The following is a 57,671-nucleotide window of genomic DNA, read 5'->3' on the forward strand; positions in this document are numbered from 1 at the left end:
GCCACCTCGGCCGCAGCGCTGCGGCCCGTGTCAGGGAGGCACAACCCAAAATGAACGCAACGATGCGTAGAGTCGTGATCGGCGCCACCGCGGTTTCGCTGGCGCTCTCCGTGGCCGCCTGTGGCAAGGCCGGCGACGACAACGACTCGGACAGCGGCAGCGGCTCGGACAGCAAGTCCATCGGCCTGCTCCTGCCCGACTCGGTCACCGCGCGGTACGAGAAGTTCGACAAGCCTTACTTCGAGGCCAAGGTCAAGGAACTCTGCGACGACTGCGACGTCCAGTACGCGAACGCCGCGGCCGACCCGAACAAGCAGGCTCAGCAGATGAGCACCATGGTGACCAAGGGCGTCAAGGTCATCGTCGTCTCCGCCCAGGACTCCGCCGCCATCAAGTCCTCCATCCAGTCCGCGGTGGACAAGGGCGTCAAGGTCGTCGCCTACGACCGTCTCGCCCAGGGCCCGGTCTCGGCCTACGTCTCCTTCGACAACGTCAAGGTCGGCGAGCTGCAGGGCCAGGCCCTCCTCGACGCCCTCGGCGACAAGGCGACCGCCAAGTCCAAGGTCGTCATGATCAACGGTGACGACGCCGACCCGAACGCCGGTCAGTTCAAGGAGGGCGCGCACAAGGCCCTCGACGGCAAGGTCGACATCGCCTACGAGCAGTCCGGCCTGTGGAAGGACACCGTCGCCGCCGAGAAGATGTCTGCGGCGATCACCCAGCTGGGCGCCAAGAACATCGCCGGCGTCTACGCGGCCAACGACGGCATGGCCGGTGGCATCGCCAACACCCTCAAGGGTGCGAAGATCAGTGGCATCCCCCTGACGGGTCAGGACGCCGAGCTCGCGGCCATCCAGCGGATCGTCGCCGGCACGCAGTCCTCCACGGTCTACAAGGCCTACAAGCCGGAGGCCGACACGGCCGCCGAGCTCGCGGTCAACCTGCTGGAGGGCAAGGACATCAAGTCCCTGGCCGACACCGAGGTGACCAGCGGCTCCGGCGACAAGGTCCAGGCGAAGCTGCTGACCCCGGTCTCCGTGACCAAGGACAACATCAACGACACGGTGGTGAAGGACGGCCTCTACACGGTCGCCGACATCTGCACCGCCGAGTACGCCAAGGCCTGCAAGGAGGCCGGCCTCGAGTAGTCGCTCGGGCCCATGGCCGCGCGGGGTCGTCCCGGTGACGACCCCCGCGGTCCCGTAGAACCTGTCCGACGCCCGCCCCGACTTCAGACCCCGCTTCCGGGGCGGGCGTCGGACGGAACCGCTGCCGACAGAGCAGCGGCCACAAGCATGTCCACCTTGTAAGCCTTGTGCGAAGGCCCCTCGTCGATGGGGCCCGGCACATCCTCCGCGCCCGGTTCCTGGCGCGGCATCCCCGCCGGTCAGGCGGCGAAGGAGATGGTTCACGTGTCCGCTACGCCCGTGCTGGCGTTGCGCGGAGTCTCCAAGCGATTCGGTGCGGTGCAGGCACTCACCGACGTCGAGCTGGAGGTCCACGCCGGTGAAGTGGTCGCCCTGGTGGGCGACAACGGCGCCGGAAAGTCCACCCTGGTCAAGACCATCGCGGGTGTCCACCCCATCGATGAGGGCGTCATCGAGTGGCAGGGCGCCCCGGTCAGGATCAACAAGCCGCACGACGCCCAGGGTCTCGGTGTCGCGACGGTCTACCAGGACCTCGCGCTCTGCGACAACCTCGACGTCGTCGGCAACCTCTACCTCGGTCGCGAGCTGCTGCACCGGGGCGTCATCGACGAGGTGACGATGGAGAAGAACTCCCGGGAGCTGCTGTCCACGCTCTCCATCCGGATCCCGAGCGTGCGGATCCCGATCGCGAGCCTCTCCGGCGGTCAGCGCCAGGTCGTCGCCATCGCCCGCGCCCTCATCGGTGACCCCAAGCTCGTCATCCTGGACGAGCCCACCGCCGCCCTCGGCGTCGAGCAGACCGCGCAGGTGCTCGACCTGGTCGAACGGCTGCGCGAGCGCAACCTGGCCGTCATCCTCATCAGCCACAACATGGCCGATGTGAAGGCGGTCGCGGACACCGTCGCGGTCCTGCGTCTGGGCAGGAACAACGGCTCCTTCTCCGTGAAGGACACCAGTCACGAAGAGATCATCGCCGCGATCACGGGTGCCACGGACAACGCCGTGACCCGTCGCGCGGGGCGGCGCACCACGGAGGCGGCAAAGTGAGCGACACGTCCAAGACCGTGAAGAGCGATTCCGCGACCGCCGACGAGGGCCAGACCACGGTCGCCCCCGCCGACGACCCCACGGCGGCGCCGGTCACCGTCGTCGACCCGCGTCTGCTGGTCCGCGAAGAGGGCCTCAAGGGCTATGTCACCGAGTTCAAGCGCAAGGTGAAGGGCGGCGAGCTGGGCTCGCTGCCGGTGGTCATCGGCCTGATCGTCATCTGGACGATCTTCCAGCTCCAGAACGATCGTTTCCTCAGCGCCGACAACCTCTCGAACATCAGCTACTTCCTCTCGGCCACCGGCATGCTCGCCATCGGCCTGGTCTTCGTGCTGCTGCTCGGCGAGATCGACCTGTCCGTGGGTTCGGTCAGCGGCCTGGCCTCCACCGTCTTCGCCGTGTTCGCGGTGAACAACGGTATGAATTCCTGGTTGTCGCTGGTCCTCGCGATCCTCACCGGTATCGCCATCGGCGCGCTGCACGGCTGGTTCTTCGCCAAGATCGGCGTACCCGCGTTCGTCGTCACCCTGGCCGGCTTCCTCGGCTGGAACGGCCTGATGCTGTGGCTGCTCGGTGAGAGCGGCACGATCAACATTCCCTCCGACGAGGGCCCGGTCCGCCTGCTCGGCCAGAGCTCCTTCTTCATGGACCAGGCCATCATCGGCGCGTACATCCTGGCCGGCCTCGCCGTGGTGCTCTCCCTCGTGGGCAACCTCAACGAGCAGCGCCGTCGCCGGGCTGCGGGTGTGCCGTTCCGTCCGACCAGCGAGATCCTGTTGCGCGTCGGCGTGCTCGCCCTCGCGTCCTTCACCGCCGCCGCCGTGCTCAACAACGCGTCCGGTGTCTCGAACGCGCTGGTGATCTTCCTGGCGGCGCTGGTGATCGTGGACTTCGTCCTGCGTCGTACGACCTACGGCCGTCAGGTCTTCGCGGTCGGCGGTGGCATCGAGGCGGCCCGCCGGGCCGGCATCAACGTGCCGATGATCCGGATCACCGTGTTCGCCCTCTCCGGCGGCTTCGCGGCGATCGGTGGCATGTTCTTCGTCGGTCAGACCGCGAGCGCGACACTGTCCGCCGGTGGCGGCAACGTCCTGATGCTCGCCATCGCCGCCGCCGTCATCGGTGGCACCAGCCTCTTCGGCGGGCGGGGGTCGGTGTGGTCCGCGCTGCTGGGCATGCTCGTCATCCAGTCGATCCAGACGGGCCTCAACCTGCTGAACATGAACACCTCGATCCAGTACATGATCACGGGTGCGGTGCTGCTGGGTGCGGTCGTCATTGACTCCGTCAGCCGTAGGAGCCAGAAGGCGGCGGGTCGCGCCTGACCGCCGTCGGTGCGCTCATGTGCCCGGTGCCTTCAAGGCGCCGGGCACTTCCGCTTGTTGTCGGACGTTTCGTACGGGTACGTCTGCGCAGGATGGTTTACGGCCGTTCGTGTGACACGGGACCCGACCGCCCGGCCGTCGGCCCGGTGCGCGGAAGATTAGACTTCGACGAGCCCGGTAACGCTCGAACAGCACTATCGCAAGGAGGCACGGGTGCCGCTGCTGACCCGCATCAGGGGACCGCGCGATCTGGACCGGCTCAGCCTGGAGGAGTTGGACCAGCTGGCGGAGGAGATCCGGACCTTCCTCGTCGAGGCGGTGTCGAAGACCGGCGGTCACCTCGGCCCCAACCTCGGCGTGGTCGAGCTCACCATCGCCCTGCACCGGGTCTTCGACTCGCCCAAGGACAAGGTGCTGTGGGACACGGGCCACCAGTCCTACGTCCACAAGCTGCTGACCGGCCGCCAGGACTTCTCCAAGCTGAAGATGAAGGGCGGCCTGTCCGGCTACCCCTCGCAGGCCGAGTCCGAGCACGACGTCATCGAGAACAGCCACGCCTCCACGGTGCTGGGCTGGGCCGACGGCCTCGCGAAGGCCAACCAGGTGCTCGAACGCGACGACCACGTGGTCGCGGTCATCGGTGACGGCGCGCTGACCGGCGGTATGGCCTGGGAGGCGCTCAACAACATCGCCGACGCCAAGGATCGCCCCCTGGTCATCGTCGTCAACGACAACGAGCGCTCGTACGCGCCGACCATCGGCGGCCTCGCCAACCACCTGGCCACGCTGCGGACGACGGACGGCTACGAGCGTTTCCTCGCCCGCGGCAAGGACCTGCTGGAGCGCACCCCGGTCGTCGGCCGGCCGCTCTACGAGACGCTGCACGGCGCCAAGAAGGGCCTGAAGGACTTCATCGCCCCCCAGGGCATGTTCGAGGACCTCGGCCTGAAGTACGTCGGTCCGATCGACGGGCACGACATCGAGGCCCTGGAGTCCGCGCTCTCCCGTGCCAAGCGCTTCGGCGGGCCGGTCATCGTGCACTGCCTCACCGAGAAGGGCCGCGGCTACCAGCCCGCCCTCCAGGACGAGGCCGACCGCTTCCACGCCGTCGGCAAGATCCACCCGGACACCGGTCTGCCCATCACCTCCTCCGGCGCCGACTGGACCTCGGTGTTCGGCGAGGAGATGGTGAAGCTCGGCAAGGAGCGCGAGGACATCGTCGCCATCACGGCGGCCATGCTCCAGCCGGTCGGACTCGACAAGTTCGCCAAGGCCTTCCCCGAGCGGGTGTACGACGTCGGCATCGCCGAGCAGCACGGCGCCGTCTCGGCGGCGGGCCTCGCCACCGGCGGTCTGCACCCCGTCTTCGCGGTGTACGCCACCTTCCTCAACCGCGCCTTCGACCAGGTCCTGATGGACGTCGCCCTCCACAAGTGCGGTGTGACGTTCGTCCTGGACCGGGCGGGTGTCACCGGCACCGACGGCGCCTCCCACAACGGCATGTGGGACATGTCGATCCTCCAGGTCGTCCCGGGGCTCAGGCTGGCCGCGCCGCGCGACGCCGACCAGGTCCGCGCCCAGCTGCGCGAGGCCGTCGAGGTCACCGACGCGCCGACCGTGGTGCGCTTCTCCAAGGGCGCCGTCGGTCCCGCCGTACCCGCGCTGCGCCGGGTCGGCGGCATGGACGTGCTGCGCGAGCCCGGCACCGACACCCCGGACGTGCTCCTCGTCTCCGTCGGCGCCCTCGCGCCGATGTGCCTGGAGATCGCCGACCTGCTCGACAAGCAGGGCATCACCACGACGGTCGTCGACCCCCGCTGGGTCAAGCCCGTCGACGAGCACATGGCGCCGCTCGCCGACAAGCACCGTGTGGTCGTCACCGTAGAGGACAACTCCCGCGTCGGTGGCGTCGGCTCGGCCGTCGCCCAGGCACTGCGCGACGCCGGCGTGGACATCCCGCTGCGCGACTTCGGCATCCCGCCGCGCTTCCTCGACCACGCCTCCCGCGCCGAGATCCTGGCTGAGATCGGGCTCACCGCGCCCGACATCGCCCGCCAGGTCACCGGGCTGGTCTCCAAGCTCGACGGCCGCCTCGACGGCGCGCCCGCCGAGGCGGAACCGGCGCGCGACTGACCCACCCGTGCGGCCCGAATGAGCCGGTTTCGCCATCCTTTACGGTGGTGAGACCGGCCCATTCGCGTGAAACCGCTCGCGCCGGGGCATACGCTCCCCCAGCTCTCGGCTTCGCTCGACCCGGGGGACCCCCATCGCCCCCTCTCGATCATGTCGAGGACGACAAGCGTGGGAGGTACGCCCGTGAGCAGCACACTCTTCCGGACGAAGAAGGTGGAGCAGTCCATCCTCGATACCGAGGAGCCAGAGCACGCGCTCAAGAAATCCTTGTCCGCGCTGGATCTGACCGTCTTCGGCGTCGGTGTCATCATCGGCACCGGCATCTTCGTCCTCACCGGCACGGTGGCCAAGAACAACGCCGGTCCCGCCGTCGCCCTCGCCTTCGTCGTGGCCGGCGTCGTCTGCGCGCTTGCCGCCCTGTGCTACGCGGAGTTCGCCTCCACGGTCCCGGTCGCCGGATCCGCGTACACCTTCTCGTACGCCTCCCTCGGGGAACTGCCCGCCTGGATCATCGGCTGGGACCTGGTCCTGGAGTTCGCGCTGGGGACGGCGGTGGTGGCCGTCGGCTGGTCCGGCTACATCCACTCGCTGATGGACAACGCCGGCTGGGACCTGCCGACCGCGCTCGGCACGAGGGACGGGGCCGACGGCTTCGGCTTCGACATCCTCGCCGCCGCGCTCGTCCTGATCCTCACCGCCATCCTCGTGGCCGGCACCAAGCTCTCCGCGCGGGTCACCTCGGTCGTCGTCGCCATCAAGGTGACCGTCGTCCTCACCGTGATCATCGCGGGCGCCTTCTTCGTCACCGCCGACAACTACGACCCGTTCATCCCCAAGGCGCAGGAGGTGCCGGCGGGCGACAGTCTCCAGTCCCCGCTGATCCAGCTGATGTTCGGCTGGGCGCCCGCCAACTTCGGGGTGATGGGCATCTTCACGGCCGCCTCCGTCGTCTTCTTCGCGTTCATCGGCTTCGACGTCGTCGCCACGGCCGCCGAGGAGACGAGGCACCCGCAGCGCGACATGCCCCGGGGCATCCTCGGCTCCCTGCTGATCTGCACCACGCTGTACGTGGCGGTCTCGATCGTCGTCACCGGCATGCAGCACTACACCGACCTGTCCGTGACCGCGCCGCTCGCCGACGCGTTCAAGGCCACCGGGCATCCGTGGTTCGCCGGCTTCATCAGCTTCGGCGCCGCCGTCGGTCTGACGACCGTGTGCATGATCCTGCTGCTCGGTCAGACCCGGGTGTTCTTCGCGATGAGCCGCGACGGACTGCTGCCGCGCTTCTTCTCCCACGTCCACCCCCGGTTCAAGACCCCCCACCGGCCGACCATCCTGCTCGGTGTGGTCATCGCGATCGTCGCGGGCTTCACCCCGCTGAGCGAGCTGGCCGAGCTGGTGAACATCGGCACGCTGTTCGCCTTCGTGGTCGTCGCGATCGGTGTCGTCATCCTCCGCCGGACCCGACCCGACCTGCACCGCGCGTTCCGCACGCCCTGGGTGCCGGTCGTCCCGATCCTCTCGGTGTGCGCCTCGCTGTGGCTGATGCTCAACCTGCCCGCCGAGACCTGGCTCCGGTTCGCGGCCTGGATGGCCCTCGGCATCGTCGTCTACTTCGTCTACGGCCGCTCGCACAGCCGGCTCGCACGTCCCGAGAAGACGCCCGCGGGCGGGGTCGAGGGGCCGCCGGGAGGCGGCACCCCGTAGCCGACGCGCGGGCCCTTGTCCCGCTCTCCGGCCCCGTACGTCCGGCTTCCGGCGGGAGGCACGAGGCCGGAGGCGTGCCGTGATGCCGGAGCCGGCCAGGCCGTCGCCGTGGGCGATCTGGATCGCGGCGAACGCGGCGGCGTCCAGGGCGGTGGCGACGGCGCCCACATGGCCGAACCCGCCGAACTCGCCCGCCAGGCCTAGCTGATGGAGTCGTACGGCGCCCACTGCGTCTACGCGGGGCCCCAACACGCTCCTCCTGCCCGGCATCGGCACCCTGCACGACCTGCGGCAGGAAGGGCGGGCGGCTGCGTGGCAGTTGGTTCGCGGTCATCGGGAGACCACCTCCGGGCGGTTCCTCGACCGACGGACCGACGGACGGCTGGTCAGGCGTCCCCGCGCACTGTCCGCGGTCCGGCCACCTCGGCGCCCAACTCTCCCACCCTGCACCGCAGTTCACGGTCGGCGGTGACCACGAGGCAGGGGCGGTCGCGCGCCTCCTCGGCGACGAGTTCCACGATGCGGTCGTCACCGCTGCCGGGCGCCGCCTCGACCCGTACACCGGGCACCGGCTCCACACCCCGGGCGGCGCCCTCGACGACCATCACGAGCTCGACGGGCCCCTCCCGGCCGGGAACTCCGTCCCGGGCCAGACGGTCGCGCAGCCGCTCCGCCGCGCCGCGCCGGTCGCGCCACCAGCCGTCGGGGACGGAGCCGACGACATTGGCGGCGTCGACGATCACGAGCAGAGGCGCGTCCATGAGGGACAGGGTCGCATGCCGGGCGGCCGGGCCGGGTCGGCGAAACGTTGATCCTATGATGGGGTCCGCTCGGTCTTCCGCCTGTCGTGCGAGAAGGCGGCCGGGGAGCCGCGCCGAGCGTCATCGGAAGGGGCGGGTCACGTCATGCGGACCGGATCCGGGCGCGGTGCTGCCCAGGGGGCGGCGGCCGACAACTCGGCGCACGGCGCGAGCGCGCGGCACCGGGCCGAGACCACGCTCGCCGGTTCCTGGCTGGTCCTCGGCAAGGACGGCAGGCTCACCGCGTACGCCCGCGCCCGCACGGGGCTGTTGCGCTGGACGCAGACCCGGCCCGGCGGTGCCGAGTGGACCGGGCCGGACCTCTTCCCCGTGTCGGGGCTGACCGACCTCCACGTCGTGCAGGGCAAGGACACCTATGTGCACTTCCTCGGCCGCCGTGAGGTGCCCAAGACCGAGGGGCCGCCCGCCGTGGACGTCGTGCACGCCATCCAGTACCAGACCGGACGGCCCGTCACCGAGTGGCGTTCGCTGGGCAATCCGCACAAGGACGCGGCGAAGGCGGCGCGCTTCGGCAGGCCCACCGGCGCGGTGAGCGCTGGCGGCAACGTCCATGTCTTCGCCCGCAACGCGGGCGGCGGCGTCATGCTGCGCCGGGAGCTGGCGGGCGGCAAGTGGAGCGCCTGGACCGACCTCAAGGGCCGCGTGGTGCGGGAGCCTGTGGCCGTGGTCGCGTACGCGTCCGGGCACGTCGAGGCGCTGGCCGGCGGCCAGGACCTGGTCATGCGCTGGACGCAGGAGAAGCCGGACGGGAACTTCGGCCAGGCGCCCACCGTGCCGCTGTCCGTGGCCCCCGGCAGCGCGGTGGGGCTGGAGACCGGGCCCGACCGGGCGACGTACTACTGGACCGACCCGGAGACCGGAGGCGTCGTCGCGCATCGGCCGGGCGGCCCGGTGATCCCGCTCGACGGGGCCCCGGCCGAGGGACCGGTCGCCGTGCTGCGGGTGCCGCTCGACGGGTACGACTGCACGGTCCTGGCCCGTCGCGACGGCGAGGGGCGGGTCCTGCTGGCGGCCTGCGGCACGGAGAACGAGGAGGCCGGGGTCTGCTGGGCGCCGACCCGCGAACGGTGCGTGGGGACGCCGGCGTTGGCCCGGGACGCCCACGGGCGGGTGGTGCTCGGGGTGATCGACCCGGGGGGCGCGTTGCGCATAGCCCGGCAGAACGACGAGACGGGCCTGGCGTTGGCGCCGTCGGTCGCGGTCTGACGGGGCGTCCGCGCCCGCGTATGCGCCCACGCGTGTCAGCTCACGCCGTATGCGCCCATGCGTCTGCCGGGGGCGCTGGTTGGCGGGTGCGGGTTCGTGGAGGGTTGCTCGCGCAGTTCCCCGCGCCCCTTGCGGGGCCGGTACGGGAAGAGGGCCCCCGCCCGCAGGCGGAGGCCCTCAGCCGTGTCGATGGGTCACGCGGGGACCGAAGCCACCCCGGGCTCGAGGAACTTCTTGCCGTTGACCCGCTCGCTGACGCCCTCGCGGTCCAGGTACGGCGTGATGCCGCCCAGGTGGAAGGGCCAGCCGGCGCCGGTGATCAGGCAGAGGTCGATGTCCTGCGCCTCGGCGACGACACCCTCGTCGAGCATGAGCCCGATCTCCTGGGCGACGGCGTCGAGCACACGGGCCCGCACCTGCTCCTCGGACAGGACGGAGTCGCCCTGCTTGAGGAGGGCCGCGACCTCGGGGTCCAGCTCCGGCTTGCCGGAGTCGTAGACGTAGAAGCCGCGCTTGCCGGCCTTGACCACGGCCGCCAGGTTCGGGGAGACCGTGAAGCGGTCGGGGAAGGCCCGGTTGAGGGTCTCCGAGACGTGCAGGCCAATGGCCGGGCCGACCAGCTCCAGCAGGACCAGCGGCGACATCGGCAGGCCCAGCGGCTCGACCGCCTTCTCGGCGACCTCGACCGGCGTGCCCTCGTCGATGACGTTCTGGATCTCGCCCATGAAGCGGGTGAGGATGCGGTTCACGACGAACGCCGGGGCGTCCTTCACCAGGACCGCGGTCTTCTTCAGCTTCTTGGCGACGGCGAACGCCGTGGCCAGGGAGGCGTCGTCGGTCTGCTCGCCGCGGACGATCTCCAGGAGCGGGAGGATCGCGACCGGGTTGAAGAAGTGGAAGCCGACGACCCGCTCGGGGTTCTTCAGCTTCGACGCCATCTCGGTCACCGACAGCGAGGAGGTGTTGGTGGCGAGGATCGCGTGCGCCGGGGCGACCGCCTCGACCTCCGCGAACACCTGCTGCTTGACACCGATCTCCTCGAACACGGCCTCGATGATGAAGTCCGCGTCCGCGAAGCCCTCGGCCTTGTCCAGGACACCGGTGACCAGGGCCTTGAGGCGGTTGGCCTTGTCCTGGTTGACCCGGCCCTTGAGCAGCAGCTTGTCGATCTCGGCGTGGACGTAGCCCACACCCTTGTCGACGCGCTCCTGGTCGATGTCGGTCAGCACGACCGGCACCTCCAGGCGGCGCAGGAAGAGCAGCGCGAGCTGGGAGGCCATCAGACCGGCGCCGACGACACCGACCTTGGTGACCGGGCGGGCCAGGTTCTTGTCCGGGGCACCGGCGGGACGCTTGCCGCGCTTCTGCACCAGGTTGAAGGCGTAGATGCCGGCGCGCAGCTCGCCACCCATGATCAGGTCGGCGAGGGCGACGTCCTCGGCGTCGTAGCCCTGCTGGAGGTCGCCGTTCTTCGCGGCGGCGATGATGTCCAGCGCGCGGTACGCGGCCGGGGCCGCCCCGTGCACCTTCGAGTCCGCGATGAACCGGCCCCGGGCGACGGCCTGGTCCCAGGCCTCGCCGCGGTCGATCACCGGGCGGTCGACGACGATCTCGCCCTTGAGGACGGACGCCGTCCAGATCAGCGACTGCTCCAGGAAGTCCGCGCCCTCGAAGATCGCGTCCGCGATGCCGAGGTCGTAGACCTGCTCGCCCTTGAGCTGCTTGTTCTGGTTGAGGCTGTTCTCGATGATCACCGAGACGGCCTTGTCGGCACCGATCAGGTTCGGCAGGATCGTGCAGCCGCCCCAGCCCGGGACCAGGCCCAGGAACACCTCGGGCAGCGAGAACGCCGGGAGGGCCGCGGAGACGGTCCGGTAGGAGCAGTGCAGACCGACCTCGACGCCACCGCCCATCGCGGCACCGTTGTAGTACGCGAAGGTCGGCACGGCGAGCGCGGAGAGGCGCTTGAAGACCTCGTGGCCGCCCTTGCCGATGGCGAGCGCGTGCTCGTGCTCCTTGAGCAGTTCGACGCCCTTGAGGTCGGCGCCGACGGCGAAGATGAACGGCTTGCCGGTGACACCGACACCGACGATCTCGCCGGCCGCGGCCTCCTTCTCGACCTGGTCGATGGCGGTGTTCAGGTTCGCCAGCGACGCCGGGCCGAAGGTGGTCGGCTTGGTGTGGTCGAAGCCGTTGTCCAGCGTGATGAGCGCGAAGCGCCCGGCGCCGAACGGCAGGTCGAGGTGGCGTACGTGCGCGGACGTCACGACCTCGTCGGGGAACAGCTCGGCCGCGCCCTTGAGAAGCTCAGCGGTGGTGCTCACTTGTCGCCTCCGGCGTCCTTGTGGTGCGGGTTCTCCCAGATGACGGTGGCGCCCATGCCGAAGCCGACGCACATGGTGGTGAGGCCGTAGCGGACCTCCGGCTGCTCCTCGAACTGGCGGGCGAGCTGCGTCATCAGACGCACACCCGAGGAGGCCAGCGGGTGACCGAAGGCGATGGCGCCGCCGTACTGGTTGACGCGCGCGTCGTCGTCGGCGATGCCGTAGTGCTCCAGGAAGGCCAGCACCTGGACGGCGAAGGCCTCGTTGATCTCGAACAGACCGATGTCGGAGATCGACAGGCCCGCCTGGGCGAGCGCCTTCTCGGTGGCCGGGATCGGGCCGTAGCCCATGACCTCCGGCTCCACACCCGCGAAGGAGTAGGAGACCAGGCGCATCTTCACCGGGAGGTTGTTCTCGCGGGCGAAGTCCTCGGACGCGATGAGCGAGGCGGTGGCGCCGTCGTTCAGACCGGCCGCGTTACCGGCGGTGACCCGGCCGTGGACCCGGAACGGGGTCTTGAGGCCGGTCAGGTTCTCGATGGTCGTGCCGGGCCGCATCGGCTCGTCGGCGGTGACCAGGCCCCAGCCCGTCTCACCGGCCTCCGCGTTGGTGCGGCGCACCGAGATCGGCACCAGGTCGGCCTGGATCTTGCCGTTGGCGTACGCCTTGGCGGCCTTCTCCTGCGAGCGCACGGCGTACTCGTCGGCGCGCTGCTTGGTGATCGTCGGGTACCGGTCGTGCAGGTTCTCGGCGGTCATGCCCATGAACAGGGCGGACTCGTCGACCAGCTTCTCGCTGACGAACCGCGGGTTCGGGTCGACGCCCTCACCCATCGGGTGGCGGCCCATGTGCTCGACACCACCGGCGATGGCGACCTCGTAGGCGCCGAAGGCGACGGAACCGGCGACCGAGGTGACGGCGGTCAGGGCGCCGGCGCACATGCGGTCGATGGAGTATCCGGGCACCGACTGCGGCAGACCGGCGAGGATGCCCGCCGTACGGCCGATGGTGAGGCCCTGGTCACCGATCTGCGTGGTCGCGGCGATGGCGACCTCGTCGATCTTCGCGGGCTCCAGACCGGGGTTGCGGCGCAGCAGCTCCCGGATCGCCTTCACGACGAGGTCGTCGGCGCGGGTCTCGTGGTAGATGCCCTTCGGGCCCGCCTTGCCGAACGGGGTGCGGACGCCGTCGACGAAGACGACTTCCTTGACGGTACGAGGCACGATGGCTCTCCTCCAGAGGTGCGGGACGGCACTGCTGCGACGCGCAACCGCTGAGCGCGCGCTCAGGCCCATGCTACTTGCGAGTAACAGTGCTGCCCACCCCTGGGGGAGGGAGCGGCGAAGGTCACATCGGTTCCCCATGTTACCGCCGGTTACGCTCGCCCACCTCAGGGGCGCGGGGCTGTGTCACCATGCGGCTCCGCCGCGTGGGCGTGACCGGCCCAAACGAACCCGCGGTCCCGTACGGCGCTCAGGGGGCAGTCGCAGTGGACCCTCTCGGAACCAGCACAGGCGTAGCCACCGGATGCGAATCCCCACCCCCACCGATCACCTCGAACAACGTCCGCGCCACCTCCGCCCCGAACCCATGCACGTCATGACTCATCGCGGACAGCGTCGGCCGCGTCAGCCGGCACAACTGCGAGTCGTCCCACGCCAGCAACGACACATCCTCCGGCACTCGCACCCCCATCTCCGCCGCCACCGACAAGCCCGCCACCGCCATGATGTCGTTGTCGTAGACGATCGCCGTGGACGATCACCCCCACCCCGGTCAGCAGCGACCGCGTCGCCCGCGCCCCCGCCTCTCCGGAGAAGTCGGTCGCCACCTGCCGTGCGCCGGCCAGCCGCAACTCCCGGGCCGCCTGGTCGAACGCCGCCGTACGAATGGCCGTGTGCCCCAGCGCGGCCGCGCCTCCCACCCGCGCGATCCGCCGGTGCCCCAGCGCCGCCAGATACCGCACCGCCTCCGTCACGGCGGTCGCGTCGTCCGTCCACACCGACGTGAGCCCGCCGGTCAGCGAGGGATGCCCGACGGCCACCGCCGGCACCCCCAGCCGCTCCACCGCGGCCACTCTGGGGTCGTCCGCGCGGAAGTCGACCAGGATCGACCCGCTGACCTGCCGCCCCCGCCACCACGCGTCCTGGAGCCCCACCTCCTCCTCCAGGTTCCGCACCAGCCGCAGCAGCAGCGAGCAGGACCGCTCGGTCAGCACGCTCTCCACACCGGAGACGAACTCCATGTAGAACGGTTCGAGCCCGAGTTGCCTGGCGGGCCGGCAGATCGCCAGCCCCACCACGTCGACCCGCTGACTCGACAGCGACCGCGCCGCCAGGTTGGGTGCCCAGCCGAGCTCCCGCGCCGCCGCGAAGATCCGGTCCCGTGTGGCGTCGGACAGCCCCGGCTTCCGGTTGAACGCGAGCGACACCGCCCCCTTGGACACCCCGGCGAGTGCCGCGACGTCCTTGATGGTCACGCGCGGGGTCGGCGCCGGCGGCGGACCGGGCGACGGTGACGGTGGCGGAGTCGGCGAGGTGCTCATCGGGCGGGCTCCACGCAGTACAGGGCCCGCCGCACGTCCTCCGCGTCCGGCACGGCCTCCAGCCCGTGCACCCCGATGGTCACCCGCTCACCCGGCAGCAGGGTGACCAGTCCGGTGTCCGCCCGCGCCGCTGGCCCCAGCCGGTCCGCCTGCAGCAGCAGGTCCCGCACCAGCGTCCGCGCCGTCACGGTCACCGAACCCGGCCCGACCTCGACCTCGAACTCCGGCCTCGCATAGGGCACTTCACGATCCGGCACCGGGAAGTGCACCGCCCGCAGCGACTTCTCCCCGTCACGCCCGTCGGCCACCAGGAACTCCTTCGCCCCCACGGGCTCCACCTCGCGCGGCACCCGCACCTCGGCCACCGTACGCGCGGCGGCGGACACCTCCACCACCGCCTCGGCGAGGACGTTCCCCTCCACGGTGATCCGCCGCAACCGCAGACCGCCCGGGGCCCAGGACTCGCCCGACTGGTTCACCACGGCCAACACCAGTCCCGTGCCACGCACTTGAAGCGTCAGCAGCCGGTCCGCGTACAGCCGGCGCAGCTCGTGGTACAGCGGTTTCTCCCGCCCGTCCCCGTCGACCGCCGCCCACGAGGTCACCGGCCAGCAGTCATTGAGCTGCCACACGACCGTGCCCGCGCACACCGGCCAGTGGGACCGCCAGTGCTCGATCCCGGCCGCGATCGCCCGCGCCTGGTTGACCTGCGTCAGATAGTGCCAGCGGTCGAAGTCCCCGTCCGGCACGACGAAATGACGCGCGAGCCCCCGCTGAAGCTTCCCGTTCCCGTCCTCGGCCTTCTGGTGGTGCAGCATGCCGGGGGAATCGGGCGCGAGTTCCTCACCCGGCAGCGCCCGCCGCAAGGTCGCGTACGCGGGCGGCGCCTGCCACCCGAACTCGGCGACGAACCGCGGCACATCGGACCGGTACTCCGCGTAGTCCTCCCGGTTCCACACCTCCCAGGAGTGGTGCGTGCCGTGCGCCGGGTCGTTCGGATGCCGGTCCCAGGACCCCGACCAGGGGCTGCCCGCCGTGTACGGCCGGGTCGGGTCCAGCTCCGCGACCACCCGCGGCAGCAGCCCCAGGTAGTACCCCTCGCCCCACGACTCCCCGGCGAGTCGCTCCTCCCAGCCCCAGTCCCGGAACCCCCACAGGTTCTCGTTGTTGCCGTTCCAGAGCACCAGTGAGGGGTGCGGCATCAGCCGTACGACGTTCTCCCGCGCCTCGGCCTCCACCTCGCCCCGCAGCGGCTGCTCCTCCGGGTACGCCGCGCACGCGAACGGGAAGTCCTGCCAGACCAGCAGCCCCAGCTCGTCGCAGAGGTCGTAGAAGTCCTCGCTCTCGTAGATCCCGCCGCCCCAGATCCGTACGAGATCGACACCGGCTCCGGTCGCCTGCCCCAGCCGCTCCCGGTATCGCTCGCGCGTGACGCGGGAGGGAAAGACGTCGTCCGGGATCCAGTTCACCCCGCGCGCGAACAGCCGCTCGCCGTTGACGACGAGCGTGAAGGCGGTCCCGTGCTCATCGGCGGCCCGGTCCAGTTCCACGGTCCGGAACCCAACCCGCCGCCGCCAGACATCGAGCGCGTCACCTGCGCCGTAGAGGGTCAACTCGACCTCGTACAAGGGCTGTTCACCGTAGCCGCGGGGCCACCACAGCTCCACGCCCGGTACCTCCAGCCGTACGGTGCCGCTCGTCCCCTCGACCTCCGCGACCGCGGCGACACCCCCCACCCGGGCCTCCAGCCGCAGCCCCGCCTCGACGGCCGCCCGCTCCACGTCGACGAGCAGCTCCACCCGGCCCGTCGTCCCCTCGACGGTCACCAGCGGCCGCACCCGGGCGATCCGGGCGGTGGACCACCGCTCCAGCCGAACGGGCCGCCAGATCCCCGCGGTCACCAGGGCCGGCCCCCAGTCCCAGCCGAAGGAGCAGGCCATCTTCCTGATGAACTGGAACGGCTGCGGATAGGCGTTCGGCCGGTCGCCGAGCCGTTCGCGCACCGCCTCGGCCTCGGCGTACGCGGAGGCGAAGCGCACCGAGAGCAGACCGCTCATACCGGTGACGTCGAAGCGGTACGAGCGATGCATGTTCCGTACCGAGCCGAGGAGCCGTCCGTCGAGCCGGATCTCGGCGGCGGTGTCGAGCCCGTCGAAGACCAGATCGGTCTGGTCGTGCCCGCCGGCCGCGCCGCCCCCGGGCAGCTCGACCTCGTACGTCCACTCGCGGCGCCCCACCCACGCCACCGCGTCCTCGTTCCGGCCGAGGAAGGGATCCGGGATCAGGCCCGCGGCCAGCAGATCCGTGTGCACGCACCCGGGCACCGCGGCGGGCAGCGGTCCCTGGTCGTGCCGGAGGATCCAGCCCTCGGCGAGCGGTGTGGCGTCCAGCATGCGCACTCCCTAAACCGGTCCAGTCAGTGAGCCGACACAGTCGCGAAATCTTTCGGCATCCTTGGCGAAATAGGGACTTTACCGGTTCAGTGACGGGCTGCCAGAGTGCCGAACCAGCCATCCCACCCGTGCTCGTCCGTCCCGAACGGAGCTGGTGCACATGAACCACCGGAAGACGCTCACCGGAACACTGCTGGCGGCCGCGCTCCTCGCGTCGGGCTGCACCGGCGGCGGAGGAAGCGCGAAGGGCGCCGACGCCGAGGCGGCCGACGACCCGGCACAGGTGTCCGGATCCATCACGGTCCTCACCCACCGGACGGACCTCGTGCAGGACGGCACGATGAAGAAGTACGCCGAGGACTTCAACAAGACCTATCCGAAGGTGAGGGTCACGTTCGACGGGATCACCGACTACGAGGCCGAAGTCAAGATCCGGATGAACACCGACAACTACGGCGACGTCCTCATGATCCCGTCCGTGATCCAGAAGAACGACTACCCGAAGTTCTTCGCCTCGCTCGGCACCCAGAAGGAACTGAGCGAGAAGTACCGCTTCACCGGCTTCACCGCGGTCGACGGCAAGGTCTACGGACAGAGCCCGATGGGCGCGACCCCCGGCTTCCTCTACAACAAGCGGATCTGGACCGAGGCCGGAGTCACCGAATGGCCCACCACCCCGACGGAGTTCCTCACCGCCCTGAAGGCCATCAAGGCCAAGACCGACGCCGTCCCGTACTACACCAACTTCGCCGCCCAGTGGCCGCTGACCCAGTGGACGTACGTCAACGGCTCGGTCAGCTGCGACACCGAGGCCACCACCCGCCTCGCCGAGGGCAACCCCTGGGGCGAGGACGGCGAACTACGCGTGGCCGACCGGCTCTTGTACGACATCGTCGACCAGGGCCTGATCGAGAAGGACCCGGCGACCACCAACTGGGAGAACTCCAAACCCCAGTTGGCCAAGGGCGAGATCGCCACGGCCTGGCTCGGCAGCTGGGCGGTCATCCAGTTCCGGCAGGCGGCCGAGAAGGCAGGGGCCGACCCCGACGACATCGGCTTCATGCCCTTCCCCGCCCGGGTCGACGGCAAGGCCTGCGCGACCGCCAACCCCGACTACAACCAGGCCGTCAGCGTCCACTCCGAGCACAAGGAGGCCGCCCGCGCCTGGGTCGACTGGTTCACCGAGAAGTCGGGCTACGCGGCGGACAACCTCTCCATCTCCACACTGAAGGACGCCCCGCTGCCCGAGGTGCTCAAGCCCTACGAGGAGCAGGGCGTCGAACTGATCGAACTGGACGACACCGCGGGCGGCAAGGTCAAGGCCATCGACAGCGCCTCCGAGGTCGGCATCAACGGCCCCGCCTACCGCCAGGAACTGGTCGACATCGCCCGCGGCGCCAAGGACGGCGACATCGACGACTTCCTCGACGACCTCGGCAAGCGCTGGACCGAGGCAGCGAAGACCGTGGGGTCCTGATGCCCCAGGCGCGTACGACACACCCCTCGCACGCGACGGAGAAGGCGGCGCGGCCCCAGGCGGCCGCGCCCCACGCCCCGGCGCGCCCCTCGCGGGGCGCGCCTGCGTCGCGGGCTCACCCCCTGGCTCTTCCTGGCCGTCCCGCTGGCCCTGCTGATCACCTTCACCTACGCGCCGGTCGCCAACATGCTGGCGTACAGCTTCACCGACTGGGACGGCGTCAGCCCCGAGTTGCACTACACCGGCACCGACAACTACGTCGAGATCTTCACCCGTCCCGAGCTGTTCCGGGTCTTCTTCGTCAGCGGCTACTACCTGGCCGCGTCGGCCCTGCAGATCGTGCTCGCCCTCTACTTCGCGACGATCCTCAGCTTCGACGTCCGCTTCCGGAACCTCTTCAAGGGCGTCCTGTTCTTCCCGTACCTGATCAACGGCGTCGCGATCGGCTTCGTCTTCCTCTACTTCTTCCAGGACGGCGGCACCCTCGACTCGGTCCTCGCCCTCTTCGGCCACGAGCCGGACCGCGCCTGGCTCGGCACGGAGACCTCCGCGAACGTCTCCCTCGCCGGCGTCTCGGTGTGGCGCTACCTGGGCCTGAACTTCGTGCTCTTCCTCGGCGCGATCCAGTCGATCCCGGGGGAGCTCTACGAGGCGGCCGAACTCGACGGCGCGAGCCGCTGGCACCGGTTCCGGTACATCATCGCGCCCGGCATCCGACCGGTCCTGAGCCTGAGCGTGATCCTGTCGATCTCCGGCTCGCTCTCGGTCTTCGAGATCCCGTACATCATGACGGGCGGCGCCACCGGCACCGAGACCTTCGTGATCCAGACCGTCAAGCTCGCCTTCCAGTTCAACAAGACGGGCCTCGCGTCCGCCGCCGCGGTCGTCCTGCTGCTGATCATCCTGGCGGTGACGTGGCTGCAACGCCGACTGGTCCCCGACGACAGGGTGGACCTCGTATGACGACGCCGACACCCGTGCTGCGCAGGCGAGTCGCCCGCTCGCTCACCTATCTGTCCCTGGTCGGCGCGTCGGTCGTGGTCCTGCTGCCGCTGCTGGTGGTCCTGCTGACCTCGCTGAAGACGGACCGGGAGATGGCGGCCGGCGGCGGCGCCCTCACCTTGCCGGACAACTTCCTGAACCTGGAGAACTACGTCACGGCCTTCCGTGACGGCGAGATGCTCGCCGCCTTCGGCAACACGGCCTTCATCCTCTTCTTCGCCATCACCGGAACGGTCCTCATCGGCTCGATGGCGGCCTACGCGATCGACCGCTTCACGTTCCGCTTCCGGAAACTGGTCGTCGCGCTCTTCCTGGTCGCCACCCTCGTCCCCGGTGTCACCACCCAGGTCGCCACCTTCCAGATCGTCGACAGCTTCGGCATGTTCGACACCCTCTGGGCGCCGATCGCCCTCTACATGGGCACCGACATCGTCTCGATCTACATCTTCCTGCAGTTCGTGCGGTCGATCCCGGTCTCCCTCGACGAGGCCGCCCGCCTGGACGGCGCCAACGCCTTCACGATCTACCGCAAGATCATCCTGCCCCTGCTCAAACCGGCGATCGCCACGGTCGTCATCGTCAAGGGGATCACGGTCTACAACGACTTCTACATCCCGTTCCTCTACCTGCCGTCCGACGACCGAGGCGTCATCTCCACGTCCCTGTTCCGCTTCAAGGGCCCCTTCGGAGCCCACTGGGAAACGATCTCGGCAGGAGCGGTCCTGGTGATCCTGCCGACCCTGATCGCCTTCCTGCTGCTCCAGAGATTCATCTACAACGGCTTCATGAGGGGAGCGACGAAGTAAGGGTGTCGGACAGCCACCGGAACCCCTGAGGGGCGCGGGGCTGTTCCGACATGCGGCTCCGCCGCGTGGGCGCGACCAGCCACGAATGACCCGCACCCGCCGAACAGCGGAACCTCTACGGCGACTGGGCGCCCTTGGTCTTCGCCACCGCCGCCATCGCCCCCACCAACACCGGCGTCACCAACTCCACCTGCCAGGCCCGAGCCCCGTATCCCGCCAGCGCCGCGGAGATCGACTCGGCGTCAGCCGTGGCCGGCGGCTCCCAGCACAACCGCCGCACCGTGTCCGGAGTGATCAGATTCTCCTGCGGCATGGTGAGCTGCTCCGCCAGCGCGGACACCCCGGCCCGCGCCGCGGACAGTCGCGCCGCCGCCGCGGGGTCCTTGTCGGCCCACGCCTTCGGCGGCGGCGGCCCCGTCACCGGCTGCCCGTGCGCCGGCAGCGCGGAGTCCGGCAGGGCCCTGGCCCGGTCCACCGCGGCCTGCCACTGCTCCAGCTGCCGCCGTCCCATCCGGTGTCCGAACCCGGTCAGCGCGGCCAGCGCGTGCGCGTTGACCGGCAGGGCCAGCGCCGCCTCCACGATCGCCGCGTCGCTCAGCACCTTCCCCGGCGACACGTCGCGCCGCCGGGCGATGCGGTCCCGCGCCTCCCACATCTCCCGGACGACCGCCATCTGCCGGCGCCGCCGCACCTTGTGCATGCCGGAGGTCCGCCGCCAGGGGTCCTTGCGGGGTTCGGCGGGCGGCGCGGAGGCGATCGCGTCGAACTCCTGCCGCGCCCACTCCAGCTTCCCCTGCCGGTCCAGCTCCTTCTCCAGGGAGTCCCGCAGGTCCACCAGGAGTTCCACGTCGAGCGCGGCATAGCGCAGCCACGGCTCGGGCAGCGGGCGGGTGGACCAGTCGACCGCGGAGTGGCCCTTCTCCAGGACGTAGCCGAGGACGCCCTCGACCATCGCGCCGAGACCGACCCGGGGGAAGCCCGCGAGCCGCCCGGCAAGCTCGGTGTCGAAGATCCGCGTCGGCACCATGTCTATCTCGCGCAGACAGGGCAGGTCCTGGGTGGCCGCGTGCAGCACCCACTCCACGCCGGAGAGCGCCTCGCCGAGGCCGGAGAGGTCGGGGCAGGCGACGGGGTCGATGAGCGCGGTGCCCGCGCCCTCGCGGCGCAGCTGCACCAGATAGGCCCGCTGACCGTAGCGGTAACCGGACGCGCGTTCGGCGTCCACGGCGACGGGGCCGGAGCCGGCGGCGAAGGCGGCGATCACCGCGGCGAGCGAGGACTCGTCGGCGATCACGGCCGGAATGCCCTCCCTCGGCTCCAGCAAAGGGATCGGCGCCCCCGCTTCAGAGGATCCGCCGTCGTCCGGAGGGGCGCCTCCGGTGGTTCGCAGGGTCCTGTCTGCTGCGGTCTCTTGGGCGTCGGTCACCTGTCAAGGGTATCCGTGTATGGACATGGCCCGCCGACGGAACGTTCCGCCGACGGGCCTTGTGGGGTCGTAAACCAGTCACGTGTCACACGTGTCAGTGAATGTTCCCGGCGAACCGGGAGGGACCGGATGTACGGGGGAAATACCGTCCTCTCGCCGCTGCGGAGGTCCCGGTGTCAGTGGATGATCCCGGTGCGCAGGGCCACCGCCACCATTCCGGCACGGTCGCCGGTGCCGAGCTTGCGCGCGATTCGGGCCAAGTGGCTCTTGACCGTGAGCGCGGACAGGCCCATGGAGACGCCGATCGCCTTGTTCGACTGGCCCTCCGCGACCAGGCGCAGCACCTCGACCTCGCGTCCCGACAGTTCCCGGTAGCCGCCCGGGTGGCTCGGGGCGCCCGGGGGCGGCGGTGCATACGGGCGGCGGAGCCGACGGGGGCGGCACCGGGGCGGGTGGGCAGTCCGATGTTGGTGCGGGTGCCGGTGACGACGTATCCCTTGACGCCGCCGGCGAGGGCGTTGCGGACGGCGCCGATGTCGTCGGCGGCGGAGAGGGCGAGGCCGTTGGGCCACCCCGCCGCGCGGGTCTCGGAGAGGAGGGTGAGGCCGGAACCGTCCGGCAGGTGAACGTCTGCGACGCAGATGTCACGCGGGTTGCCGACGCGGGGACGGGCCTCGGCGATGGACGAGGCCTCGATCACGTCGCGGACCCCGAGGGCCCACAAGTGCCTGGTGACGGTGGACCGGACCCGGGGGTCCGCCACCACCACCATGGCGGTCGGCTTGTTCGGACGGTAGGCGACCAGGCTTGCGGGCTGCTCGAGGAGAACGGACACCAGGCCTCCTGGGATGCGGGACGGGGGCCGGCTCGCTGGGCTCGTGGGGTCGAAGCCGGGACGAACCGTGCTTTCAAGGTCACAGAGGTCTTCGGCACCAAACCTCTGCTCCTTTAGAGAATGATCACGATTTGGTGAGTAACAATACGTTCAATTCGGACAAATCTTCGATCATTCGAAGACCGAACGGTGTCGCTTCATGTCGATACAAGGCCGAAAGTGGCCGTATCGACAAAGTGATGGTTCTGATCGGCGTGGTGGCTCGCACGCGAAAGGACCGTGCTCCGGCGGAGCACGGTCCTTCGAGGCGGAAAGGGTTCAGCGGGACTGCGGGCCCCGCCGTTGCGGCAGCGACACCACCGCCGCGTCCCCGGGGTCGACCGCCGGAGGCAGGCCCGCGATCTGGGCGAGCAGGTCGCACCAGGAGGCGAGGTGCGCGGCGGTGTCGGGCACCCCGCCCAGGACCTCGCGCGGGGTCCACGACGCCCGGATCTCGATCTGCGACGCGGCCGGCCGCGTCGCCAGCCCGCCGAAGTAGTGCGAGCTCGCCCGCGTCACCGTCCCGCTCGGCTCCCCGTACGACAGCCCCCGGGACTGCAGGGCGCCGGTCAGCCACGACCAGCACACCTCCGGCAGCAGCGGATCGGCGGCCATCTCGGGCTCCAACTCCGCCCGGACCAGGGTCACCAGGCGGAACGTGCCCTGCCAGGCGTCGTGGCCCGCCGGGTCGTGCAGCAGCACCAGCCGGCCGTCGGCCAGGTCCTCGTCGCCCTCGACGACCGCGGCCTCCAGGGCGTACGCGTACGGCGCGAGCCGCTGGGGCGGCTTGGTCGACTCGATCTCGATCTCCGGCCGCAGCCGTGGGGCCTGCAGCGCTTCGACGGCGGAGCGGAACGGCAGCGGTGCCGTCTCCCTCGCATCGCGCTCCCCCTCCTTCGCGTCGTCCATCCCGCCAGCGCCGTCCGACAGTCGTCCCTGAGCCGCAGCCATGCCGGAACATTAAGGGGAACGGGGCCCGGGCGCAGGGCAAGACACCCGTGCGCTGGGTCACGGTCGCATCGCGCTGAGCGAACGCGGGCCGCGCCGACCCGTCGTCCACGGGGCGGGCCGTCGCTGTCAAGCGGGCGTGCGAGACTTTGCCTCGTGAGTGCCAACGCCAGCCCCTCGGGCCACCAGCCGACCGCCACGTACAACTCAGCCTTTCTGAAGGCGTGCAGGCGCGAGCCCGTGCCGCACACACCGGTGTGGTTCATGCGGCAGGCCGGGCGCTCGCTCCCCGAGTACCTGAAGGTGCGCCAGGGCATCGGGATGCTGGAGTCGTGCATGCGGCCCGAGCTGGTCACGGAGATCACCCTCCAGCCGGTCCGTCGGCACCGCGTGGACGCGGCGATCTACTTCAGCGACATCGTCGTCCCGCTCAAGGCCATCGGCATCGACCTCGACATCAAGCCCGGCGTCGGACCGGTCGTCGAGAAGCCGATCCGCAGCCGCGCCGACCTCGCCCAGCTGCGCGACCTGACCCCCGAGGACGTCTCCTACGTCACCGAGGCCATCGGGCTGCTCACCGCCGAACTCGGGGAGACCCCCCTCATCGGTTTCGCGGGGGCCCCGTTCACCCTCGCCAGCTACCTCGTCGAGGGCGGCCCGTCCCGCACGTACGAGAACGCCAAGGCGATGATGTACGGCGACCCCGAGCTCTGGGCCGACCTGCTGGACCGTCTCGCCGAGATCACGTCCGCGTTCCTCAAGGTGCAGATCGAGGCGGGCGCCTCCGCCGTCCAGCTCTTCGACTCCTGGGCCGGAGCGCTGGCCCCGGCGGACTACCGCCGCTCGGTGCTGCCCGCCTCCGCGAAGGTCTTCCGGGCCGTCGAGTCCTACGGCGTCCCCCGCATCCACTTCGGCGTCGGCACCGGCGAGTTGCTGGGCCTCATGGGCGAGGCCGGCGCGGACGTCGTCGGCGTCGACTGGCGGGTCCCGCTCGACGAGGCCGCCCGCCGCGTCGGCCCCGGCAAGGCGCTCCAGGGCAACCTCGACCCGACCGTCCTGTTCGCCGGTACGGAGGCCGTCGAGGCCAAGACCCGCGAGGTCCTCGACACCGCCGCCGGCCTGGAGGGCCACGTCTTCAACCTCGGCCACGGCGTCATGCCCAGCACCGACCCGGACGCCCTGACCCGCCTCGTGGAGTACGTCCACACGCGGACGGCCCGCTAGAAGTTCGATGAAGATCTTGGTGAGGGTTGTCCGGCCGCCAGGCCGGACAACCCCTGTGGTCATGTAGTGGCCGGTGCGATGTGCCAGGTGCCACTGGTGTGGGTGAGTCCGAGGTTGATCAGTCGGCGGAGGTTGAGGGCGGCGGCTCGGGTGTGGAGCCAGGTGTCGTTCTTGATGGTGCCGCGGTAGCGCAGGCGCCGGTTGCCGTGGTGGACGAGCCAGGCGACGGCGCGTTCGACCGGGGGCCGCCAGCGGCGGTAGTCGGCCTGCCAGCCGGGGTCGGTGGCGGCCTGGCGGCGAGCGGCTGTCTGGAGGTTGTGGTGGGGCCGGATGGTCAGGATGCGTCCGGCCCTGGCTTTGGTGTGCACCGCTCGCGCAGGTGGCATCCGGCGCATAGGTCCCCGAAAGAGGCTTTGCGTTGGTGGTGCTGCCCGCCGGGGTCGGACAGGGCGACGGTGTGTCCGGCCGGGCAGGTCACGACGGCCGTTTCGGTGTCGATGGCGAAGTCGTCGAGGGTGAAGCCGCCGGGGACGGCAGGCCGCAGCGGGGCGGGTTTGAGGAACAGCTGGTGCCCGGCCTCGTGGAGGGTCTGGCGGACATCGCCGGTGGAGTAGGCGGTGTCGCCGAAGACGTCCAGCGGGTTGTCCTCGTCGGCAAGCAGGTCCAGACCGACGGCGGCCTCGTGGTGTTCGGCTCCGGAGCCGGGCCGCAGGGCGACCGCGGTGTATAAGCCGGTCTCGGGCTCGATGGCCAGGTGGGCCTTGAAGCCGTCCTGCTGGTGGCTGCGCGTCTTGTGGACGTGCCGGGCTTCTGGATCGGTGGTGGAGACCATCCGGTTGGGGGCGGTGCCCCGGGTGATGCGCCAGCGTCCGTCGCGGCCGTCGGAGTCCTCGGCGGGCTCGACGTCCTGGCCGGCGACCAGGGCCAGAATGCCCACCGCGTTCGCGGCTTTCTCCGAGAGTTGCTGTTCGGGCAGGTGGCCCAGCAGCCGCAGCGCGTCTGTGACCAGGGCGTCGACCAGTTCGGCGCGGGCCTGCTCGTCGTTCCAGGCGATGCGGGGCTTGCCGGGGTCGGTGTAGTCGTGCGCGGTGCACTGGGCAGCGGCGACTGCGTCGGCGCCGGGGACCTCGCGGATCACCGCGCGGACGGCGGCGATGATCTGGGTGACGGTGTCCTGGGTGGCGACCGCGTCGTCCAGCACGGTGGAGTCCAGTGCCCGGCGGTGCTTGCCCTTGAGGACGCCGGTGGCTTTCACGACCTCGCGCACGGCGTCGAAGATCCGGTTCGGGCGGGCGGAGCGGGACAGCCGGCGGCGGAAGTAGGCCAGCAGCGACGGGTCGAATGCCATGTCGTGAAGTCCCAGGCCGCATGCGGCCTTCCAGCGCAGGTCGCACCGCAGTTCCTGGACCGTCTCGAAGTCCGACAGCCCGTGCAGGGCCTGCAAGGTGATCGCGGCGGCCAGGATTTGTGGCGGCATGCTCGGCCGTCCGTTCACCGACGGGTACATGTCCGCGAACATCTCAGCCGGGAACAACTCGCCGCGATGCTCGGCCAGGAACGCGAACACGCTCCCGGCCGGGATCAGATCCCGGCAGGTTTCCCACACGTCCGGCCCGACGGTCTCGCCGACCCACTCGCCCATCGCCACAAGACGAGTCTGGCCCTGCCGCTGACGCGGCAGGGCCAAAACCCAAGATCTTCATGAGCCTTCTAGGGCGTGTTTCGGAAGTCCCTTCTGCTCTGCGACGCCCGGCACGCTCCCCCGGTCTCGGCTGGCGCTCGACCGGGAGGTACCCCCACCGCCGCACCGGACGAAAGGCCAAGTACACCCAGTACGAGGCCTTTCGTCCGGCGCGCCGAGAGCACGCACCGGACGCCGCAGAGCCGCCCTTCGGGCGACGAAGGGACTTCCGAAACACGCCCTAGGCGATCACCCCTCGCGCCCGGGCCTCACCAGCCCGGCCGCGCCCGTCTGCCGAAGAGCAGGCCGCGTGGCTCGGGCGGGGGTGGGGTGCCGGGGCGCAGGGGCCAGGCGAGGAGCATGCCGGCGACGAAACCGACCAGGTGGGCCGCGTAGGCCACCGTGCCGATGTCGGAGACGCTCTCGCCGGACGAGTACACGGCCTGGAGCACGAACCAGGAGCCCAGCACCAGCCACGCGGGCAGTCTCAGCGGCAGGAAGACCAGGAACGGGACGAGGACCCAGACCCTGGCCTTCGGGTAGAGGACGAGATAGGCGCCTAGGACCCCCGCGATCGCACCTGAGGCGCCGATCAAGGGCTCACCGGAGTCGGCGTTGAGGAGGGCGTAGCCGTACGACGCCGCGTACCCGCAGGCCACGTAGAACAGGGCGAACCGTATGTGGCCCAGCCGGTCCTCGATGTTGTTGCCGAAGATCAGCAGGAACAGCATGTTGCCCAGCAGGTGCAGCCAGCCGCCGTGCAGGAACAGCGCGGTGAGGACGGACAGCGCGGGCGACTTGTCGTAGCCCGGCGGGCCGAGCGCGCAGCCGCCCGACGGGGCGAGCTCGCCGGTGGGCACCAGCCGCGGCAGCTGATGGCGGATCAACTCCTGGGGTATCGCCGCGTACTGCTCCAGGAACGCCTGCGTATGGCACAGCCGGGCCACTTCGCTGTCGCCCGGCACGGAGCCGGCGAGACCCGGCATGAAGACGAAGACGAAGACGTTCGCGGCGATCAGGGCGTAGGTCACATAGGGCGTGCGGCCCGCGGGGTTCACGTCATGGACGGGGATGACCACACCGGACTTGTGCCCCGGATATGCGGCCGGAATCAGCATCTCGGGGGTGGTGCGGGCCGGGCGTGGGATCGGTGTCGGCGCCGGTGAACATGCGGGGCGGGTGGTGCGTATGACTTCTCAACCGCGGATCTACGTATCTACGTGAGGAACAGGCGATGAACGACCGAGTTACTCCGCCGATGCACGCCACCCCCGATGGTGAGGCCGAGATCTCGTTGGTGGTGCGGCTGCCCTGGGAAGACGTGGCCGCGCTCGGCCAGGAGGCCGGGCGGCTGGCCGCGCGGATGCAGCGGCCGGTGACGCTGGACGAGGCCGTGAGCCACCGGTTGCGGTCGGCCCGGCCGGCGGCGCACGCGAAGCCGGCCGCGGCCGCGGCGGCGCAGACGACGCCGGCTGCGGTGACCTCCGCTGTGACGTCGGCGGCGTCGGTGTCCTCGTTGCCCTCGCGTCCGCCGGCGGATCAGGCTCGGCAGGCCATAGATCGGATCACCGGTACGTCGGCCATGTGACGGGGTGGGAGGACGGGGATCGCCGTAGGGGTGCTGTGCGTTGCCGGGTGCGGGCTCGTCGTGGCTGGTCGCGCCCACGCGGCGGAGCCGCATATCGAAACAGCCCCGCGCCCCTCAAAGGCCTGGGGCTCGGCCCCTGATGCCAGGCGCCCATATCGCGGGGCAGTCCCTCATCAGGAGGCACCCTTCCGCACCGCCGCCGTCGCCTTTCTCGCCGCTACCAGGATCGGGTCCCAGACCGGGGAGAAGGGCGGCGCGTAGCCGAGGTCCAGGGCGGTCATCTGTTCCACCGTCATGCCCGCGGTGAGGGCCACCGCCGCGATGTCGACGCGCTTGCCCGCGCCCTCCCGGCCGACGATCTGGACGCCCAGGAGACGGCCGGTGCGGCGTTCTGCGAGCATCTTCACCGTCATGGGGGCGGCGCCGGGGTAGTAGCCCGCGCGGCTCGTGGACTCGACGGTGACGCTGACGTACCGGAGGCCGGCCCGGTCGGCGTCCTTCTCCCGCAGGCCGGTGCGGGCGATCTCCAGGTCGCAGACCTTGCTGACGGCGGTGCCGACGACACCGGGGAACGTGGCGTAGTCGCCGCCGACGTTGGCGCCGATGATCTGGCCGTGCTTGTTGGCGTGGGTGCCGAGCGGAATGTGCCGCTCGCGGCCCGAGACCAGGTCCAGGACCTCCACGCAGTCGCCGCCGGCCCAGATGTTCGCGTGGCCCCGCACGCGCAGGGCGAGATCGGTGAGCAGCCCGCCGTGGTCGCCCAGGGGCAGTCCTGCCGCCTTCGCCAGGGTCGTCTCGGGGCGTACGCCGATGCCCAGCACCACCACGTCGGCCGGGTGCTCGGCGTCCTCGGTGGCGACCGCGCGGACGCGGCCGTCGTCGTCGGTGCGCAGGGCGGTGACCTCGGCGTCGTCGACCATGGTGATGCCCAGGCCCTCCATGGCCTTGTGCACCAGGCGGCCCATGTCCGGGTCCAGGGTGGACATCGGCTCCTTGCCGCGGTTGACGACCGTGACCTCGTACCCCCGGTTGATGAGCGCCTCGGCCATCTCCACGCCGATGTATCCCGCGCCGACGACCACCGCGCGACGGCCCTCGGTGGCGGTGAGCGTGTCCAGCAGGGCCTGACCGTCGTCCAGGGTCTGCACCCCGTGCACCCCGGTCGCGTCGACGCCGGGCAGGTCGGGGCGGATCGGACGGGCGCCGGTCGCGATGACGAGCTTGTCGTACGCGGTCCAGGTCTCGGTGCCCGCGTCGAGGTCCCGCGCCCGCACGCGGGAGCCCTCGACATCGATCTCCACGACCTCCGTACGCATCCGCAGGTCGATGTCCCGGGCCCGGTGCTCCTCGGGCGAGCGCGCGATGAGCCGGTCGCGGTCGGGGACGTCGCCGCCCACCCAGTAGGGGATGCCGCACGCCGAGTAGGAGGTGAAGTGGCCCCGTTCGAACGCCACGATCTCCAGGGCGTCGGGGCCCTTCAGCCGGCGGGCCTGCGACGCGGCGGACATGCCCGCCGCGTCGCCTCCGACGACCACCAGGCGTTCCCTCGAACGTTCTTCAGTGCGGCTCGTGTTCATGGGAACAACGCTACGGGGGTCCCGCGTCCGGGGCCCGCGTCACTCCCGCTCCTGCCGCTCCTCCTCGTCCGGCGCGGAGGCCGGGAGCGAGGCGGCCGCGCCAGTCGTGGCCACCGCCGGCGCGGGCCGGCGGGAACGGGAGAGGCGGTACCACACGAGCAGCAGGAGCGCCGCGGCCACCGCGAAGGGCAGGACGGCGGCCAGCGCCAGGCCCAGCCAGCGGAAGACGGCGACGAACGCGTTCCACCCGCCGGCCAGGGCGTCCGCGAAGCCGGGGTCGTCGACGGCGGCCTTCTTCACCGCGGTCTCGGACAGGGAGAGCGTGATCGTGGCCAGGCTGGTGCGGTCCTTCAGGGACTTCTGCTGGGCCAGCAGGGACTCCAGGTCGGCCTGACGGGTGCTCAGCTCGCCCTCCAGCGTGACCACGTCGCCGAGTTTGGTCGCCTTGTCCATCAGTTCGCGGATCCGGGTCACACTCGCCCGCTGCGTCTTGATGCGGCTCTCCACGTCGACGACCTGGTCGGTGACGTCCTCGGCGTTCGTCTTCCGCTCGATCAGCTTGCCGGTGCCCTCCAGTTCGGTGAGGACCTCCTCGTACTTCTCGGCGGGCACCCTCAGGACGACCCTGGTGCGCTCGCGGTCCTTGCCGTCCCGGGTCGTGGACTCGCTGCCGACGAACCCACCCGCGCCCTCGACGGCGGTGCGGGCCTCGTCCAGGGCCTTCGGCACGTCCTTGACCCGCACGGTCAGGGTGGCGGTACGGATGATGTGGCTCGGGCTGACGTTCGGTACCTCGGAGCCCTTGCCCTTGCCGGTGTAGTCGCTGCTGCCGCTCTGCTCGGAGAGGGCACCCTCCTGGCGGGCCGCGCCGTCGTCGGCCGCGGACTTGGCCTGGCCGCTCGTGGCGTCACCGCGGTCGCCGGAGCAGCCCGTCACTGCCAGGGCGGCGGCGAGGAACAAAGCCGCCAGGGCCGCCGCGGGCCGCCGGGAACGTCGTCCGTGTGCCTCTGCCATTGATCCGTGCGTCTCTGCCATTGAGATGTGCCCCCGAGGGTCGAGAAATCGCCTGTCTGCCTTGCTGACGGTCCTTTGACGCCGGAGCGGGCCGGAACGTTGGGCATGGGTCGTCGCGAAGCGGTCACAGTCGGGACTCGGCGGGGCCACGGCCGAGCCCTCGGTGGGCGGGACCGGCGCCATGGCTGTCGGTGACGTCTGAGAGGGTGGGAGCATGAGCGGATCACGTACGGACGTCGGGCGCGACGCCGGGCACGTCGTCGTCATCGGGGCGGGGATCGCGGGGCTGGCCGCCGCGCACGGGCTGCTGGACCGGGGCGCGAGAGTGACCGTCCTGGAGGCCTCGGACCGGGTCGGCGGCAAGCTGCTGCCGGGCGAGATCGCGGGCGCCCGCGTCGACTTCGGCGCCGAGTCGATCCTGGCACGCCGGCCCGAGGCGGTCGCCCTCGCCCGGGAGGTCGGCCTCGCCGGCCGGCTCCAGCCGCCCGCCACCGCCACCGCCTCCCTGTGGACCCGGGGCGCCCTGCGCCCCATGCCCAAGGGGCACGTCATGGGCGTCCCCGGCACCGCGTCCGCCCTGTCCGGGGTCCTCTCCGAGGAGGGCCTGGCGCGCGTCGAGCGCGACGCCGACCTGCCGCGCACGGAGATCGGCGACGACGTGGCGGTGGGGGAGTACGTGGCCGCCCGCCTCGGCCGCGAGGTCGTCGACCGCCTCGTGGAGCCGCTGCTCGGCGGGGTCTACGCGGGCGACGCGTACCGCATCTCGATGCGTTCGGCCGTCCCGCAGCTCTTCGAGGCCGCGCGGACCCACACCTCCCTCACCGAGGCCGTCCGGGGCATCCAGGAGCGGGCGGCCGCCGCCCGGCAGACCGGCCCGGTCTTCATGGGCATCGAGGGCGGCGTGGGGCAACTGCCGCTCGCGGTCGCCGAGTCGGTACGGGCCCGCGGCGCCGAGATCCTCACCCACGCCCCCGTCACGGAACTGCGCCGGCGGTCCTCGGGCGGCTGGCGCGTCGTCGCCGGAGGCGGCCCGGGCACGGAAGGCGCCGCGGACTCCGACGCCCGTGTCCTGCACGCCGACGCCGTCGTCGTGGCCGTCCCCGCGCCGGTCGCCGCCGGTCTGCTGCGCGCCGAGGCGCCCGAGGCCGCCACCGAGCTCGGAGCCGTCGAGTACGCCTCGATGGCCCTGGTCACCCTCGCCTACCGCCGCGCCGACGTCACCCTCCCCGAGGGCAGCGGCTTCCTGGTGCCGCCGGTCGACGGTCGCACCATCAAGGCGTCCACCTTCGCCTCCCAGAAGTGGGGCTGGATCGCCGACGAGAACCCGGACCTGCTGGTCCTGCGCACCTCGGTCGGTAGGTACGGCGAGACGGCGATCCTGGAGCACGACGACGCCCACCTGGTGGAGGTGTCGAGAACCGACCTGCGCGAGGCCACCGGCCTGACCGCCGCCCCCCTGGAGACCCGCGTCACCCGCTGGGACGACGGCCTGCCGCAGTACCCGGTCGGCCACCACGCGCGCGTGGCCCGCCTCCGCGAGCACCTCGGCAAGCTGCCCGGCCTCGCGGTCTGCGGCGCGGCGTACGACGGCGTCGGCATCCCGGCGTGCGTCGCGAGCGCCGCCGCCGCGGTCGACCGGATCCACGGTGACCTGCGGGCCGTGCGGCACCTCACGGCCCACCCGGTGCAGAGCCTGCACGGCGGAGCGGGAGAATGAGACCCATGAGCGACGACGCCCCCACCACCGAGTCCGGCCGGATCCCGAACAAGGGCAAGCTGGCCAAGGACCTCAACGAGGTCATCCGTTACACGCTGTGGTCCGTCTTCAAGCTGAAGGACGTGCTGCCGGAGGACCGCGCCGGTTACGCCGACGAGGTCCAGGAGCTGTTCGACCAGCTCGCCGCCAAGGACGTGACCATTCGCGGTACGTACGACGTGTCGGGTCTGCGCGCCGACGCCGACGTCATGATCTGGTGGCACGCCGAGACCAGCGACCAGCTCCAGGAGGCGTACAACCTCTTCCGCCGCACCCGGCTGGGCCGCGCGCTCACCCCGGTGTGGTCGAACATGGCGCTGCACCGCCCCGCCGAGTTCAACCGCTCGCACATTCCGGCGTTCCTCGCCGACGAGACGCCCCGCGACTACGTCAGCGTCTACCCCTTCGTGCGCTCCTACGACTGGTACCTGCTGCCCGACGAGGACCGCCGCCGGATGCTCGCCGACCACGGCAAGATGGCCCGCGGCTACCCCGACGTCCGGGCCAACACGGTCGCCTCGTTCTCGCTCGGCGACTACGAGTGGATCCTCGCCTTCGAGGCCGACGAGCTGTACCGCATCGTCGACCTGATGCGGCACCTGCGTGCCTCGGAGGCCCGGATGCACGTCCGCGAGGAGGTCCCGTTCTACACCGGCCGCCGCAAGTCGGTGGCGGAACTGGTCGCGGGCCTCGCGTAGCCCGGCCTCGTGCAGAAGACCGGCCTCGCGTAGACCGTCTCCCGCGCCCCTGCTCGTTCTCAGGGGCGCGGGGAACCGCGCGATCAGCCTCTGAGGGCCCGCAGCTCCGGGACGGCCGCTCCGCCCCGCACGGCTCTCGGCTCCTGTTCGGGCCGCGCGGCGCACGCCGCCCTCCGCTCCGGCAGCCGCCCCCGCAGCAGGTACGCCTCCAGGTACCGGTTGACGCAGGTGTTGGACCCGCCCGCGACGCCGTGGTTGCCCGCGTCCCGCTCGGTCACCAGCACCGCGCCCCACAGCCGCCGGTGCAGCTCGATCGCCCCGTCGTACGGCGCGGCGGCGTCCCGCTCGGCCGCCAGGATCAGCGTCGGCGGCAGCTCCCCGGGCCCGGTCCGTACGTTGAGCGGCTGCTGCCGGGGGCCCTCCCAGTAGGCGCACGGAAGGTTCGTCCACACGTTGTCCCAGGTCTCGAAGGGCGCGGTCCGCGCGAGCCGGGTGTTGTCGCGGTCCCAGTCCTTCCACCGCGTCGGCCAGGGCGCGTCGTTGCACTCCACGGCCGTGTAGACGGCCTTCGTGTTCTCCTGCTCGGCGGCGGCCTCCGGGTACGGACCGGCGATCTGGATCAGCGGCTTCGGGTCGCCCTTCAGATACGCGGAGAGCGCCAGGGCACGCTGCGGCCAGTGGTCGTCGTAGTACGCGGCCTGGAGGAACGCGCCCTGCAACTGGCCCGGACCCACCGTGCCGCCGGCGGGCCGGGCGGCCAGCCGCGCCGACGCCCGCTCGTAGCTGCGCAGCACCTTCCGGGGGGTGTCGCCCAGCCCGTAGACCCGGTGGTGCTTGGCCACCCAGGCCCGGAAGTCCGCCCAGCGCCCCTCGAACGCGGCCGACTGGTCGAGGTTGTTGCGGTACCAGATCTGCTCGGGGGCCGGGTTCACGGCCGAGTCGAAGACCATCCGGCGGACGTGCGAGGGGAACAGGGAGGCGTACAGGGCCCCGAAGTACGTCCCGTACGACGCCCCCATGAACGTCAGGCGTGGCTCGCCCAGCGCGGCGCGCAGGACGTCCAGGTCACGGGCGTTGTTGAGGGAGTGGTAGTGCCGCAGCGCGCTCCCGCCCCGCCGCGCGCAGCCTCGCGCGTACGCCTTGGCACGCGCGACGCGTTCCTTCTTGTACGACTCCGAGGGGTGCGTCGGCGCCGGTGCGGGCCCGCGGTGCAGGTGCTTCGGGTCCTGGCAGGACAGCGGTGCCGAGCGGCCGACCCCGCGCGGGGCGTAGCCGACGAGGTCGTACGCGGCGCCGATGCGCTTCCAGTCCGGGAGGTGGCCGATCAGCGGGAAGAACATCCCGGAGGCGCCGGGCCCGCCCGGGTTGAACACGAGCGCTCCCTGCCGGGCGACCTTCCTCCCCTTGGCGTCCTTCCCCCGGGCCTCGATCCGGCTGACGGTCAGTGAGATCTGCCGTCCGTCGGGCTGTGCGTAGTCGAGCGGCACCTTGACCGTCCCGCACCGCACGATGGTCGGCAGCCCCTCCGCCGCCGGGCACTTCCCGAACCGGATGCCCTCGTCCGCGGCCCGCTCGGCCGCGACGGCGACCGCGTCCGCCGCCGTCCGGGTCATGTCCCCCTCGGCGGGCGCGGCGCCGAGGCCACTCAGCACCACCGCCCCGGCAGTCCCGTAGAGCACGGCAGCCCGCATGGCGAATCCCTCCGAAGCACGACAGCGACAAAGGGATGTTTGGCGTTAAATAGGGTGAATGTAAAGGACTGTCGGGGAGTGTCGGCGTCGTTATTGCCATTGCCATTGCCATTGCCGTCGCTGCTCGAAGGCTGCCCGCAGTTCCGGGGACCCGACCGCCCCCACACCCCAGACGGCCACGGAGACGAGATCCGCCAGGTTTCCGCCGCCCCGGCCCGCGACGGTCCGTAACACCCGCGCCCCCTCCGGCGTCGCCCAGCGCGTGCCCGGCTGCCTCTCGACCCGCGCGATGACCAGACAGCTGAGCGTCAGCACCAGCGGCAGCGCGAACCACAGCGCGACCAGCACGCGGTGCTCATCGAGCCCCTGTGCGGGCAGCAGCAGCGCCAGCGCCCCGAGTCCGCACACGCCCAGCGCGGCGGCCCGTACCTGGGTGACCGCGTCGGCCACGCTCGTGCGCGCGGCGTCGGGCACGGCCAGCCCCGCCGCGACGAGCCGGTCGGAGAGGCGGCGTACGGAGTCCGCGGCCGCGGCGGTCCGTCGTACGGGCGCTATCCGGGCCTGCCCGCCGGGGCCTATCGCGCCGAGGACAGAGCGCTCCAGGTCGTCCCGTCCGTCCGGGTCCACGACCGTCACCCAGCCGGTGTGGGCGAGCAGGAGTCTGCGGTGGCCGGCCATGGAGACCAGGGTGAGGTCGGCGACGCGGGCCGGCCCGCCGGACAGGAACGCCGCCTCGTACAGGGTGAGCCGGTGGCAGTGGTGGGCGTGGTCGGCGCTGACGTCGGACTCGGCCGCCGCCGCGCGCATCGAGGTCAGACAGAGTCGGGCACAGGACACGCCGGCGGCGGCCCAGGCCGGCAGGAGGAAGAGGACCCAGAGCATGGCGAGTTTCTATGCGCCGGCCCCGGGCCGCACCCCGCGATGTCCGCAATCCGCAAGGAAGACGCCCGCTCTCTTACGTTTGTTCGCGGCCACGGCCCGCAATTGCCAGGACCGGGCGGCGGCGGGCGGCTGGATCGGCGGGAGCGGTGCCGGGGCTCCCGCCTGGCTCAGCCGTCGTCCACCGGGCCGTTGGCGGCCGGGGCAGGCTGTAGGTCGGCGACGGGTCCGGCCGGGACGGGGTGGGCGAGGGGTCACCGGGACGGGGAGCCGGGTCGGTCGACGGAGTGGGGGCGTGCAGGAGTCGGTGAGGGGCGGGGCGCTCGCGGACGCGGCGTCGCGGGCGATCGCGTCGTAGTCGACGAGCCCGGTGGCCTCCAGGACCCTGATGTGGTCGAGGACGGTGGTGTTGGCGTCGTCGGCGAGGTCACGGACCAGCGAGTTGCGGGTGGTGGCCCGGACCTGGGCGACCACGGAGAAGACCTTGCCGTGCGCCAGCCGCAGGATGTTGGCGAACTCGCGGTCGTAGGTCTCGCCCTGCGCCGCCGTCAGCGTCTCCAGCCACTGCTTCTGCTGGTCGCTCGGCTGGTTGGGCAGGGGCACGGCGAGGCGCTCGGCGACATTGCGGACCCGCGCGTCGAGGAAGGTGTGGCCCTCGACGAGATGCTCACCGGCGGTGCGTACGGCCTGGGTGCCGCCCTTGGTCTGGGCCTGCTGTCCGGCCGGCAGCTCCCACAGCCCCGCCAGTCTGACCTTGGTGATGAAGTCCCGGTCCAGGGCGGACAACGGGCCGTACTGCGTCGTCACGGTGGACGCGTTGAGCACGCTGACGCCGGTCCCGGAGCGGTCCGCGTACGACCAGATCGGGAAGAGCAACGCGACGAGCGTCGCCGTCAGTCCGGCGACGATGAGTCCTGTGCCACTGAACAGTCCTCCTCTGCCGTTGGTGGTTCGCATGGTGCCTCCTGCTCGCGGCACCGCACGCTAGTGCGCAACGGGTGCTGATCGGCCTACACACCGGCATGTTACTGCCCGGTCCACGCCAACTGCCGTATGAGGAGGAAGGGCTGAGGAGGGGACAAAGCGCGCTTGATGGGGTACGCGAAGGGGTGGATGAATCATGCCGAACGCGGCGCACGGGACGGTGAACCCGTGCCGGGGGCACGGGTCTGTTATTCGCAGCACATTCGGGGTCGAACACCCCGGCTCATCGGCGTAGCAGCACCCTGCGGGTCGCGCGGGCCAGCCGGGCCGTCGGCCGCTGGGAGAGCGGTGTGGGGCCCGAGCGCTCCAGCCACCAGCGACGCACCTCGCGCAGCACGTCCGCGTCGTCGGGGCGGCCCGTGAGCAGCACGTGCTCGGCGAAGGAGAGGGCGTCCCGCCGATAGCCTTCGGTCATCGGGTGGCCCTGCGCGTACCCGACGAAGGTCGACCGGTACGACGATCCGAGAATCTCCGGGAGCTCCGGTGCCACCTTCGCCACCACGTCCGCCCGCTTGGCCGCGAGGGCCCGCGCCTGGACGCCCAGCCGCACCCGGTCGAACCCCTCGGGCACCGGGGTCCCGGCGACCAGCGCGGACAGCAGCGCCGCCTGCGCGAGCCCGAGCCGCTGCCGGGCGGCGGGCTCGGCCTCGGTGACGGGCGTGGTCCCGGTGACGGGCTCGGTCTCGGCGGCGGGCTCGGTCTCCGTGCCCGCCTCCGCCCCGAGCGCGCCCGACTTCCGCCCGGGGCCGCGTACGTCGGCCTTCTCCAGCACCCCCCGGATCGCCCTCAGCTCGCGCTCCAGCTCGCCCGGCTCGGGGAAGTTGTCGTCGCGCTCCAGGAGTACGCCCGGCGGGGACACCCGGGAGGCGAGGTCGGCGAGGATGTCGAGGACCTGCTGCGGGACGGGGTGGGCGTGGCTGTCGTGCCAGACCCCGTCGCGCTCGAAGCCGCCCGCGACATGGACGTACGCGATGGCCTCGACCGGCAGCTCGTCGAGCGCCTTCGCGGGGTCCTCGCCCCGGTTGACGTGGTTGGTGTGCAGGTTCGCCACGTCGATGAGGAGCCGGACGCCGGTGCGGTCGACGAGGTCGTACAGGAACTGCCCCTCGGTCATCTCCTCGCCCGGCCAGTTGATGAGCGCCGCGATGTTCTCCAGCGCGAGCGGCACCGGCAGTGCGTCCTGGGCGATCCGGACGTTCTCGCACAGCACGTCCAGGGCGTCCCGGGTGCGCGGCACCGGCAGCAGGTGTCCGGCCTCCAGCAGCGGCGACGCGGTGAGGGCGCCGCCCGCCCGGACGAAGGCGACGTGCTCGGTGACGAGGGGGGCGCCCAGCGCCTCCGCGCGCTCGGCGAGGGAGCGCAGGCGCTGCTCGTCAGGGCGGGCGGCGCCGCCCAGACCGAGGGAGACACCGTGCGGCACGACCGTGACGCCCCGCTCGCGCAGGCGCAGCAACGATTCGGCGATGTGGCCGGGACAGACGTTCTCGGCGACGACCTCGACCCAGTCGACACCGCCGTCCGTACCGGCCATGCGCTCCACGGCGTCGGCGATCTCCGGCCGCCAGCCGATCCCCGTCCCCAACTGTGCGATCTGCTCCATCGTCCCCGTCCCCTCCTCGGTCACGTCGGCCACGGCTGCACCAGGACCCTGTGTGTCTCCTTACGGCGGACCTGTGTTCCGGCGTGACGGAGTCATGGCCCCGTCAGCCGGGGCCGAACCCCGTGGAGGGGACCTTCAGAGCAACATTTGAGCTTTCTACTGGACCTGCGGCTGACCCTGGTCCTTGTTGATCTCCTCCGGGTCCGGACGTCCGGTGGGGACGTTCCCGGACTCGAAGGGCGACGGCTTCGACTGCAGGTCCGGGTTGGTGGACGGCACCGCCGGGGGCGCGGCGGGCGGCACCCGGCCGGGGACGGGCGGCGGCGGGCCAGTGGGGCTCGCGGTACCGCTGACGGAGTTGTCGGCGATCGTCGCGAAGTCGACCTCACCGGTCTTCTCCAGGACCGTGATGTGGTCCAGCACGGTCTGGTTGGCGTCGGAGGCCAGCTGGCGGATCAGCGTGTTGCGGGTGGAGTTCCGCACGGAGGCGATCGCCGGGAAGATCTTGCCGTGGGCGGCCCGCAACAGGTTCGCCCAGGTCTTGTTGTACTCGGCCTCGGTCTTGCTGGCGGTCATCTGGTCCAGCCAGCCCTGCTGCTCCGCCGTCGGCTGGTTGGGCAGCTCGACGCCCAGCTTCGCCGCGATGACCCGCGACCGCTTGTCGAGGTCGGTGTGGCCCACGATCAGGTGGTCGGCGGCCTCCCTGACGGACTGGCTGCCGCTGCGCTCCAGCGCCTGCTGCCCGGCGGGCAGCTCCCACAGGCCCGCCAGCCGCACCCGGATGAGCAGGTCGCGGTCGGAGGGGGTGAGCGGCCCCCACTGCGTGGTCACCGTGTCACCGGTGAGCGCGGCCGCGGCTGTCGCGTTGCGGTTGGGGTACGAGTAGAAGATGGGGTAGGCGACCGCGGTGAGCGTGCCGGCGATCGCCAGGGCGACGAGGACAGAGCCCTTGGAGCGTCGCAAATGAGCCTCCCGGAGGAAACCAACTGATCGTTGGGGACTGAACTGTTGCTTGGGCGCGGATGGTGACCGCTGGGATATCGCTGGTACCGCTGCGGCTCACGCTGATACCGCTGTGACTGTCCGGTCCCGGGCCGCTGCCCGGGGGCGGGGCCGGGGCGGCGTCAGATCGTGCCGTTGGCGATCGCGTCGAAGTCGACCTGGCCGGTCTTCTCCAGCACCGTGATGTGGTCGAGCACGGTCTGGTTGGTGTCCGAGGCCAGCTGGCGCACCAGGGTGTTCTCGGTCTGGTTCCGGATCGCTCCGATGGCCGGGAAGATCTTGCCGTGCGCGGAGCGCAGCAGGTTGGCCCAGACCCGGTCGAACTGGTCGTCGGTCGCGTTGTCCATCTGCGCGAGGAAGGCCTGCTGCTGCTCGTTCGGCACGTTCGGCAGCTCGACGCCCATCTGGGAGGCCACGGCCCGCACCCGCTCGTCGAGGTCCTTGTGACCCACGATCAGGTGGTCGGCGGCCTCCTTGACCTCCGGGCTCTTCGACCGCGCCATCGCCTTCTCGGCGGCGGGCAGCTCCCACAGGCCGGCCAGCCGGACACGGATGATCAGGTCCCGGTCGGCGGCCGTCAGCGGCCCCCACTGGGTGTTCACCGTGCTGGCGGCCATGTTGGCCTGGGCGGTGCCCGAGCGGTCGGCGTAGGACCATACGGGGAACGCGAGCGCGCCGACGGTGACGACGAGAGCCAGGCTGGCGATGAGCGAGCCGTTGAGACGCCGCAAAGTGATCCTCCCGGGTGATGCCAACTGGTCGTTGGAGCAGATGCTTGGCCAGTACCGGGAAGTACGTGCGGGGTGCCGGTGTTGTTCAACGACCTTTGAACCGGCTGAGGACGGGTGGGGCGGAGGGCCCGGACGCAACGGGCGCCGGGCGGTGCCCCATCGGCTGGGCGAGGCTCCCCAGGGCGGCCCCCTCCGCCGCGCACCGGCCGGCGATGCTGTCGGTCAGTGCACCGAACCTCTCGGCATCCCCGTCCCGGGCGGCGGCGAACAGCCCCTGGAAATCGGCGGCCAGCCGGGTGTCGCCCGCCCGTAGGGCGAGCTGTACCGCTTCGTAGAGCCGGCTGTTGGCCTCGGCCGGGGTCAGGGAGTCCGCGGCTCCGAGGAACGCGTCGAACTTTCGGCAGGCCGCCGCCGAGGATGCGTTCCCGGCACCGGCACCAGCACCAGCAGCACCGGCATCGGCGTCGGACGTCTGGCCGAGGGGGCCGACGATGAGCGCGAATGCCACGACGGCGGCCGTCGGGACACAGGCCAGGGCGATGGTGAGCCGCCGGTCGAGCTGGGGGGCCGATGGCCCGGACGGTGCGGTGCGTTCGGGTGGTACGAGGAGCAGCGGCGCGCCGGGGGGACGTTCGTCCAGGAGGCGGGTGACGAAGCGGGAGACCGCCGCGCCCGCGAGCGCGCAGAGGAACCCGCCGGCCAGGATCCGCAGCAGGGTGTCGCGGATCAGGGGGAGCGGAAGGTCCAGTGCGCACCGGCCCGGAACCATGGCGAGCGCGTCGGCACAGCCGGCCAGGACGACCCCGCTGAAGAACACCGCCGTCAGCAGGCAGCCGGTCAGGAAGGCGGTCAGCAGGGCGAACGGAAGCACCGGCCGGTGGTGGCGGCGTACTCGGACCGTCACGGCGGCGGCGATCCCCTGGAACAGCATCGCGGCGCCGATCTGCCAGTACGTGAACGCGAGCAGGAAACCGTCCTGCCCGCGCACCGCCTGGCTCACGCTCTCACGCAGCAGCACCCGTTCCAGGAGCTGGAACCACGCGAACGCGGCGGCTGTCGCGGTGCTGGTCAGCAGGACGTGCCGAGCCCAGCCGGTGTCGTACGAAGGCCGGCGGCGCCACGACGCGGCGACCGGGAAGAGCCACACCGCGACCAGCGCCATGACGAGCGGGGTCCACTGGGTGAACCGGAGCGTCAACGGGTGTTCCACGAGGGCCCACAGCCAGTAGGGACCCACCGGTGCCGAGGCGTCGGCCAGGGCGTACAACTCCCGGGCGGAGTCGTGGACGGGCCCCAGTGCCTCACCGGCGTCGTACAGCAGCATCCATCCGCTCAGGAGCACCGCGAACGGAAGCGCGGCGGCGAGCAGCCCGGCCTGCCAGGCCCGTGCGGACGGGGGCTCCCCGGCGGCGTGCCAGAGCGCCGCCGACCTGGCGATCCACGCCGACAGCGCCACCAGCAGCGCGCACAGCGCGAGGGACCACAGCACTGCCGCCGCTCCCGGGACAGGGGGTCGATCCGTCAGGACGATGCCGCTCTGGGGCGCGAGCGGCACGCCCACGACGAGCCCCAGACCGAGGCCCAGTGCCGGCAGGAGGACCGCCCGGGTGCCACCGCCGAACAGGGCGGCCCGCCAGACACCCAGTCCGATCACGGCGAGGGCGGCGGGCGCACACAGCAGCACGATCGTCCAGCGCGCGTCGAGGGCGTCGAGCCGGTTGAACATGAGCCACAGAAGGGTGAGCAGTCCGCTCGCGGCGACCGAGACCGCCGACCCCGCGGTGAAGCACTCGGTGAAGCGGAGCCGGAACAACTCCCGCGGCCGGGTGATCTCGGCGGCCCGTGAGGCTGCCGGCGGATGCACGGCCAGTGGCCCGAGGCGCCACCGGGACACGGGTCGGCCGCGCTCGGTACCGAGCACGTCCAGCAGCCCTGGTCCCGCGCCCCAGGCGGCGGCCCGCACATCGGCGCCGTACTCACGCATCCGCAGCACGGATGCGCAGGTCACCCAGACGAGGGCCACCAGCACCAGGGAACGCCAGGTGACGGCCAGGACGCTGTGGGCCGGTGTGGCGATCAGCGCGACGGCGAGCGGCAGCAGTCCGGCGGGGACGAAGGCCAGGGCCAGGGCGACGGTGAGGCAGGTGACGTCGACGTCCTTGTTCCGCAGGTGCGCCAGTTCGTGCAGGACGACGGCGCGGGCACGCTGCGGGGCGAGGCCGAAGGCGGTCATCGTGCCCTGGGCCAGCGCCACGCGGTACCGGCCACTCCGGCCGAAGGTGTACGCGTCCGTCTTGCGGTCCTTCAGGTCGCTGACCCAGAACTCCGGAGGCCGGGACAGGCCCGCCTCCCGGCACAGGGAGTGCAGCAGCGCCAGCAGCGGGGCGTGGTCGGGGTCGTGAGGTGACAGTGGCTCCAACCGCCTGCGACGGGTCAGGTACCAGGGCAGCAGGAGGTAGATCGCCGTCGCCGTCGACGCCAGCAGCAGGATCCCGCCGAGCACCCACCACGCCTTCTCCCGCTCGTACGGGGCGATGCAGCCCAGGAAGCCCTGGGTGTACGCGAGGGCGTCCCTCGCGGGTGGCTGACCCTGCGGGCCCGCCGCGCACCGCTGGTAGACGGCTACGGCCCGGTCGGCGTCGGGCGAGACGGTGAAGTAGAGCAGGTTGTGGATGAAGGCCGTCGTCCCCAGCAGAGCGGTGACGACCAGCGCGAAGCGGAATTTGGCGCCGCTGGGCAGCGCGAACGGGTCGGGCGGGGCGGACGACACCGGGGACTCCGGCACATCACCGGCGCACGCGGGCCGCGCCCGCGAGGGCGTCCGCCAGCAACCGGGCCCGACTCTCTTCGACTTCGGCCCTCAGCGCGGTGCGGTACGCCTCCTCGCGCAGCCACTCCACCTGCTCGGGTGTCAGCGCGTTGTCCGTCTCGGTGTCGGCGTCACCGCCGCCCCGTCCGAACAGGCCGCCGAGCCAGGTCCGTACGGCGGTGCCGCTGCCGTCGGCGAGGTTCGCGGCGAAGGCTCCGATGAACGAGGAGAGCGCGCCCTGCACCATCGCGAGGGCGAACGGAGTGAGCAGGACGACGACCTCGGTGGCGCCGGCGCCCAGCATCCGCTCCTGCGATCCGCCGCCGTCGCCCGCCGCCGCTTTCAGCGTTCCGGCTGGGTCCCGGAAATAGGCCCGGCTGTTGATTCCGAAGACGACCATCTCCTGTGGCGCGACTTCGGAAACCACGATCCGGGTCACTTCACGCACCAGGTCTTCATCCACCGCTGTGGACCGACCATGCATGGCTTTGCCCCCTGTTTTCGTGAATGCGGACTAACTGATCTGGCGCAGGTAACTCACGCCGTCCAGTAGGAGAGACTCGAATGCGTGGCCGTATTCGTTTCCGATGTCCGGTCGCTCGACGTACCAGCTCTCGTAGACGATCGGCCCTCCGGGGACGTACAGGGTCATCCGTGACTCCTCCACGACCGCCGGCCCGTCCAGCACTTGGCCGTTGTTGTACAGCAGGCTCACGGTGCCGTCGTCGAAGAAGGCGATCTTGTCGACCCGGGCGGAGCCCTGTCCGTCCCCGTCCCACTCGCCCACCAGTTCCGCGGGCACGTGCCCGGTGACGGATTCTTCCTCGGGCGGTAATTCGTCCGTCTCTTCCTCGGACGGGATTTCGACCGTGGGCTCCACAGACTCGATGAGCGATGATCCCGCGTCGTCGTCCCCGGAATCACCGCCGGCCGGAGTGCCGCCACCGCATCCGCTGAGCAGAAGTGCAAGCAGAAGTGCGAGCAGCAGAGCGAGCGGTGCCGGAATCGCCGAGATTCGGTGAAAGGAAATCTTGATGACGCCCCCCGATACGTCAGGCCCGATGCGGGTGGAATGCTGACGATGCCCGGTTTCTATTCCACTCGGGGTGACGCTCACACCTCATCGACCAAAGCAGGCGGAATACGTTCGGCTGCTTTCGTTCGGTACAGGTGTGTGATCTGAAAGTCGTGTAATCGGGGCGGAGGTGGGTCGGGAACGCAACGCGGTGTGGTCCGCGACCACCGTGCAGGAGCCCGGGGCCACCTCCGTGAAGCCCGCGTCGCGTACGACGGGGAGGCCGGCGGTGGTGAGGGTGTCCCAGTGGGCGGGCGCGGCGGTGCGGACGGCGAGGGGGAAGCCCGCGTCACGCCAGGCGGTGCGGGCCGCCTCGTCCAGGTCCCACCACGCGAGCTGCGCGCCGTGGCCCGCCTGGGCCATCGCCTTGCCCGCCGACATCGTCACCTCGGGGTTGAGCCACAGCACCGGGGCCGTGGGCTCGGGGCCGGCCGGCGGCTCCGGGTCGTCGAGGTCCGTGCCGGAGACCTGGAGGCGGGCCAGGTCCTTGGGCCAGCCGTCGAGCGGGACCGGCGGGAAGACGCGCACCTCGGCCGACTTGCCCGTCACCGTGATCCCCGGCAGCGCCTCGGCCCGCCGCCACTCCGCGCCACGCGCCCGCCGGACCACCTTGCGGATCCGGGCGTCCTGCCAGCTCCGCATCGCCTCGGCCCACTCCCCGTCGCCCAGCGATCGAGCGTCGCTCAACATCACCAGCACCGCCCGCGCCGCCGTCTCCAACGCGTCCGTACGCGCCGGGGGCGAGGCCTTCTCGATGTGCGCGACCAGCGGCAGCACGAACTGCGGCGCCTCGTCGCGGGAGGTCCGCTCGTCCCGGAAGGGGCTGTCCGGTCTGGGGCTGTCCTGAGGGGTGTCACTGGTGGTCACCCGCCCAGTCTGCCAGGCGGACTTCCTGTTCCCGCGCCCCTGCTCGCTCGCCTGTACGGGGACGTGTACGAGGATGGGGGCATGGAACGTGAGTTACTGCTGAGGCTGGAGGGAGTCGGCCGACGGTACGGCTTCCGCGGCGACTGGGTCCTGCGCGGCCTCCACCTGGAGATCGCCGCCGGCGCGCTGATCCGGGTGGAGGGCGCGAACGGCACCGGGAAGTCGACACTGCTCCGGGTCCTCGCCGGGCTCGACGCCCCCACCGAGGGCCGGGTGACGGGGCGCCCCAGCGCGGCGTACGTCCCCGAGCGCTTCCCCGCCGCCCTGCCGTTCACCGCCGTCGAGTACCTCACCCACCTCGGTGCCGTGCACGGCCTGGACCGCCCCTCCGCCGCCCGCGCCGCCCACGCTTGGCTGGAGCGCTTCGGGGCCGCCGAGTACGCCCGTACGCCGATGGCGGAGCTCTCCAAGGGCAGCAGCCAGAAGGTCGCCGTGGCCCAGGCGCTGCTCGCCGAACCGGAGTTGCTCGTCCTCGACGAGGCGTGGACCGGCCTGGACTCCGACGCGCGCGAGGAGTTGGAGCGGGTGGTGGTGGAGCGGACCGCCGCCGGTGCCGCGGTGGTCTTCGTCGACCACGACCCCCGGCGGCTGGCCGGGGCGCCGGACGCGACGTACGCGGTGGTGGGAGGGGCGCTCGAACCCCGGGTCCCGCTGGGCGCCGCCCCCTCGGTCTCCGTGGTCGTCGAGGGACGAGGCCCGGCGGACGCACAAGTCCCGGAGGCCGTGGGGAAAATGGCGTCAGCCGTCGAGGAACTGGTCCACGGTACGCACCGGTTCACGGTCCCGCAGGCCGGATCCGACGAGCTGCTGCGGGCGTTGCTGGACGCCCGACCGCCGTGGCACGTGGTGAGCGTGACGCCGAAACCCGCACCCCTGCCCGAACCGCGACCGGAAGCGGCGCCGGATCCCGAACTGGAAAGCTCCTGATGACCGCCCTCCTCCGCTACCAGGCGGCCCTCCTCGTCCGCTCCCAGCGCTGGCTGCCGCCCGTCATCCTGTACGCGGCGTTCCTCGCCATCGGCGTGCAGCGCGGGCAGCCCGTGCTCGACTCGCTCGGATACACGGCCGCCGCGCTGCTGCCGGTATCCGCCTGGCTGATGCGGATCTGCGTCACCAACGAGCCGCCCGCGGCCCGCAGTTGTACCGGTGCGGCGGCCGGTCCGGGGCGCGCGCACCTGGCCTGTGTCCTGGTCGCGTTCTCGGCGGCCGCGCTCCTCGGGACGGCGGCCACGGTCCTCGTCACGTTCATCAGCGCCCCCACGAGCACGGACCACCAGACGCGGGTCGAGGCGCTCCCGGCGGGCGGCGCGGGCCTCCTGGCCGCCCTCGTCTGCGCTCTCCTCGGCACGGCGGTCGGCGCGCTCACGAACTGGCCGCTGCTGCGTTCACCGGGCCGGGCCGTCCCCGCGCTCCTGCTCGGCGCACTGCTCGCGCTGGTGATGGCCGGCTCCCCGGCGAGGGCGGCGGTCACGGCCCTGGTCGACGGCTCGCGGCACGCGACGATCCCGGTCCCCGTGCTGCCGCTGCTCGCGGCCGGGCTCCTCACGGCGGCCGCGACCGCCGTCGCCTGCGCCCTGACCAGACGCCGCTCAGCCTGAACAGGCGATCCGCTCTGCCTCTCGCCTCCCCCAATTCTCGACTTCGCTCGAACCGGGGGGACCCCCATCACACCGGGCACAGGGTGATCCCCTTGTGGGACTCCGGGTACTCGGTGGGCTTTCGGCACAGGACGCACTCGGCGAGGGCGCCGCTGTAGTCGTGGTCGCTCATGCGTCCAGCGTAGAGCGGCCTCGCCCGGACCCGAACAGACCTGTGCGGGCCTACGCTGGCCCGCTCAGGGCGCCGCCACCGCCTTCGCCGCCGTCGTCCCCACCAGCTCCGACACCTTCACGAACCGGAATCCGCGCTCCCGCAGCGCCGGCACGATCTTCCGTACGGCCCGCTCCGTGACCGGCGCGGCACTGCGCGTGCAGTGCATGACCACGACGGACCCCGGCCGCACCCGGTCCAGCACCTCCCGCACCACCTCGTCCGCGTCCGTCGCGAACGCGTCGCCGCTCGCCACGTCCCACTGCACCGCCGTCACGCCGGACGCGCTGAGCCTGCGCAGCGCGCGGCTGTCGTAGCAGCCGCCGGGGAACCGGAAGTAGGGCATCGGATCCCGGACCCCGGCCTCACGGAACACCCGGTACGCCCGCTCCAGGTCCGCCCGCATGCGCGCGGGTGCCATGGTCGGCAGGCCGTAGCAGTTCTCCGTGAAGGCGTGATGGCTGTACGAGTGGTTCGCGACCTCGAACAGGGGGTCCCGCCCGATGGACCGCGCCTGGATCGGGTACTCCTCGACCCACCGCCCCGTCATGAACAGCGTGGCCGGGACCTTCAGCTGACGCAGCGCGGCGATCAGCTCCGGATTGTCGAACCGTTCGCCCGCGGCGGCCCGCTCGCCCTGATCCGCGGTCATGTCCGCGTCGAAGGTGAGCGCAACTGTCTTGTCGGTTCGGCTGCGCAGACCGTGCTCGAACACCGGCGTCAGCCCTGCCGGACCCGGCGCGAGCGTCGGCGGCCGGGACGCCGTCGCCGCCGAGGGGCTGGCGGTGGCGTTGACGATGCGCGTCGAGGCGTGCGGGGTGCCGCAGGCGGCGAGGGCGGCACCGAGCACGCCGAGTGCGTAGAGCGCGGTGATGCTACGTACGGGACTGATCACCGCACGAAAGTACGGCGATGGGGTCAGCGGACAGTCGGTTTAACTGCCCAACGCGGGGGAGTCCGCACCGAAGTCACCCGCCTGGGCGATGAAGGGGGCCCAGGCGGCGGCGGAGAGGGTCAGCGCGGGGCCCGCGGGCCGCGTGGAGTCCCGGACGCGGACGGCGGAGGGGAGGGGGGCGACTTCCACGCAGTCGTCGCCCTGGGCGCTGCTGTAGCTGCTCTTGGTCCAGTGCGGTTCAGCGGTGCTCATAGCTCTCCTCGCATTCTCTTCAACAGGCCCACGGAGTCCTGCGGGGAGAGGGCCTGCGAACGCAGTCTGGCATAGCGCAGGGAGAGCTTGGCCACCTCCTTCCTGTCGGTGATCAGGCGCCCGCTCTCCTGACCCTCGGAGTACGCGTACCGCTGTGCGTCAGGGGTTTCGAGAAGGCGGATGGGGCCGGCCAGACAGGCGTGGTGCTCGGTGCGCGCAGGCATGATCTGAAGGGTGACGTTGCGCAACGCGCTTGCCGCCAGCAGGTGGTCGAGCAGTTCGGCACAGACGTCCGTGCCGCCGAGGCGACGCATGAGCACGGCCTCCTCGACGACGAAGTCGAACGTGGTCCTGGGCTCGTCGCGAAACAGTGTCTGCCGCGCCATGCGCGCTGTGACGCGGGCCTCCAACTCGTCGTCGGGCAACGGCGGTACATCCTCGTCGCACAGCGCCCGCACGTACGACTCCGGCTGCAACAAGCCCGGGACGAGACGGCACTCGTACGTGCATAGGCTCACCGCGTGCCGCTCCAACTGGGCCCAGCGGCGGAACCACGACGCCAGCCCCGGTTGTCGCGAGACATGCTTCGCCGCCCTCAGCAACGCGCCCGTGTTGCCCAGCACACGATCCGCCCGCTGCACGAACACCTCATCCGCCATCCGCCTGCCCAGTTCGATGGAGGCGACCGTGTGCACGCTGAAGCTCACCAGCGGAGCGAACTGCTCCCGCGTGAAGCCGTGATGCTCGCGCAGCGCCTGCACGAACGCCCCGAACGTCTTCAGGCTGTCGGACGGGTCCGGCTCCCAGTCGACACCCATGTTCGGCCACCTCCAGATGAGTCGGATCTCCCCACGATCAACTCACCCAGAGTCACGAACGGTTACGCGTACTGTCCATCGAACAGGCGTGTACGGCCCGGTGCCGTACATGTTCGCCGTGCGCCACCGTCTACCAGTCGGCGAGGTCCACGAGGGCTGGATGCCGGGGATGTACGCAGGGGCCACGACGTCGTGGGGAATCTCGCGTAGAGGGAGGTGATGCCGTCCTCGCCGTCACCGGCGCGGACGGCGATCCGCACGGCGCCCGGGGCAGGCAGCACGCCGAGCAGGCGGCAGCCTTCGGAGAGGGGCGTTCCGGAAGTACGGCAGCAGACGACTGACAGCCGCCTGCTGCTCCCGGTCCGTGTTGTTGGAGTCGTCAGCGACGCCACGGCCCCGTGACCGCGAAGGTCGTGCCCGGGGTGTAGCAGTTGACGTACATCGTGTCGCCGTCGGGGGAGAAGGTGACGCCCGCGAACTCGCCCCATTCCGGTTCTTCGGGGGTGCCGATGTTCTGGGCGTTGCGGGCCATGGCGTAGACCTCGCCGCGGCGCGTGACGCCGTAGACGTGCTGGGCGCCGTTGCCGTCCTCGCAGACCATGAGGCCGCCGGAGGGGGCGAGGCAGATGTTGTCGGGGGATTCGCCGGGGAGCTGGAGGTCGGTGTCGGGGCCGAAGGCGATGACCAGGGTGAGGGTGCGGTGGTCGGGGTCGTAGCGCCAGATCTGGCCGTAGTGGTCGGCGGCCGAGCCGTCCGAGCTGCGGGCGAAGGAGGAGACGAAGTAGACGCAGCGCCCGCCCCAGTAGCAGCCTTCCAGTTTCTGCGCGTGAGTGATGCCCTTGGGGCCGAAGTCCTGGTGGCGGATGGCGGTGTGGGCGGCCAGGGGGTCGGGGACGTCGACCCATTCGATGCCGTCGAAGCAGGCGCCGGGCTCCTGGATGGGGGAGAGGTCGGGTACGCCCGGGACGCGCATCGCCTGCAGTCGGCCACCCGCGCGCAGTGAACCGAGGCCCCCCTTGGGCTTGTCGGGGAGGAAGCGGTAGAAGAGGCCGAAGGGGCGCTCGAAGGCGTCCTCCGTCTCGTAGACGACTCCCCGCTTCGGGTCCACCGCGATCGCCTCGTGCTGGAAGCGGCCCATCGCGGTGAGGGGCACGGCTCCCGAGCGCCGCGGATCGGCCGCGTCGACCTCGAAGATGAAGCCGTGGTCCTTGGTGTAGCCGTTGGTGCCGGCCTTGTCCTCGTTCTCCTCGCAGGTCAGCCAGGTGCCCCAAGGGGTGGGCCCGCCCGCGCAGTTGACCGCGGTGCCGGCGATGGAGACCTGTTCCGAGAGCACCTTGCCCCGGGCGTCGAGCGTGAGGGACGTACAGCCGCCCTTGGCCGCCGGGTCGTAGGTGAGGCCCTGGATCGTGGGGACCGGGATACGGCCGTTGTGGCGGTTCTCGTGGTTGCGGACGAGGTGGACACGGCCGTGTCTGCCGGGGAAGGCGGACATGCCGTCGTGGTTGCTGGGCACCGGGCCCTCGCCCGACCTGAGGGGGTCGCCCTCACGGGAGAGGACCCGATAGCGGAAACCTTTCGGCAGGTCGAGCAGGCCGTTCGGGTCGGGGATCAGGGGGCCGTAGCCGGAGTGGCCGAGGGTGCTCTGCGCGGTGGCCGTGCCCACGAAGAGCTCGGAGAGGGCTCCGGTGAACGCGATGCCTGCGATACCGGCGCCCGAGCGGGCGAGGGCCTGACGGCGGGTCACTGACACGGGGGACAACCTTCCTGCTGGCGGACAGGATGTGACCCGCCTGTGTGTATCACGTGGTCAGCGCCACGTGAACCACGCGCGTAGAGGTCGAGCGCGGAGTCGTCCTTCGTGTCACTCGGTCGGAGGGGGTGGGAAAGGTGGGGCGGAGGGAGGTGGGGGAGGGGTCTGAGGGCGCGAGGGCGGGGGTCCGGCGAGGGGCCCGCCTGGGAGCGTTCCAGGAAGCGGAGGAGTTCCACGGGGAAGGGCAGGACCAGGGTGGAGTTCTTCTCGGCGGCCACCGCCACCACCGTCTGCAGCAGGCGGAGTTGGAGGGCGGAGGGGGTGTCGGCCATCTCCTTCGCCGCCTCGGCCAGCTTTCTCGACGCCTGCAGTTCCGCGTCCGCGTTGATGATGCGGGCGCGGCGTTCCCGGTCGGCCTCGGCCTGGCGGGCCATGGAGCGCTTCATGGTGTCGGGGAGGGAGACGTCCTTGATCTCGACGCGGTCGATGGTGACGCCCCACTCCACGGCGGGACTGTCGATCATCAGTTCCAGGCCCTGGTTGAGCTTCTCGCGGTTGGAGAGGAGGTCGTCGAGGTCGCTCTTGCCGATGATGGAGCGCAGGGAGGTCTGGGCCATCTGGGAGACGGCGAAGCGGTAGTCCTCGACCTGTACGACCGCGTTCGCCGGGTCGACGACCTTGAAGTAGACGACCGCGTCGACACGGACGGTGACGTTGTCGCGGGTGATGCCCTCCTGGGCCGGGACCGGCATCGTCACGATCTGCATGTTGACCTTGCGGATGTGGTCGAGGCCCGGGACGACCATGGTGAAGCCGGGTGTTCTGGGGGTGCCGCGCAGTCGGCCCAGGCGGAAGACCACGCCTCGTTCGTACTGCTTGACGACTCGGGCCGCGGCGGCGACGTAGACGACCGCGGCGGAGCCGATCGCCGCGGCGGTGATGAGCAGCGTCTCGACCATGACGACCCCCTTGAGTCGTCCGGTGTGTGTGCGAATACCACGATATGTCGGAGGCGGGGGTGGGGCGACTGTCGGCCGGGAGCGGGAGCGGGAGCGGGGCGGGGCGGGGTGGAAGTGCTCCGGCGCTGGGGTCGGGCCGGGGTGGGAGGCGCTTGCCGACGCTAACAGGGTGCCGCCTGCGCCCACCCGTGCCGCCCCAGCGGCACGATTGCCCGCAGAAAAGGCGAGCCACGGCGTCGTGGAAAGGGGGTGTGGGACGAGTCGGTGCCCCGGCCTGAAGGCCGGGGCACCGGGGGCTGGCTGGGTCAGGGTGTGGCTGACGTGGTCTTTTCCGGTTCCGGGACTGTCATGCGTACCGGTTCCGTGCCCGTCGCGCTGTGGCGGGCCGCCCAGTTCTCCAGGGCGGTGCGGCAGGCGTGGTCCAGGTGGTGGAGGCCGGTGAGGTGGAGTTCCACCGGGCGGTCCTGTGGGAGGGACTCCAGGTCGTCCAGTATCTTCGGCAGGCGGAGGAAGGTCGCGTTGCCGGAGAGGTAGGCCTGGACCGGGCCGGCGCCCTTGTCTATGACCTCCAGCTTGATGTGAGAGGCCTCCCAGGCGGTCTTGGCCACGGACAGGGCCAGACCGATCAGCACGCCCTCGAACATGTTGACCGCGACGATCGCCACGGCCGTGGCGACCAGGATCAGCGCCTCGCCCCGGTGGCCGCGCCACAGGGAGACGACCCCCCGGAAGGGGATCAGCTTCCAGCCCGCGTGGACGAGGATGCCGGCCAGGGCCGGCAGCGGGATCAGCGCGAGCGCCCCCGGCAGCGCGGCCACGAAGAGCAGCAGCCAGACGCCGTGCAGGACGCGGGACGCCTTCGTCTTCGCACCCGCCTGGAGGTTGGCGGAGCTGCGCACGATCACCGCCGTCATCGGCAGCGCGCCCAGCAGCCCGCACACGGTGTTGCCGGCGCCCTGGGCGATCAGCTCCTTGTCGTACTCGGTGCGCGGACCGTCGTGCATCCGGTCCACGGCCGCCGCGCTGAACAGGCTCTCGGCGGAGGCGATGAGGGTGAAAGCGAGGATCGTGCCGAGCAGGGCCACGTCGGCAAGCCGGCCGAAGGCGTCCGGGCCGGGCGGCTGGATCACGTCCAGCAGGCCCTTCACCTCGACGTTCGCCACCGGCAGGCTGAAGGCCAGACTGGCGCCGGTGGCCAGCAGGACCGCGGCGAGCGCGCCGGGGACGAGCTGGACCCTCTTCGGCAGGCGCTTCCACAGCACCATCACGGCGATGGTGCCCGCGCCGACCGCCAGCGAGGCGAGCGCGGTGGTGCTGCCGACGGCGTCGACGAAGGCGCCGGGCAGGCCCGCGATCTTGTCGATGCCGGAGGCGGGGGCCTTCAGGCCGGCCGCCGCGTAGAGCTGGCCGGCGATGATCACCAGGCCGATGCCGGCGAGCATGCCCTCGACGACGGAGACGGATATGGCACGGAACCAACGGCCCAGCTTCAGCGCGCCCATGGCGAGTTGGAGCAGACCGGCGGCGAGCACGATCACGCCGAGGGCGGGCAGCCCGAACTGGCGGACCGCCTCGAAGACCAGCACGGTCAGACCGGCGGCGGGGCCGGAGACCTGGAGGCTGCTGCCGGGCAGCATGCCGGCGACGATGCCGCCCACGATGCCGGTGACCAGGCCGAGTTCGGCCGGTACCCCGGAGGCGACGGCGACGCCGACGCACAGCGGGAGGGCGACCAGGAACACGACGAGCGAGGCGCCGAAGTCCTGCCGCAGATGGGGAAACCTGGAGGACGGGGACGGGGGAGAGGTCCGGGAGTTCATCTCGGACACCTGGCCGCCGGTCACAGGGTCTCGAACTTGTCGGAGTCCACGCGGTGTTCGCGCACGGCACCCGTGTGGACCTCGTAGTACCAGCCGCGCAACCGCAGCCGGCCGTCCGCGAGGCGCTTCTCCACGCACGGGTAGGAGCGCAGGCGCAGCAGCTGGCTGAGGACGTGGTTCTGCACGCCGTCGGCGACCGTCGGGTCCTCGACCGCCCCTGCCGGGCGGGGGGTGGCGCTGGTCAGCCAGTCGCGTACGGCCGGTACGGCGTCCAGGTCGTCGCCGCGCACCAGGGCGCCCACGGCGCCGCAGTGCGAGTGTCCGCAGACCACGATGTCGGTGACGCCGAGGACCTCCACGGCGTACTCGATGGTGGCCGTCTCACCGGTGGGGCGGTCGGCGGTGTACGGGGGGACGATGTTGCCGGCGGTCCGCAGTTCGAAGAGCTCGCCGGGGCGGGCGCCCGTGATCAGGGCCGGGACGACCCGCGAGTCGGAGCAGGTGATGAACAGGACCTCGGGGGACTGGCCTTCGGCCAGCCTGGCGAACTCCTCAGGGCGCTGTCCGAACGTACGGGCGTTGTCGATGAGGGGCTGCATGATGGGGTGACTCCTCCTGGCGCGCCTCGTGGCGCGTCGGGCTTGCACGACAGAGTGGGGGGAACAGGCGCTCCGCGGCTCAGCAGCGGAGGACCTGGAGAGCGGCCGGGGTGTGGGCCGTGAGGGGTCTCGACGCCCGGTGGTGCGGGGCCGAGGGCCGTTCGGGTGCGCTCGCGGCCGCCGGGTTCTCCCCCAGCGGCGGACGCGCGGGCGTTTCGGGAACGGTGTGGGTGATGAGGCGATGCCGGTCGCGTGTGCGATGCGGACCGGTCGGGTCCTGTGAGGGTGCGCATGTGCGGTGGGTGGCCGCGGTGTCACGCAACGGCTTCGCGGTGGGGGTGTTTCCGGGCTCGGCTTTGGCCTTGGCGTGACCAAGCGTGTGCGCGGCTGCGAAGGATGTGGTGGGAGCGAAGAACGCCAGGGTGAGCAGGACGGCGGCTAGGGCCGAAAGGACGGTCCGGGTCGTCGTACCTCGCAATATGAGCCTCCTCGCTGGCAGTTCCGGGTGTCTCCCACGCGTCGACACTTGCTCGACTTGGTCAACCGATGGTCAACCGCTGGTCAAGAAACACGTTAACCCTGCAAAGTTGTTTGCAGGGTTAACTTAACGTTGCGAGCTGAAGAGAGCCTGAAAAGCGAGGGCGGGTTGGCTGGAACCAGCCCTTGACCTGGTGGAGTTCCGCTGGGTCGGGCTACGGCCGGTGGTGGTGTGCTCAGTGCTTCACGAGTCGCTCGGCGTCGCGCGCGAGGGCGGTGAGGCGGGAGATGGCGCGGAAGTACTTCTTGCGGTAGCCGCCGTTCAGCATCTCCTCGCTGAACAGCCGGTCGAAGGGCAGCCCGGACGCGAGCACGGGTACCTCGCGGTCGTACAGCCGGTCGGCGAGCACCACCAGCCGCAGCGCCGTGGACTGGTCCGGCACCGGCTCGACGTCCGTCAGACAGACCGCCTTCAGACCGTCCGTCAGGGCGCCGTACCGGCTGGGGTGGACGCGCGCGAGGTGGTCCAGCAGGTGCGGGAAGTCGTCGAGCGAGGCGCCCTCGGTGGCGTACGCCGCCTTGGTGACCTCCTCGTCGGAGTACGGGGCCGGGGCCTCGGGCAGACCGCGGTGGCGGTAGTCCTCGCCGTCGATGCGCAGGGAGCGGAAGTGGGCCGACAGGCCCTGGATCTCGCGCAGGAAGTCGACCGACGCGAACCGGCCCTCACCGAGCTTGCCCGGCAGTGTGTTCGAGGTGGCGGCCAGCGCCACGCCCGCGTCGACCAGCTTGCCGAGCAGGGTCGACACCAGGACGGTGTCGCCCGGGTCGTCCAGCTCGAACTCGTCGATGCACAGGAGGCGGTGCCCGGAGAGGGTCTGGACCGTCTTCTGGAAACCGAGGGCGCCGACCAGGTTCGTCAGCTCCACGAACGTGCCGAAGGCCTTGAGGGAGGGCTCGGCCGGGGTGGCGTGCCAGAGGGAGGCGAGCAGGTGCGTCTTGCCGACGCCGTATCCGCCGTCCAGATAGACGCCGCGGGGGCCCGCCGGGACCTTGGCCTTCGCCTTGCCGAAGCCGAAGAAGCCGCGTCGGCCGGCACCGGTCGCGTGCGCGCCCCCGAGTCCCGCCGCGAAACCGCTCAGGACACGGACGGCCTCGGTCTGGCTGGGCTGGTTCGGGTCCGGGAGGTAGGTGTCGAAGCGCACCGAGTCGAAGCGGGGCGGCGGCACCATCTCGGCGACGAGCCGGTCCGCGGGGACATGGGGCTCGCGGGTGCACAGGGACGCGGGAGCCGCTTCGGGTATCGAACCGAATCCGGACACGGTGGCTGAGGACGACGACACGGTTACCGAGTCTAAGGGTCGTGCCAGACTGCACGACATGCGACGCCTGTTCCCTGTGACCGAAGAGACAGCGGCCCGGACACCGGAAGCGACCGGTGGGGCGATGGCGGCCGAGGTGCCGACGGCGGACGGCGGTGAGGGCCCGGCGGGCGCCCGGACGCCGGGCGCGCGGGACGGCCGGCCCTCGGCGGCCGGGGCACCGGCGGACGGGGCGGCGGCGGAAGGGGCGTCGAACGTTGTCGAGCGGGAGTGGAGCCTCGACGAACTGGCGGCCGCGTACGCCTACCCCGAGCCCGCGCCCGGCGGGCGGGAGCCCTGGCTGCGCGCCAACATGGTGTCCACCCTCGACGGCGCCGCCCAGCACGACGGGCGCTCGCAGCCGATCTCCAGCGAGGCCGACATGCGGATCTTCGGCACGCTGCGAGGGCTCGCGGACGTGGTGATCGTCGGCGCGGAAACGGTACGGCAGGAGGGGTACCGTCCGGCACGCGCGCGGGAGGCGTTCGCCGAGGCGCGCCGGGCGGCCGGACAGACGGCCGCGCCCGCCGTCGCCGTGGTGAGCGCGAGCCTTGACCTGGACTTCTCGCTGCCGCTGTTCACCTCGCCGCTGACGCCCACGCTGCTGCTCACCGGTGCCGCCGCGGCCCCGGACCGGGTCGCCACCGCCGAGAAGGCGGGGGTCCGGGTGGTGGTCGCCGGAGACGGGATGGGCGTCGACCCGGCCCGTGCCGTACGCGCCCTCGCCGACCTGGGGCTGACCCGGCTGCTCACCGAGGGCGGCCCGCGCGTCCTGGGTCAGCTCGTCGCCGCCGACGTCCTCGACGAGCTCTGTCTGACGGTGTCGCCGATGCTCACGGCCGGGGACGCGCAACGGATCGCCGGGGGACCCTCGGTGGCGGTGCCCAAGCGCTTCGCCCTGGTGTCGCTGCTGGAGGAGTCCGGGTTCCTGTTCGGTCGTTACCGTCGTACATGAACGCGGGTCGGTCGTACGTGAAAGCGGGCGGAATCTACCGTTCCGTTTAGCTTTCGCCGGGCACACTAGAACTCTGAGGAGTGAGGGCCCGCGGGGCCCTCCGAGGAGAAGGGCGCCTGTGGTGTCGTTCACGAGCGTATTGATGATCGAGAAGGCTCTGACGTCCGCGGACGTCGAGTTCGTCACGACCCTGCACGGCGACGAGCGGGCCTCCTTCCACGTGCTGCTCCAGCCGCGCGGAAATCAGGCCGACCGGTTGCTGCGGGCCATCGACGACCTCGCCCTCGGTGAGCTGGACGAGGCGGCGCGGGAGGGGGAGATGCCGGAGGGGGAGCAGGCGATGGACGCCGGGGAACGGGCTCTGGAGGTGTCCTTGCAGGCACTGCGGGGGGCCGGGAGCACGGCGGAGGGGCGGTTGATCGAGGATCATCCGCTGGACGCGTTGAAGTCGCTGGTGGAGGAGGTTTCGGCCGATGAGGTGTTGGTGCTGACCGATCCGCATTACGTGGAGGAGTTCTTTCACCGGGACTGGGCCTCGCGGGCTCGGCACAAGGTGGGGGTGCCGGTGTTGAAGTTGTTCTCCCATGCGCGGGTGTGAGGCCGGGGGTGCCGTAGGGGTTGCCGTGTTCTGTCGGTGCGCGTGCGTCGTGGCTGGTCGCGCAGTTCCCCGCGCCCCTGGACGGCGGCTGCGCCGCCAGCCAGGGACGCGGTCCGTGGGCGGCTGCTGTACGGGCCTCCGTACAGCAGGCAATAGGCTGGGGGCGTCCGTCGGCTTCGTACGTCACCTGGAGAACACGCATGGCACCCGGCCTTCCCAGCGCCATGGAACGACCGCACTTCATCGGGATCGGTGGGGCCGGGATGTCGGGGATCGCGAAGATCCTCGCGCAGCGAGGGGCGAAGGTTGCCGGGAGTGATGCCAAGGAGTCGGAGACGGCTCAGGCGTTGCGGGCGCTGGGGGCCACCGTGCACATCGGGCACGCGGCGGAGCATCTCGCGGACGACGCGACCTGCGTGGTCGTGTCCTCGGCGATCCGGGCCGACAATCCCGAGCTGGCCCGCGCCGCCGAGCTCGGGATCCCCGTCGTCCACCGGTCGGACGCGCTCGCCCGGCTGATGGACGGGCTGCGGCCGATCGCCGTCGCCGGGACGCACGGCAAGACCACGACGACGTCCATGCTGGCCGTGTCGCTCGGTGAGCTGGGGCTGCGGCCGTCGTACGCCATCGGCGGCGACCTCGACGTACCCGGGTCGAACGCCCTGCACGGCGACGGGGAGATCTTCGTCGCCGAGGCCGACGAGAGCGACCGGAGCTTCCACAAGTACGCGCCCGAGGTGGCGATCGTCCTCAACGCGGAGCTCGACCACCACGCCAACTACGCGTCCATGGACGAGATCTACGAGTCCTTCGAGACGTTCGCCGGGAAGATCGTGCCCGGGGGCACACTGGTGATCTCCGCCGACCACGAGGGCGCGCGGGAACTGACCTCCCGGCTGTCCGGGGTGCGCACGGTGACCTACGGCGAGCGCGAGGACGCGGACGTACGCGTTCTGTCGGTCG

45 protein-coding genes and 4 pseudogenes (1 of these 49 cut by a window edge) are annotated in these 57,671 nt (G+C 71.2%); 18 read left to right on the forward strand and 31 right to left on the reverse strand.

The genetic code is table 11. The annotated features are described in order from the left end of the window. Positions 1–62: 62 nt before the first annotated feature. From E4N62_RS07630 to E4N62_RS07650, 5 genes are all read left to right on the forward strand, one after another. Positions 63–1,148, forward strand: a complete 1,086-nt coding sequence (locus E4N62_RS07630) for a sugar ABC transporter substrate-binding protein (protein WP_230213081.1) — start codon at positions 63–65, stop codon at positions 1,146–1,148. A gap of 255 nt (positions 1,149–1,403) precedes the next feature. Beyond that, positions 1,404–2,195 carry an ATP-binding cassette domain-containing protein gene (locus E4N62_RS07635; protein WP_230213083.1) on the forward strand — a complete coding sequence of 264 codons (792 nt, stop codon included), beginning with the start codon at positions 1,404–1,406 and terminating at the stop codon, positions 2,193–2,195. Beyond that, positions 2,192–3,520: a sugar ABC transporter permease gene (locus tag E4N62_RS07640; protein ID WP_230213086.1), complete on the forward strand. Its 1,329-nt coding sequence runs from the start codon at positions 2,192–2,194 to the stop codon at positions 3,518–3,520. The genes E4N62_RS07635 and E4N62_RS07640 overlap by 4 nt, the downstream gene beginning before the upstream one ends. A gap of 213 nt (positions 3,521–3,733) precedes the next feature. After that, a complete protein-coding gene (gene dxs, locus E4N62_RS07645; RefSeq protein ID WP_230213088.1) occupies positions 3,734–5,653 on the forward strand; it encodes a 1-deoxy-D-xylulose-5-phosphate synthase in 1,920 nt (639 codons plus the stop codon). Positions 5,654–5,836: 183 nt separating this feature from the next. Continuing rightward, complete coding sequence (locus tag E4N62_RS07650) at positions 5,837–7,360, forward strand: amino acid permease (RefSeq protein ID WP_230213090.1); 1,524 nt, start codon at positions 5,837–5,839, stop codon at positions 7,358–7,360. Between the two features lie 386 nt (positions 7,361–7,746). Here E4N62_RS07650 and E4N62_RS07655 read toward each other — a convergent pair whose 3' ends face one another. Continuing rightward, complete coding sequence (locus E4N62_RS07655) at positions 7,747–8,121, reverse strand: NTP pyrophosphohydrolase (protein ID WP_230213093.1); 375 nt, start codon at positions 8,119–8,121, stop codon at positions 7,747–7,749. A 144-nt stretch (positions 8,122–8,265) separates the two neighbouring features. Between E4N62_RS07655 and E4N62_RS07660 the strand changes: the two genes are divergently transcribed. Next, positions 8,266–9,387 carry a hypothetical protein gene (locus E4N62_RS07660; protein ID WP_230213095.1) on the forward strand — a complete coding sequence of 374 codons (1,122 nt, stop codon included), beginning with the start codon at positions 8,266–8,268 and terminating at the stop codon, positions 9,385–9,387. Between the two features lie 194 nt (positions 9,388–9,581). Here the strand turns inward: E4N62_RS07660 and E4N62_RS07665 are convergent, their stop codons facing one another. The 4 genes and pseudogenes from E4N62_RS07665 to E4N62_RS07680 all read right to left on the reverse strand — a co-directional run bounded on the left by E4N62_RS07665 (position 9,582) and on the right by E4N62_RS07680 (position 16,649). Further along, a complete protein-coding gene (locus tag E4N62_RS07665) occupies positions 9,582–11,711 on the reverse strand; it encodes a 3-hydroxyacyl-CoA dehydrogenase NAD-binding domain-containing protein (protein ID WP_230213097.1) in 2,130 nt (709 codons plus the stop codon). After that, positions 11,708–12,934 carry an acetyl-CoA C-acyltransferase gene (locus E4N62_RS07670; RefSeq protein WP_230213100.1) on the reverse strand — a complete coding sequence of 409 codons (1,227 nt, stop codon included), beginning with the start codon at positions 12,932–12,934 and terminating at the stop codon, positions 11,708–11,710. The genes E4N62_RS07665 and E4N62_RS07670 overlap by 4 nt, the downstream gene beginning before the upstream one ends. 250 nt (positions 12,935–13,184) lie before the next feature. Further along, positions 13,185–14,256, reverse strand: a pseudogene (locus E4N62_RS07675) (LacI family DNA-binding transcriptional regulator). After that, the gene (locus tag E4N62_RS07680) at positions 14,253–16,649 is read right to left on the reverse strand and encodes a glycoside hydrolase family 2 protein (RefSeq protein WP_230213102.1); all 2,397 of its coding nucleotides are present in this window, start codon (positions 16,647–16,649) and stop codon (positions 14,253–14,255) included. The pseudogene E4N62_RS07675 and the gene E4N62_RS07680 overlap by 4 nt, the downstream one beginning before the upstream one ends. A 160-nt stretch (positions 16,650–16,809) precedes the next feature. On the opposite strand from E4N62_RS07680, the gene E4N62_RS07685 reads away from it, so the two are divergent. From E4N62_RS07685 to E4N62_RS07695, 3 genes are all read left to right on the forward strand, one after another. Then, entirely contained in the window at positions 16,810–18,126 is a 1,317-nt protein-coding gene (locus E4N62_RS07685; RefSeq protein ID WP_230213104.1) for an ABC transporter substrate-binding protein, read from the forward strand. 102 nt (positions 18,127–18,228) lie between these two features. Further along, positions 18,229–19,089, forward strand: coding sequence for a carbohydrate ABC transporter permease (locus tag E4N62_RS07690; RefSeq protein WP_230214057.1), 861 nt, complete (start codon positions 18,229–18,231; stop codon positions 19,087–19,089). Then, positions 19,086–19,934, forward strand: coding sequence for a carbohydrate ABC transporter permease (locus E4N62_RS07695; protein ID WP_230213106.1), 849 nt, complete (start codon positions 19,086–19,088; stop codon positions 19,932–19,934). The genes E4N62_RS07690 and E4N62_RS07695 overlap by 4 nt, the downstream gene beginning before the upstream one ends. Positions 19,935–20,049: 115 nt before the next feature. Here E4N62_RS07695 and E4N62_RS07700 read toward each other — a convergent pair whose 3' ends face one another. The 3 genes and pseudogenes from E4N62_RS07700 to E4N62_RS07710 form a co-directional block, all read right to left on the reverse strand. Then, positions 20,050–21,360, reverse strand: coding sequence for an HRDC domain-containing protein (locus tag E4N62_RS07700; protein WP_230213108.1), 1,311 nt, complete (start codon positions 21,358–21,360; stop codon positions 20,050–20,052). A gap of 176 nt (positions 21,361–21,536) precedes the next feature. Then, a pseudogene (locus E4N62_RS07705) lies at positions 21,537–22,195 on the reverse strand (LuxR C-terminal-related transcriptional regulator). A 318-nt stretch (positions 22,196–22,513) separates the two neighbouring features. Beyond that, the gene (locus E4N62_RS07710; protein WP_230213111.1) at positions 22,514–23,185 is read right to left on the reverse strand and encodes a DUF3000 domain-containing protein; all 672 of its coding nucleotides are present in this window, start codon (positions 23,183–23,185) and stop codon (positions 22,514–22,516) included. A gap of 153 nt (positions 23,186–23,338) precedes the next feature. Between E4N62_RS07710 and hemE the strand changes: the two genes are divergently transcribed. Beyond that, complete coding sequence (gene hemE / locus E4N62_RS07715; protein WP_230213113.1) at positions 23,339–24,406, forward strand: uroporphyrinogen decarboxylase; 1,068 nt, start codon at positions 23,339–23,341, stop codon at positions 24,404–24,406. A gap of 59 nt (positions 24,407–24,465) precedes the next feature. Here the strand turns inward: hemE and E4N62_RS07720 are convergent. After that, a pseudogene (locus E4N62_RS07720) lies at positions 24,466–26,048 on the reverse strand (IS1182 family transposase). Between the two features lie 308 nt (positions 26,049–26,356). After that, positions 26,357–27,166 (reverse strand): rhomboid family intramembrane serine protease, encoded by an 810-nt coding sequence (locus E4N62_RS07725; RefSeq protein ID WP_230214058.1) that lies wholly within the window; start codon positions 27,164–27,166, stop codon positions 26,357–26,359. Between the two features lie 155 nt (positions 27,167–27,321). On the opposite strand from E4N62_RS07725, the gene E4N62_RS07730 reads away from it, so the two are divergent. Continuing rightward, on the forward strand, positions 27,322–27,675 hold the full coding sequence (locus tag E4N62_RS07730) for a hypothetical protein (RefSeq protein WP_230213115.1): 354 nt from the start codon (positions 27,322–27,324) through the stop codon (positions 27,673–27,675). Between the two features lie 173 nt (positions 27,676–27,848). Here E4N62_RS07730 and E4N62_RS07735 read toward each other — a convergent pair whose 3' ends face one another. Continuing rightward, complete coding sequence (locus E4N62_RS07735) at positions 27,849–29,252, reverse strand: FAD-dependent oxidoreductase (protein ID WP_230213117.1); 1,404 nt, start codon at positions 29,250–29,252, stop codon at positions 27,849–27,851. Between the two features lie 39 nt (positions 29,253–29,291). Beyond that, complete coding sequence (locus E4N62_RS07740) at positions 29,292–30,266, reverse strand: DUF4349 domain-containing protein (protein WP_230213119.1); 975 nt, start codon at positions 30,264–30,266, stop codon at positions 29,292–29,294. A 214-nt stretch (positions 30,267–30,480) separates the two neighbouring features. Here E4N62_RS07740 and hemG point away from each other — a divergent pair, with 214 nt between their 5' ends. Then, positions 30,481–31,983 (forward strand): protoporphyrinogen oxidase, encoded by a 1,503-nt coding sequence (gene hemG, locus E4N62_RS07745; RefSeq protein WP_230213121.1) that lies wholly within the window; start codon positions 30,481–30,483, stop codon positions 31,981–31,983. 5 nt (positions 31,984–31,988) lie between these two features. Next, on the forward strand, positions 31,989–32,720 hold the full coding sequence (hemQ, locus tag E4N62_RS07750) for a hydrogen peroxide-dependent heme synthase (protein ID WP_230213123.1): 732 nt from the start codon (positions 31,989–31,991) through the stop codon (positions 32,718–32,720). 83 nt (positions 32,721–32,803) lie between these two features. Here the strand turns inward: hemQ and E4N62_RS07755 are convergent, their stop codons facing one another. The 10 genes from E4N62_RS07755 to E4N62_RS07800 all read right to left on the reverse strand — a co-directional run bounded on the left by E4N62_RS07755 (position 32,804) and on the right by E4N62_RS07800 (position 44,358). Then, positions 32,804–34,411 carry an alpha/beta hydrolase gene (locus E4N62_RS07755; RefSeq protein ID WP_230213125.1) on the reverse strand — a complete coding sequence of 536 codons (1,608 nt, stop codon included), beginning with the start codon at positions 34,409–34,411 and terminating at the stop codon, positions 32,804–32,806. 90 nt (positions 34,412–34,501) lie between these two features. Then, positions 34,502–35,293 carry a TIGR04222 domain-containing membrane protein gene (locus tag E4N62_RS07760; protein WP_230213128.1) on the reverse strand — a complete coding sequence of 264 codons (792 nt, stop codon included), beginning with the start codon at positions 35,291–35,293 and terminating at the stop codon, positions 34,502–34,504. A 9-nt stretch (positions 35,294–35,302) separates the two neighbouring features. Beyond that, complete coding sequence (locus E4N62_RS07765; RefSeq protein WP_308184878.1) at positions 35,303–36,247, reverse strand: DUF4142 domain-containing protein; 945 nt, start codon at positions 36,245–36,247, stop codon at positions 35,303–35,305. A gap of 250 nt (positions 36,248–36,497) precedes the next feature. After that, positions 36,498–37,874, reverse strand: coding sequence for a DUF692 domain-containing protein (locus E4N62_RS07770; protein ID WP_230214059.1), 1,377 nt, complete (start codon positions 37,872–37,874; stop codon positions 36,498–36,500). 156 nt (positions 37,875–38,030) lie between these two features. Further along, complete coding sequence (locus tag E4N62_RS07775; protein ID WP_230213130.1) at positions 38,031–38,837, reverse strand: DUF4142 domain-containing protein; 807 nt, start codon at positions 38,835–38,837, stop codon at positions 38,031–38,033. Between the two features lie 161 nt (positions 38,838–38,998). After that, positions 38,999–39,607 (reverse strand): DUF4142 domain-containing protein, encoded by a 609-nt coding sequence (locus E4N62_RS07780; RefSeq protein WP_230213132.1) that lies wholly within the window; start codon positions 39,605–39,607, stop codon positions 38,999–39,001. 85 nt (positions 39,608–39,692) lie between these two features. After that, positions 39,693–42,377: a M48 family metalloprotease gene (locus tag E4N62_RS07785; RefSeq protein ID WP_230213134.1), complete on the reverse strand. Its 2,685-nt coding sequence runs from the start codon at positions 42,375–42,377 to the stop codon at positions 39,693–39,695. 16 nt (positions 42,378–42,393) lie between these two features. Next, entirely contained in the window at positions 42,394–42,816 is a 423-nt protein-coding gene (locus tag E4N62_RS07790; RefSeq protein ID WP_230213137.1) for a hypothetical protein, read from the reverse strand. 114 nt (positions 42,817–42,930) lie between these two features. Beyond that, on the reverse strand, positions 42,931–43,533 hold the full coding sequence (locus E4N62_RS07795) for a hypothetical protein (RefSeq protein ID WP_230213139.1): 603 nt from the start codon (positions 43,531–43,533) through the stop codon (positions 42,931–42,933). 3 nt (positions 43,534–43,536) lie between these two features. Continuing rightward, entirely contained in the window at positions 43,537–44,358 is an 822-nt protein-coding gene (locus tag E4N62_RS07800; RefSeq protein WP_230213141.1) for a peptidyl-tRNA hydrolase, read from the reverse strand. Positions 44,359–44,439: 81 nt separating this feature from the next. Here E4N62_RS07800 and E4N62_RS07805 point away from each other — a divergent pair, with 81 nt between their 5' ends. Next, a complete protein-coding gene (locus tag E4N62_RS07805) occupies positions 44,440–45,345 on the forward strand; it encodes an ATP-binding cassette domain-containing protein (protein ID WP_230213144.1) in 906 nt (301 codons plus the stop codon). Then, on the forward strand, positions 45,345–46,016 hold the full coding sequence (locus E4N62_RS07810) for an ABC transporter (RefSeq protein ID WP_230213147.1): 672 nt from the start codon (positions 45,345–45,347) through the stop codon (positions 46,014–46,016). Before E4N62_RS07805 ends, E4N62_RS07810 begins: the two co-directional genes overlap by 1 nt. Here the strand turns inward: E4N62_RS07810 and E4N62_RS49305 are convergent. The 9 genes and pseudogenes from E4N62_RS49305 to zapE all read right to left on the reverse strand — a co-directional run bounded on the left by E4N62_RS49305 (position 46,008) and on the right by zapE (position 55,176). After that, a pseudogene (locus E4N62_RS49305) lies at positions 46,008–46,188 on the reverse strand (hypothetical protein). The gene E4N62_RS07810 and the pseudogene E4N62_RS49305 overlap by 9 nt on opposite strands. 64 nt (positions 46,189–46,252) lie before the next feature. Next, positions 46,253–47,122 (reverse strand): polysaccharide deacetylase family protein, encoded by an 870-nt coding sequence (locus E4N62_RS07815; protein ID WP_230213149.1) that lies wholly within the window; start codon positions 47,120–47,122, stop codon positions 46,253–46,255. A 39-nt stretch (positions 47,123–47,161) separates the two neighbouring features. Further along, a complete protein-coding gene (locus E4N62_RS07820; protein WP_230213151.1) occupies positions 47,162–47,374 on the reverse strand; it encodes a DUF397 domain-containing protein in 213 nt (70 codons plus the stop codon). Then, positions 47,371–48,192 (reverse strand): helix-turn-helix transcriptional regulator, encoded by an 822-nt coding sequence (locus E4N62_RS07825; RefSeq protein WP_230213154.1) that lies wholly within the window; start codon positions 48,190–48,192, stop codon positions 47,371–47,373. Before E4N62_RS07825 ends, E4N62_RS07820 begins: the two co-directional genes overlap by 4 nt. Before the next feature lie 379 nt (positions 48,193–48,571). Next, a complete protein-coding gene (locus tag E4N62_RS07830) occupies positions 48,572–49,936 on the reverse strand; it encodes a PhoX family protein (RefSeq protein WP_230214060.1) in 1,365 nt (454 codons plus the stop codon). Beyond that, on the reverse strand, positions 49,933–50,901 hold the full coding sequence (locus tag E4N62_RS07835; RefSeq protein WP_230213157.1) for a slipin family protein: 969 nt from the start codon (positions 50,899–50,901) through the stop codon (positions 49,933–49,935). Before E4N62_RS07835 ends, E4N62_RS07830 begins: the two co-directional genes overlap by 4 nt. Before the next feature lie 305 nt (positions 50,902–51,206). Continuing rightward, positions 51,207–52,721 (reverse strand): SulP family inorganic anion transporter, encoded by a 1,515-nt coding sequence (locus tag E4N62_RS07840; protein ID WP_230213159.1) that lies wholly within the window; start codon positions 52,719–52,721, stop codon positions 51,207–51,209. Between the two features lie 20 nt (positions 52,722–52,741). Continuing rightward, positions 52,742–53,320: a carbonic anhydrase gene (locus E4N62_RS07845; protein WP_230213161.1), complete on the reverse strand. Its 579-nt coding sequence runs from the start codon at positions 53,318–53,320 to the stop codon at positions 52,742–52,744. A 713-nt stretch (positions 53,321–54,033) separates the two neighbouring features. Then, entirely contained in the window at positions 54,034–55,176 is a 1,143-nt protein-coding gene (gene zapE, locus E4N62_RS07855; protein ID WP_268269138.1) for a cell division protein ZapE, read from the reverse strand. On the opposite strand from zapE, the gene E4N62_RS07860 reads away from it, so the two are divergent. The 3 genes from E4N62_RS07860 to murC form a co-directional block, all read left to right on the forward strand. Beyond that, positions 55,175–56,110: a pyrimidine reductase family protein gene (locus tag E4N62_RS07860; RefSeq protein WP_230213178.1), complete on the forward strand. Its 936-nt coding sequence runs from the start codon at positions 55,175–55,177 to the stop codon at positions 56,108–56,110. The genes zapE and E4N62_RS07860 overlap by 2 nt on opposite strands. A gap of 142 nt (positions 56,111–56,252) precedes the next feature. Then, positions 56,253–56,708 (forward strand): indole-3-glycerol phosphate synthase, encoded by a 456-nt coding sequence (locus E4N62_RS07865; protein ID WP_230214061.1) that lies wholly within the window; start codon positions 56,253–56,255, stop codon positions 56,706–56,708. Positions 56,709–56,908: 200 nt separating this feature from the next. Beyond that, positions 56,909–57,671 carry the 5' portion of a UDP-N-acetylmuramate--L-alanine ligase gene (murC, locus tag E4N62_RS07870; protein ID WP_230213180.1) on the forward strand. Its footprint extends 623 nt past the window's final position, so 763 of the gene's 1,386 nt are visible here — the first part of the coding sequence; its start codon is at positions 56,909–56,911; its stop codon lies off the right edge, out of view.

Origin of the sequence: Streptomyces sp. MNU76 (genome assembly GCF_020982545.1) — a bacterium.
Classification (GTDB): Bacteria; Actinomycetota; Actinomycetes; order Streptomycetales; family Streptomycetaceae; genus Streptomyces.

Bases quoted from the DNA above. Each gene is read 5' to 3' on its own strand.
- E4N62_RS07865 (WP_230214061.1), top strand. From the start codon at position 56,253: ATGATCGAGAAGGCTCTGACGTCCGCGGACGTCGAGTTCGTCACGACC.
- E4N62_RS07845 (WP_230213161.1), bottom strand. From the start codon at position 53,320: ATGCAGCCCCTCATCGACAACGCCCGTACGTTCGGACAGCGCCCTGAG.
- E4N62_RS07820 (WP_230213151.1), bottom strand. From the start codon at position 47,374: ATGAGCACCGCTGAACCGCACTGGACCAAGAGCAGCTACAGCAGCGCC.
- E4N62_RS07765 (WP_308184878.1), bottom strand. From the start codon at position 36,247: ATGCGAACCACCAACGGCAGAGGAGGACTGTTCAGTGGCACAGGACTC.
- E4N62_RS07860 (WP_230213178.1), top strand. From the start codon at position 55,175: ATGCGACGCCTGTTCCCTGTGACCGAAGAGACAGCGGCCCGGACACCG.
- E4N62_RS07730 (WP_230213115.1), top strand. From the start codon at position 27,322: ATGAACGACCGAGTTACTCCGCCGATGCACGCCACCCCCGATGGTGAG.
- E4N62_RS07740 (WP_230213119.1), bottom strand. From the start codon at position 30,266: ATGGCAGAGGCACACGGACGACGTTCCCGGCGGCCCGCGGCGGCCCTG.
- E4N62_RS07770 (WP_230214059.1), bottom strand. From the start codon at position 37,874: ATGGAGCAGATCGCACAGTTGGGGACGGGGATCGGCTGGCGGCCGGAG.
- E4N62_RS07660 (WP_230213095.1), top strand. From the start codon at position 8,266: ATGCGGACCGGATCCGGGCGCGGTGCTGCCCAGGGGGCGGCGGCCGAC.
- E4N62_RS07810 (WP_230213147.1), top strand. From the start codon at position 45,345: ATGACCGCCCTCCTCCGCTACCAGGCGGCCCTCCTCGTCCGCTCCCAG.
- E4N62_RS07655 (WP_230213093.1), bottom strand. From the start codon at position 8,121: ATGGACGCGCCTCTGCTCGTGATCGTCGACGCCGCCAATGTCGTCGGC.
- E4N62_RS07685 (WP_230213104.1), top strand. From the start codon at position 16,810: ATGAACCACCGGAAGACGCTCACCGGAACACTGCTGGCGGCCGCGCTC.
- E4N62_RS07755 (WP_230213125.1), bottom strand. From the start codon at position 34,411: ATGCGGGCTGCCGTGCTCTACGGGACTGCCGGGGCGGTGGTGCTGAGT.
- zapE (WP_268269138.1), bottom strand. From the start codon at position 55,176: ATGTCGTGCAGTCTGGCACGACCCTTAGACTCGGTAACCGTGTCGTCG.
- E4N62_RS07790 (WP_230213137.1), bottom strand. From the start codon at position 42,816: ATGGTCGTCTTCGGAATCAACAGCCGGGCCTATTTCCGGGACCCAGCC.
- E4N62_RS07805 (WP_230213144.1), top strand. From the start codon at position 44,440: ATGGAACGTGAGTTACTGCTGAGGCTGGAGGGAGTCGGCCGACGGTAC.
- E4N62_RS07630 (WP_230213081.1), top strand. From the start codon at position 63: ATGCGTAGAGTCGTGATCGGCGCCACCGCGGTTTCGCTGGCGCTCTCC.
- hemQ (WP_230213123.1), top strand. From the start codon at position 31,989: ATGAGCGACGACGCCCCCACCACCGAGTCCGGCCGGATCCCGAACAAG.
- E4N62_RS07710 (WP_230213111.1), bottom strand. From the start codon at position 23,185: ATGGCTGCGGCTCAGGGACGACTGTCGGACGGCGCTGGCGGGATGGAC.
- E4N62_RS07825 (WP_230213154.1), bottom strand. From the start codon at position 48,192: ATGGGTGTCGACTGGGAGCCGGACCCGTCCGACAGCCTGAAGACGTTC.
- E4N62_RS07695 (WP_230213106.1), top strand. From the start codon at position 19,086: ATGACGACGCCGACACCCGTGCTGCGCAGGCGAGTCGCCCGCTCGCTC.
- hemG (WP_230213121.1), top strand. From the start codon at position 30,481: ATGAGCGGATCACGTACGGACGTCGGGCGCGACGCCGGGCACGTCGTC.
- E4N62_RS07835 (WP_230213157.1), bottom strand. From the start codon at position 50,901: ATGGTCGAGACGCTGCTCATCACCGCCGCGGCGATCGGCTCCGCCGCG.
- E4N62_RS07635 (WP_230213083.1), top strand. From the start codon at position 1,404: ATGGTTCACGTGTCCGCTACGCCCGTGCTGGCGTTGCGCGGAGTCTCC.
- E4N62_RS07840 (WP_230213159.1), bottom strand. From the start codon at position 52,721: ATGAACTCCCGGACCTCTCCCCCGTCCCCGTCCTCCAGGTTTCCCCAT.
- E4N62_RS07680 (WP_230213102.1), bottom strand. From the start codon at position 16,649: ATGCTGGACGCCACACCGCTCGCCGAGGGCTGGATCCTCCGGCACGAC.
- E4N62_RS07760 (WP_230213128.1), bottom strand. From the start codon at position 35,293: ATGCTCTGGGTCCTCTTCCTCCTGCCGGCCTGGGCCGCCGCCGGCGTG.
- E4N62_RS07735 (WP_230213117.1), bottom strand. From the start codon at position 29,252: ATGAACACGAGCCGCACTGAAGAACGTTCGAGGGAACGCCTGGTGGTC.